Raw genomic sequence first — 57,319 nt, forward strand, 5'->3', positions numbered from 1 at the left:
GCGCCTGCCCGACGGCAGTCACACGGCGTTGGCCGAGTTGACCGATACGAACGCCTACCGCGCTGAACTGGAATTCTGGTTTGAGGCGCATCGCGTGGACACCCTCGCGCTGGATCGGCTGGTCACGGCGCACACGCTGGATGGGCGGCCGCGGCCAGCGCTGTTGCCCGATCGCCTCAACGGCATGCTCAAGGGTTTCGTCGACCTGATCTTCGAGCACGACGGCCGTTATTTTATCGTCGACTACAAATCCAACTGGCTCGGTAGCGAAGCTTCCGCCTACAGCACCGAGGCGATGCGCGACTCGATACTGCACAGCCGCTACGAGCTGCAATACGCGATCTACACGCTGGCGCTGCACCGGCAACTGCGCGCGCGCCTGCCGGATTACCGCTATGAGCAGCACATCGGCGGCGTGCTCTATCTGTACCTGCGCGGCGTCGATGGCGACGGTCATGGCGTGCACAGCGAGCGCTTGCCATACGCGCTGATCGACGCGATGGATCGGCTGTTCGCCCAGGGAGGATCGCCCGATGTCGCATGATGCCGTGTTCGAGCTGCTCGACCAGGCCGTCGCGACGCAACGGCTGCGACCACTGGATATCGCGCTGGCGCGTTTCCTCGCCGAACGCGATGGCGATACCGCACCGGGCTTGCTATGGCTGGCCGCCCTGCTCAGCCGCCAACTCGCCGATGGTCATCTTTGCCTCGACCTTGAGGCATTGCCTGCACTCGCTGACGAGCAGGATTGGCCATCCGGCTGGCGGCCGTTGTTGCGCGCGATCACCGAAAATCCCGCAGCACTGTCCAGCTCGCCGCTGGTCGCCGATGGCCACAGCGGCCATCCGGCTGCCGCACCGCTGGTGCTCGACGGCACGCGACTGTATCTGCGCCGCTACTGGAATCACGAACGTCAGGTGGCCGCTGCGATCCGTGTACGCCTGACCCTGCCGCAAGCTGTGCCCGAGCAGCTCGCGGACGAACTGACCCGGTTGTTCCCGACACCCTGTAGGAGCGACTTCAGTCGCGATGCTCCCGGTGTCAGCCAAACAGAAAGCATCGCGGCTGAAGCCGCTCCTACAAATTCAACACCCGACTGGCCGAAGATCGCCTGCGCGCTGGCGGCGTGCGGCGCATTCACGGTGATTACCGGCGGCCCCGGCACCGGCAAGACCACCACGGTGGTACGCCTGCTTGGTCTGCTGCAGACGCTGCAACTGCGCCAGCACGCACGTCCCTTGCGGATCCGGCTGGCCGCGCCCACCGGCAAGGCCGCAGCGCGCCTGAACGCATCGATCGCCGCGCAGATCGCCCAGCTCGACGTGGACGACGCTACCCGCGCCGCGATTCCCGCCGAGGTCGTCACCCTGCATCGCCTGCTCGGCGCGCGACCGGATACCCGTCGCTTCCGCCACGACCGCGGCAATCCGCTGCATCTGGATCTGCTGGTGGTCGACGAGGCCTCCATGATCGACCTGGAAATGATGTCCGCCGTACTCGCCGCGCTGCCTCCAACGGCGCGACTGATCCTGCTCGGCGACAAGGATCAACTCTCCTCGGTGGAAGCAGGCGCCGTACTCGGCGACCTGTGCCGCCGCGCCGAGACCGGCCACTACAGCGCGAGCACGGCTGACTGGCTGTGCGAAACCACCGGCTCCGACATTCGTGCCTTCGTCTGCGCTGACGCGCAGCCGCTGGATCAGCAGCTGGCGATGCTGCGACACAGCCATCGCTTCGGCGACAGCAGCGGCATCGGCCAGCTCGCACGCGCCGTGAATGCCGGCGACACCGACCGCGTGCATGCCTTACTGGCCACACCGTCGACCGACCTTGCGTGGCTGCCCGTCAGCCAGCGCATGCAGCTGGCCGAGCTGGCCATCGATGGTGGCAACGTGCATCTTTCGGTCAATGACGGCAGCACGATCCATCACGAGCGAGCCGTCGGCTATCGCCACTATCTGGAACTGCTGCGACGCGAACGCCCTGCTTCCGCCATCGATGCCGCCGCGCATGACCACTGGGCACGCGACGTGCTGCAGGCGTTCAACCGCTTCCAGTTGCTGTGCGCGTTGCGCCAGGGGCCGCACGGTGTGGAAGGTCTCAACCAGCTGATCGCCGACGCGCTGCATGCGCAGGGACTGATTGAGAGCAGTCATGGTTGGTACGAAGGGCGGCCGATCATGCTCACCCGCAACGACTACAGCCTCGGTCTGGCCAATGGCGACGTCGGCATCTGCCTGCGCCTGCCGGACGAGCGTGGCCACTTGTGTCTGTCCGTGGCGTTTCTCGCCAGCGCCACGGCAGGTTCGACCAGCAGCACGCGGATCCGCCATGTCGTGCCCGCGCGCCTTGGCGAGGTCGCCACGGTCTACGCGATGACCGTGCACAAATCGCAGGGTTCGGAGTTCGAGCACACCGCGCTCGTACTGCCCACCGAAGCCAGCAACGTACTGACCCGCGAACTGCTCTACACCGGCATCACCCGCGCCCGTCGCTGGTTCAGTCTGCTCGGCAGCGAGGCCATCGTCGACCTCGCCACCCGCCAGCGCACCCGTCGTTACTCAGGGCTGGCCGAGCGGCTATCCAGCAATTGAGTTCGTCATGACTGCACCCGTAGACATTTCGCCTGTCTGGATCTCGCAGTCACCAGCAACTGCCGTTGTTGGTAGTGCCGGAGGAAGACTTCGCCCCAGTATTGGTGATGGAAAGGTTGTTGCAGTCATCCATGACTTGGCCACCCACGGGAGTTGCTACTGCGGTGAACGCCTGCGCGCTGCTGCCTGCCGAATCCGCTGAAATGACCGATGTCACCAAGTAATAGCCTTTCTCGGAAGGTGCCGGATCTGGATATCCGATATCCGTCAGCGCACCGTATTCGTTGTTGGTTGCATAGAACCGCTCCTGCGCATTGGCAATGCGCAGAAGCAACTCCTGAGCGTCCACCCGGCGGGTACGGTGCGCATAGCGTCCGTACGCCGGTATCGCGATGGTCGCCAGGATCGCGATGATCACCACCACAATCATCAGCTCCAACAAGGTAAAACCATATGTTCGTGCCATGACCTGCCTCCTTGCCGGCTTTATTGATCGGTGTTCAGCTCCCGCCACGAGCGACGACGCCAGATCACATCGTTACCAGCAAGGACTCCACCACTATTCAAGGCGATCCCCGGAAAAACCAGCTTGCCGCCACCGATGATCGTGGCCACCGGCAGCATTCCGCCAGTCGGCAGATTGTTGACACGACCACCGACTGCCTTGTATCTGCTGACTGAACTCGCCCAGTTGGCTGGCCCCATTGAGAGTCCATCATCCGCCCCGCCGGTCGCTGCATCGACAATCATCACCGCACCCTCATTACCCGTCGAGCAGCCATCGTTGTCGGGTATCAGTGTCGTGACCACGGCCCGATTGGTGTCGAAAAGTGCGCCTGGAGTCACCACCACCTGCTCATCCGGAGCAATCAAATTGAAGTACCAACCCGCGCGGTTGGCCGGCACCGGATAATTCGTCAGACCGCGGTATGTTTCACCACAATGGACACTGCCGGAATTCAGCTCTGTCAGCATTTGTTGCACCAGGCGTGCAGTCCCATAAACCGTGTCATCGAGATCACGAATGCCATACACGGATTGCACTCCCCTTGCATGGCTGCCGTCCATCGCAAGGTATTTCCCTGTGCCGAAAACCACGATGAACCGATGGGTCGCCGGATCGGGGAACAACCGCGGCATCACGGTAATCGGTTGCATCCCTTGCGTCGTTGGTTGATAGGCCAACCTGACACTCCATCGGCTTGGGTCGGGACTGGTCAGGTCATAGCGCCACACGTTGCCGGCCAGGTCACCGGCAAACGCCACATCGTCAACCTGGTCGTTGTTGTAATCACCCAGGACCGGAGACGACAGGCCATTGCTGGCCACGCCGGTGATATCGGTCGGAGTTTTGAGCTCATCGATCAGTGCACCCGTTTGCGCATCCAACAAGAACAGCGCGCTATAACTGACCGCCGGCGCGCCATCGGCGGACGGAACATTTCCAGAGCTGCAGCGGATCGGTTGATCCGACTTGCTGCAATCGGGGGAATAACCACCCGGTACCAGCACCACCCATTTGCCGTTCGCAAGACGGCCAATATTGGGCTGGCCAAAGGTGTAACCCAGATCGGCCGGATCACCACCCGGATCCGTGCCACCTGCGCCGTTGGACGATGAAGCAACCACCGGCATGTCGGCATTGAACTCCCACAACACCTTGCTGCCGGTATTGGCCACGTTCACGCCATTCGCGTCTGCTGGGTTGGGGTCGGTAACGTCGAGCGCAAACACACCGCGCCCACCACCACCCAAGCTTCCCACTAGGAGGGTGTGCCAACCTGCCGATGTCTTTGCCGGCATGGTGGTCGATGCATCGAAAAACACATCACGTGTTACTGGCGTGGCATCCACCGTCGGCGTGAAGGTGAAAGAGGCCCTGCTAGTCAGGTTGCCGAGATTGGCATAGGCCGAACGCGGCACATAAGCCCAGAGTTCCCTGCCCGAAGTAGCGGTATTGCTGCCGTCTATATTCTGCGTAGCGTCGAACGCATGCAGCATGCCGTCGTTCGCACCCACATAGACAACCGGGGTACGGTCAGCCTGATCTATGGAGAACCGCTCATAGCTGACATAGTCCGTACCCATTGCCGGTGTCGCTGCCGCCACTGTCTCCGGGGCCGTGGTGCCATTGGCAAGTGGTGGCCAGACATTGCGATAACCGGCGGCAGGATGGGATACATAAAGGGCCTGTGATCGGATGATCGCACCGAGCAGCGTGCTTCGCCTGCGCATCGTGCCATTGGCTTCCGATGCCCTGTCACCGCGGAGCCAGTCGATTCGAGTCTGTCCCGTGTCGTAGGTGGAATCCATGCTGGCGGGTGTCATCACGAGGCCTTGCGCGGCCGTATCCAGGTTGTCGAATGCCCTGAACTCCAGGCCATGACCGAAACTTCCATCGACATTGAACCTGGCGGTCAGGATCACGCGATTGGCGGGTGCCAGGGCATCGAGTCTCGCCCCCACGCTCCATGCCAGATCGCCTTGGGTACCATCCGAAGCCAGCTTGAATGCATCCAGCACACCACTCCAGTCAAGCGAGCTGTAGCCGGTATGGAACGCCAGGGTTTTACCATTCAACACCGTGGCACTGAGGCTGCTGGTCACAGCACCGATCGGAGCCGAAGCAGGCACGCTGCTGGACACCAACACCGGCGCGCCCGATGAACCGGCGTGCGCCGATACCGGCAACCCGCCGATCTGAAACAGCAGGAGAACCGGAAACCACAACGCGCCGGACAAGTCGAAAAGATGGCGACCACGCATGACTCGAATACTCCGTTTCGATGGATCTCGCTCAATTGGCCTTGACCGCAAAGGTGGATTCCAGGACACGCACGGTGTTCCCGTTACCGCCACTGCCGCGAGCGGTAATCCGGTAGACATGTGCTGCGGCACTGGTATCGACGCCTGTGGCACCTGATTCACGCAGGCTGCCACTGACGCCCGGCGGCAATTCCACGCCGAGGTCCTCGATGACGTACAGCGGGTTTCTGGCCAGCTTGCCGTTGACCAGCGTGGTGTAGTCGACGGCATTTCCGTCACCTCTGTACACCGTGGCACCGGCACTGAACCAGTCCGGCTGGGTGCGGAACTTGACGACATTGCTTATCGGGTGGTCCGGGTCGAAGGTATAGCAGGCACTGGAAGTTTCCGTACCGCAACGAAGGTGTACACCAATGCTGCCACTGCTCCAGAGTTTCCACTCAGCCCCACGCAATGCAGTTTCAGCACTCATTTCCGCCTGTTGAGCATTGCGAAGACCACCTGCCATGCGCTCCTGCAGCAACGAGTTGCCTGTCGCGCTGATCGCGAGCATGGTCAAGAGCAGCAGAAAGACCAGTGCCACCACCATGACGACACCACGCTGGGCACACGCGGATCCATGTCTCGGGATAAAACGATCAGTGCATGACATGGCCAACGACATGTTTTGTTTACTCGGCGGCAATCCATGCATCTGCAGCACTCCTCATGGGTTGTAGTTGCGCACGGCCACCAAGGCGGTGAACTCGCGCCGCAACATCTGATCGGCAAAACCCTGGTCACCCGGTTTGATCGGATGGGCCTTCGGCGCCGCGGGCTTGCTGATACCGTCAACGGCATAGACGTAAGCAATATCGCCAGCACCCAAGGTGTACAGCGGTATCTGGCCATCCATCAGGATGCTGACTTCAACGCTCTTGACTCCGCGCCACAGACAACCGGCCGCAGTCAAGGCATCGATCTCCACGGGTGGACAATCGACAGCGCCATCGACCTGCGCCGCGCTGAGAAAGCTGGTCCTGCCGCTGGCATCCTCGACTGCGTACTTGAAGTCCAACCGTTCGATACCTCGTACCAATTCATCCTCGGACGCGCCGGGTTGGACGCCATGACTGCCGGCCTTGAGACCCCCATTGATCCGGCGCATCAATGCACCGGTAAAAGGCGGCTTGCCGTTGTCGTCCACGCTGACCACTTTCAGGTAATAGGTAACCGTCTGGAAATCCCGATTGAGGTCGAAAACCTTCGGGGCGGACATCTGCGATGGAGCAACCGGACCGGCACCGGCGAAGTTGCCGCTGTCCGGCAAAGTGAGCACACCCGTAGCCGGCGAATAGGTGGCGGCGAAGATCTGCGCATTCGAACAATCTGCCAGCATGACCAGATCGCCATTGGCAAAGTTTGTCCTTGGAGGTTCGCCCGACCGCGGGTTCAGCGTGATCGAGGAAACACCTCCGGTGACCGTATCCGCAACCAGCGTGCTGCCACCCGTACTGCCAACGGCCCATCCATTCGAAGAATTGAGGTACCGCAGAGTCACCACAGCGGCACCCCTGATCCGGTCACCCGGGTTCGTGCCCATCGGCGGGAGGCCTGCAGCGCTGGGATCCACAGGTGTGCATGTAGTGAGCGTGCAGTCATAGCCACGCATGAAAAGGAAGGAGGGCATGCTATATGGCGTTGTCGGTGCCGCGGGATAACTGGTCGGACCACTGGCAACACCCCACGCCGTGGTGACATCTCCAAGCGCACCACTGGTTGCGCTCACCGCTGTGCCGACAAGATCTCTGGCAAAGACCTTCGGTGAGCGCAAGTGATCAAGCTGCGGAAGTCCGTCGCGTGGCTGAGCCACGCCGCCAGTGTTGTTGCAGTACAAGCCGTTGGTCATGCGCAGGTCGCGGCTGAGGCTGGTGATCGCAAAGCGCCCCTCTTCCTGCAGCCGTGCCAACTGGATCTGCGCCCTGTTGCTGTGGGATGTCGCGGCAAACACGGTGACGACACCCGCCGCCACGAACAAACCCAGTGCCATCGCCACCATCAACTCGATCAAGGTCACGCCATGTTGGCGACACATAGAGATAGCGCACCTCACGGTTGGAACTCCCAGCCAAAGGTCTGCGTGACATTGCCGCGATGGCTTTCATCTCCTGTCCCCGACTCGGACCAGCTGATGCTCATCGCACAATTGCCGCCATAAGGTGGCCGCAGATTGAACTGCGGCGTCGCGTCATAGCCCACACTGGCCCCGCCACCGCACTGGATGGTGGCACTGGGATTGGGCAGAAAGGTCTTGAGCTGGCGACTCCACAGCATCTGGTCGTGCATGGCCAAGGCAACCGGTCCGCACCCGGCACCAGATCCGCAACCCGGGGCGGAATCCGAGACGGGATAGGCATGGCTGTTGTAACTGCCATTCCAGACACCCACCGGATTGGCGCTCATGCGATTGGCCATGTTGCTGGCCAGAAACGTCACTTGAGTGCGCAGGTACGCGGCATGGTTGGAGCGTGTGGCCATCATCATCAGACCGGCCAGGCCGATCAGACCGACACTGAAGACAAGCACGGACATCATCACTTCGATCAATGAGGCGCCATGCTCGTGCGGCAAACTCCGCATGAAATCATCCCTGAAAGCGTTGCCTGCACTGTATCTGTCTGACCGGCTTCAACCAGCCCCAGCCGATGAACGGTAGGAATTTCCGGATAAGTGACTCACACGCACTCCGAGCATGGGAAGTCGCTGACATGAATCAACGACCGACGAGCAACAGAGCACTTGAGCGCGACAATCATGCGGCTACAGGGCGTGATTCACTCTCCACGTGAAGTGCTCACGGAGGCACACCGTATTGACTCGCGAAGAGCTTCAGCGTGCAGCCATTGCTGCAGGGATCTCGAATGACTGATGGCTGCGTGTAGAAACCCGGTCATATGCATCACGGGCTGCGGACACGCCGAGGCCGGGTATGCCTGTTGCAGACATATCCGGCCTCGGAGGAACTACTTGCATCGGTTCAAGAAGTCGCTCATCTCCTGAGCGACTCCCTCGGCACCAGGGAAAAGTGTCCGGGTTAAGCTATTTGAGAATCTCTCGCCAGTTGACCCGATTGAGCAGGTTGTTATCGCCAGGCTGCTTGATTTTTGCCGTCTGCGGCAACGATCCCGTCTGGCCATACAGGATCGAGTAAGTACCGTCTGGCAGCTGGATCATCTGCAATCCGGTGGTTGCCGTGTTGGTGGTAATGGATTGCATGAAATTGTTCGCACTATCCTGCAGCACGGATTGGCCGGTGGAAAAGTCCGCCGCATAGATGTTGCCTAGCAATGAACAAGGATCCGTAGAGGGAGTCATGCTGGCCCAGGCGATCACCGAAATGCCTGCGGCGGCATCCGGATTGACCACGATCCGCTCGGTTCCTCCGCCGGTACCCGCCGTGCCAGGCAGGTCGTAATACCAGCCAGTAGCGCTATCGCTCAGGTTCAGCGCCGTGACCAGCGGATTCGCCACCAACACACTGCGCCCCAATGGGGTACCCGTGGCTGATGGCGTGCTGCCTGTTCCATCGCGCAAGGCATACATGGATTGCTGCTGCGTATTGCTCAGGTCGCTGATATCAAGGAACTGGCCCGTGCCGACAAATACCCAGCGCAGCGTCCCCAATCCGGTGGAGTCAATGGAGAGCTCAATGCGTGGTGCGGTAGTGATCGGCTGCGCGGCTCCTGAAGGATCGGTGAGCGTGGCAAACAAGGTGGGCGTCGGGTAATTGGGTGTCGCGTTGCCGGAGGCATCAAGCGCCGGCTCCGACAGGTCGAAGCGCCACACGTTCCCCAACAGGTCACCGGCATATATCTGGTCGATCGTGCCGTTGCTCACATCCTGGGTATATCCGGTCGCCTGCGCCAAGCCGGCAGGACTGGTGGCACTGCCTGCGCCGGTGTCGATCTTCTGCAGCAGTGCACCGGTCTTCGCATTCAGCACATACAGGATGCCGTGACCCGCGAGCGTACCGCTGATGTTGTTGTAGCCCGAGGTCATCACCACGACCCAACCGTATTTGCGTGTCTTGACAATCAGCGGACGGCCGTAGCTGTAACCCATGTCAGGGTCGGTGAACTCCCACATGACCTTGCTTGTTGCGAGCTTCGTCTCGCCATTAGCCAATGTAGTACTGTCGCTTCCTGTCGTAGCGACGGCACCTGGCACCGTCGTGATGTTGAGCGCGTAAATCCCCTTGCCGCCCTTGCCCAGCCCACCGACCAGGATCGACTGCCAATTGGATGTCGCCGCGGTGGAGACGGTGGGATTCAGGCCCGTATAAGAAAAATCGATGTCGGCCACCTGCGGCGTGCTGTCGACATAGAAATGATGGTTGTACGGATTGGTGGAAACGCCGGTCTGATTCGCCAGAGCAGCAAGTCCATCGATCTGGGGCGTAGCGTTGGGGCCGTTGTAGAGCAGGCTCGGCACGTACGCAAACAGCTCGCTGCCGCCGCCAGTCACCGTGTTACCCGGTGCGACAGGGGGGTTGGAAAAATCGGCGGCGAAGGCATGCAGCATCCCGTCATTCGCGCCGACGTACACGACCGGCGCACGATTCGCAACCGACGTCGCAAAGGTTGTGTAGCCGGGATTTGTCGACTCCGAATAAGAAGGGGAAAGTGCGTTCTGAACCAGCACCGCCTGGGAATTCACGATATCGCCCAGGATGTAGCTGCGCGCGCGGTACGCCGACGTGCCTGTGCCGCCTGCTTCGTTGCTCCTGTCACCACGCAGGTAATTGAGCAAGCTGGCACTCCCCACGGCGGTCTGCTCGGCAGCAGACACGCTGGTGTAGCGGAAGGGCACACCAGCCTTCGTAGCATCGTTCCAGGTGAGGATGCGGCGTCCGGTGTTCCAGCCCACGACCGGTCCACCAGTGGGGTATTGAGTCAGGTTTTCCAGCTGTGTCTGCGCACTCCAGGTGTTGCCACCGGCAACGGCGGTGACATTGCCACCCGCTGCGGCGGTACCGACAAAGCCGTTGACATCGCCCACCCAACTGACGGGTTTGTACTGCACGTTGTAGATCGGAAAGCCCGCGACGGGCGAGTTGTAAGGGGCCACATTAGTCGGAATGGTAGTCAGCGCACGCGTCGATGTGACACTCGGCGCAGCACCACGGGCCACGCTGGTCGATGCCACACGATTGAAGATCTGCGTGAGTCCCGTCTGCAGCAGATCGGGTTGATTACCCTGGAAGAAATTATCCGGACGTAATGTGTTGGCGGCGGCAGTAGTCGAGTTGGTATGCCAGGTGAGAATGTTGGCGGGCTTTCCATCCCCATTGATATCGTTGAAGCCACCGTACTTGGCCGCCAGCCAATAAATATTCGGACCAGCCGTGGTGAGTTTAGTCGGGTTGTAGATTGCATTAGTTGTGCTGCTGCCATCGTAACTTCCGGGTTCCAGCACATCGACAGCATAGGTATCCACCGTCTGCTTGCCCAAAGTGGCCACTTTTTTCGGGTCGTCGTTGCGGATATCGTTGGTATGCGCGTAATAAGCCAAGCCGGGCATGTAATACGTCGCCTGATCGCCCCAGACCAGCCCTCCCAGCGGCGTTCCCAGTGCCGGGGCGGTGACGCCACTCCAGTATTGGGAGTAGCTTTGTGAGGCCGCAGACGCCCCTTTCTCTATAAGTGGAAGGTTGCCAAGCGCCGTGGTGTATTTGGTAGCGTCTACCGCCGGAACGGTGCCGTTGGCGGCAATGACGGGTAACCCACCGCCAACTACAGCACTCGTAAGGGTTCCCCCGGGAACCCCCGTATCATAGTGAGTGTGATCGTCACCAATCGTCACAATGGCATTCGCCTGGCAGGAATAACTGATCGGATCATTGGGAGGAGTTCCCGCAAACACCGGAAAGTTGGGGTCCAGACTGTTGGTGGCAGACAGGTTTTTTGTATAACTCTTGTCAAGCGGAACCTGCATGTAATAGGCAAGCGTCGCCCAATAAAGATCAGATATGGTGTCGTAGGTTTCGTAGCCTTTGCTTGTGTAGCCGAACTGGTTCAAGTAATTGATTGCGCCGGTTTGCGTGGCATTGCCACCACCAGGAGCCGTTGCCGTCGTGTCGGCCGTATCGGGGTTAGCAACGAATATTCCGGTGCTTGAGTCCCACTCCTTGTAAATGTTGTTTGTTCGCGCGCCATTGCCGTTGTACCCGGTGGGGCCATTATCGCGCAGCAAGGCACGCACGACACCATTGGCCTGTCCATTCCCGTTTCCGTTCAAAAACGCATAGGCCGACGCACCGACGCGTATCTTGGTGAAATTCTGTTGAATCAACCCCTCGGGCTTGGCGTAAACGCCAGCACCCACGTAATCCGTGCTGCCATGTGCAGAATTGCAATTACTCTCGAGTAAACCCGTCACGCAAACTTGAATCTGCGCATTATAAGTTTTCGTGTGATTTCCCGAGCTATTGGAGAAACTGGAGTTATCTGCAACCAGAAAGGTCGTTCCCATTCCACCTGATCTGAGATACACGGTACTCGATGAAAAAGTAGTGTCCCCAACCGTCGTTGCCCGAGTCACGTTTTTGTCCGGAAAATTGGTGCTGTAGCTTCCTTGTTGGGTCAAGTTTGAACGCAGCAACACAGTATTACTGCTGGTATCAACACCGCGATTGCCGCCGGTTAGCGCCTGACGGAATTCATCCAGTCCCGACATCGTGGCCCAGTTGAGCATGTTGCCGCTCCAATGCCCGGAGCAACTGGGACCAGTTTTGGTCTTCGGTGTGAACCACCCGTTGGTGCTGTCGTAGTCGTAACACTTGCCATTGTCGAAATAGCCCAGGTATTTCGTTGCCGAGGCGTAATCATTGGTTCCTTTATAGGCAGCCACAAGACCTGTCGGGAACTCCACCGAAAGCGCCATCATCAGGTTGGCGGGGACATTGGAAGCGCTGTAGACCGGGGTGTCGGCAAGTACGGTTGTGGCCGCTTGAGCATTGCCGCCGCCCACCACGGTCAGCATGAATGCCAGCAGCGCACATCCTGGGCCAGACGAAAGGAAAGAGCGAAGAGACTTGATCATGACCGCTTCCACAAAATGAGTGAGGAATCTATTGGAGCCGCGAACCGCGCTCTTGCCCTTTGACTGGAAAGGCTGTGCTGACCAATCTGCACCTGGATGACTTCCCCACATCCAATGCGCACCTGTCTGCCACCGTGCTGCCTAGCGCAATACGGTTTGTACGTATCCCATCGTGTTCTTTGGCCCAACGACCCCTACGGTCAAGCGGAATGCCGCATAGGCGCCCGAGGAAAACGGCGGCCCATTGTCCTTGGTCTGATTGGAACTGGAGCCACCCTGGATGGTCGCGCCCGGCACGATGCAAGTCACCGGACTGGCTGGCCCGACCGTTGGACACAGCCTTTCAACCACGTAATAGCCGTTATAGCCAGCGGGCAGACCGGTCAAAGTTGCTGTCTTGCCAAGATTGGTCGCCGGCAACGCCATCTGAGCTACCAGTACGTCCGGCAAACCGTTGGTATTTGAAGTGATAGGTAATTGGAGCGTGGCGTAGTACCCACCGGGTTGGTTACTGTCGCTGGTAGGCTCGCTGAAAGTCATGGTCAGCGCCTCCTGGTAGGCAAGCTCCCCCGCCTGGACCACGCTTTGCCGGAAAGCCAGGCTTCCCGCAATGGTGTTGCTCGCATCGACGGATCGCATCAGGGCCACCGCCGCGAGCAACGTTGCCACCAGCACGACGACGGCCACCAAGGTCGCGATCATGCCTTGCTGACGACGCGGGCCGCATCGATAACTCATGCTTACGTTTTTTGTGTTCATGTCGAGTGGGCTCAGAACCATTTGCTGATCATCGCGTTGCGAACCGGGATGGTGGTGTCGTAGACCTTGTAGCGGTATTGCGGCTGTGTAGTGATCGTGTATTGCAATGCTGCCGGGAGGTCACCGAACAACGTGAGGCTCGTCGCCCCCGTCTTATAGTCCGTAATCCGTTCCGGTAACCTGCTCTGCGCGACGACCGCCACGCGTACGGCCTGGATCTGGTTCACTGCATTGCTGGCAGCTATCGGGGTCGCCGTAAGTGCGCCGATGGCCCAGACACCCACGGGTTGCACCCATTTATCGATATAGTTTTGATCCGCGATGCCGCTGGTTCCATCGTGGATACCGTACAGCGCCTTGATCTGCACAATCCCGTCGGCAATCGGAATGGCCCCCGGCGCCGCGCCGTTTATCGGACGCTGCAGCAAGTCATACGTCACCAGCGAGCCGGTGAGGGTATTGACGCCGAAAAGACTGAGCACCGGAGCATTGCCCAAGTCGTAGACATTGGTCGCGTTCGTCATGCCGGTGCCGAGGCTGTTATTGGCATCCAGGGTGATGCTGTTCGCCGGTGAGGTGGGTGTATTAGTCGCCAGACCGACCGCGCACGAGCCATCGGTCCGGGTGCCCAGCAGGTAGTCACCCGCGAAGATGCCGTACGAATTGGTGACCCCCACCGTAACCGCATCGGGAGTGCTGCTGACGATCGCCTTGAACACGCGCCCCGCCGGGTTGCCACTCACCACGCCAATCACATCCGGTAACGCATTGCCGCTGCCATCGACACCCCCCTTGGCGATCAGGACCGGCATCGCCCGCGTGGTGGCCGGCCAGATAGCGAAAGGAGCGGCCACGGCCTTGGGGAGCTGCGCCGTACCCGCCGTCACCGCGTTGATGGGACAACCCCAGAGACCGTAGCTCTTGCCCTGCACCAGCCCGGAGCCGGCTGTGCGGATCTGACGCTCGAGTTCGTACAGAGAAAAACTGCCGTTCTGCTGGGCATCGTCGCCGCTGCTGGTGGTGCGCTTCTGGCCCTCGAACACTGCGAATGCCGCCATGATGGCCAGGGTGCAGATCAGGCTGATCAGGATGCCGATCATCAGCTCGATCAAGGAGAATCCACCGCTCCGTCCAGGTGACACCACCCGCCCGATATGCGGATGAATCCCGCACCGACTGCTGGAGCCCCTCTCAACGCGAAATTTGTGTGATCGAGACATAGTTATGGGGGCCGGCATCGTTGGGGGCTTCCCAGTTGACCGTGATGGTCGCGAGAAAAATGGGAGCGCCTTGGGGGGTAGTCGTTTGTGTAATGGCAATAGTCGGAGGATTCGCTGCCGCACCCGGCAAGCACCCCGTTGATGGGGTTGTGGAAGTGCAGTCGAGCGTGGCGGCCCATGCCGTGTAGTTGCTGCCGCCGCTACCGCCGCTACCGGCATATCTGGTGGCAAAGGTACTTCCCACGCCGAGATTGTCACCCCACATCTGTGCGATCACCTGGTCGGCCAGCATCGCGGCATCCGAGCGGTGTTTCGCATCGCCGGCGAGTTTGACCGCCGTACCCTGCAAAGCCACCATGCCCAGAATGCCGATGCTGAAAATGAGTATGGCAATCACGGCATCAAGCAGAACGAAGCCCGACGGTGAGCGTCGTCCGAAAACATGGCCAGATTTCATGCGCGCGGTTTTCACTGGCACCCCTGCGGGCTGGTGGCACTGAAGGTGATTAGCGGGTCGCACATCCGTACCATGCCACCGGGGGAGATCGTGGTGACCAGGCGCCTGGTGTTGGCCATCGTGCTGGATGCATCGATGCGCAAGAGCGATGTAGTGCCATAGGCGGTGGGACGCCCCAAAGCATTGAACGTGACGCCCGAAGCCGCGGTAGATGCGCCGGCAAGTGCTGTAGCAAGCGTGGTGGCGTCGGCAACCGCGGTGCTGGCCGTGATCTGCACGGCCGAAGCACCGCCGCTGGCTGTGAATACCTGAAGGGTGGTACCGCCGGCACAAGCCGTCGCGGTCGACGGGAGTACACAGACCGTCCAGTCAGCCGTACCTGCCGTATTCAGTTCGAATCGCACCGTGGTACCGCGCTGAGAGGCTTCGTTGCGCGCCTGCCGCAAACCGTTCTGGATGGATTCCGCGGCATTGCGGATACCGGTGTTGCGGATCCATGCCTGGTAGCTGGGAAACCCGAGCACCACCAGGATCGCGAGGATCACGATGGTGGTCATCAACTCGATCAGGCTGAAGCCCTGTTGGGACGACAGTTTCATTGGCAATCGCCACCTTTGCGAACAACCCAGCACGTTTCTCCATTGGTTCCCCATCCGGTCGCCACCGTGGGTGTGGTGCGGGCATTGGTGTCGTCGATCGAGAAGGAAAAGGCGGCGACCGTTGCCCCCCCATTCGCATTACCCTGCATGGTTGCGGTGTAGCCGCCATTGGCGTTTATCGTGCATGCAAGGGCGAAGTACTTGTAGTTGCTGGCCGCCGACGGCACACCGCAGACGCCTCCGTTACTGTAGGTGCGATTGTCCTGGTAATACTGCTCCATGAGGACCCGGTAGGCCGACAGCCCGTTGTAGGCTTCAGTCAGCTTGCCGCGGGTCACATAGTCCATGTAGCTGGGAACGGCGATGGCCGCGAGAATCGCGACGATGGCAACCACGATCATCAACTCGATCAGCGTGAATCCAGTCGCCAGTTTGCGATGTACAAGCATCTTCTTCATGGATCATCCCCTTGTGGCGTCAAACGCCGCACATCCGCCCTGTCACCGATCGCAATCCGCGCCTGCTTTGTGCACGAATTCCCCGAATACAGCTCAATAATGAGGAATTTCCCTACACATTGATACTGACCCGAACAATCGTTGAACAGCAAAACAACCGTTGCCGTGACAGGACTTGTACCAAATTTCCCCTGATCGCCCCTGCGCGCACTGTACCTTTCTGCCCTGCCCCGACCAGCCCCCAGCCGACCAGCGGTAGGATTTGTCCGACAAGCGGCCAGTCACAGCGACTGAAAGGTGACTGCAATCACCCGCGAGCGCGATATCGGTTTTCCGCCTGCCGAGGTGGAGAACGCCGCCCTGCACGAGGATGGCTCGCAACCTGACGCCGATCAATCAGGGCCCGGAAAACAAAAGCCCGCTTGCGCGGGCCTTTGGAATTCTGGTGCCGGAAATAGGAATCGAACCTACGACCTACGCATTACGAATGCGCCGCTCTACCAACTGAGCTATTCCGGCAAAGAGCCGCGGATTTTACGTTGTGGCAGGTCATGGCGCAAGCACGACGAACGGCAAGCGCAGCTAAATCAGAAGCTGGCCGCGGTATTGCCGCCGACCACGCGCAACTCCTTGGGCAGTGCGAACGTGATGTTCTCCGGCTCGCCGTCCAGCTCGCGCACGTTGCCGGCGCCCCACGACTGCAGGCGGGCGATCACGTCGCGCACCAGCTTTTCGGGAGCAGAGGCACCGGCGGTGAGGCCAATGTGCTTGACGCCGTCGAGCCAGCTGCGCTCAATGTGTTCGGCACCGTCGATCAGGAACGAGCGCACGCCCTGCTTCTCGGCCAGCTCGCGCAGACGGTTGGAATTGGAGCTGTTGACCGAGCCGACCACCAGCATCAGGTCCACTGCATCGGCGAGCCGACGCACCGCATCCTGGCGGTTCTGCGTGGCGTAGCAGATGTCGTCCTTGCGCGGACCTTCGACATCCGGAAACTTCGTGCGCAGTGCTTCGATGATCGCCTTGGTGTCATCCACCGACAACGTGGTCTGGGTGACATAGGACAGCAGGTGCGGGAATTTCGGCGCGAGTGTTTCCACGCACTCCAGCGATTCCACCAGCAGGATCTCGCCGGTGTTGGCTGTATTCCACTGCCCCATGGTGCCTTCGACTTCCGGATGGCCGGCGTGGCCGATCAGCACAACGCTGCGGCCGATGCGGCCCAGCCGTGCCACTTCCATATGCACCTTGGTGACCAGTGGACAGGTGGCATCGAACACCTTGAGGTGGCGTTGTTCGGCTTCCTCGCGCACCGCCTGCGACACGCCATGCGCGCTGAAGATCACGGTGGCGCCATCCGGCACCTCATGCAGCTCCTCGACGAATACCGCACCATCGGCGCGCAGCTTGTCGACGACGTAGCGGTTGTGCACTACCTCGTGCCGCACGTAGATCGGTGCACCCCACGACTCCAGCGCACGCTCGACGATGGCGATGGCACGATCGACGCCAGCGCAGAAACCACGGGGATTGGCGAGCAGGATGTCCATGTTGCCTCGGATGCGTTGGATTCTTTGTAGGAGCGGCTTCAGCCGCGAAATCCCGCAACCGGAGCCTGATCGCGGCTGAAGCCGCTCCTACAGGAATTGGAGAACCCGCAGATTATCGCACGCTGTCTGCCGGCTTGCCGGCGAACAAGCCGAACGCGACCAACAGCACGGCACCCACGGTGATGCCGCAGTCGGCGAGGTTGAATACCGGGTAGTTCCATTGGTGGAAGTACACATGGATGAAGTCGGTGACCTGGGTCGCATGCAGGCGATCTATCAGGTTGCCGACTGCTCCGCCGACGACCAGTGCCAACGGCATGCCGGTGCGCCAGTCACGTCTCGGCGTACGCGCCAGCCACACCACCAGCACCGCGCTGATCACCAGCGCCAGCAGCACGAAGAACCAGCGCTGCCAGCCGCTGCCATCGGCCAGAAAACTGAAAGCCGCGCCGCGGTTGAACGCCAGCGTCCAGTTCAGGAAGCCCGGAATCACCGGATGGGGCACGCCCTCCGGCTGCAACGCACTTACCGCCCACCACTTGCTGAGCTGATCGAGCCCGATGACCACGGCGGACAGCCACAGCCAGATGAGTGCATTGGGTTTGGTGGTCATGAGGCGTGGATTACCAGATAAGTGACTTGAACAGCGATGGACAGGGAATCGTCGTACGAGGGCACCCTGTGCGCGATGCTCTTTGTCGATGATCAGAGCAAAAGCATCGCGCACAGGGTGCGCTCCTACGGGGCCGATCAGAACCAGCGGCGATTCTCTCCAGGGCCTTCGACATTGCTGACGCAGCGGCCGCACAGCTCGGGATGCTCGGCATGGCTCCCGACGTCCGCGCGACGATGCCAGCAACGTACGCACTTCGCCGCATCGCTGACCGTGGCCGACACCCACACATCGGCACCTTCCAGCTCGGTCAGCACGGCATTCTCCGGCTGGCCACCGGCCAGATCGAGGCGCAGCTCCGAGGTGATGAAGAAGAAGCGCAGTTCGTCCGCGGCCGGCGCATAACGCGCCACCGTCGCGACGTCGGCATGGATCGCCAGCTTCGCTTCCAGCGCTGCACCAATCTGCTCGGCCTTGCGCATGCCTTCGAGCACGCGCGAGGCAGTGTCGCGGATCGCCAGCAGGTCGGCCCAGTAGCGGCGTTGCTCAGGCGAATTCTGCGCGGCGGCGAGTCCGTCGTACCAGGTTTCGAACAGCACGCTGTCGCTGCGCTTGTCCGGCCCGCTCGTATCAGGCATGGCCTGCCAGATTTCCTCGGCGGTGAAGCTCAGCACCGGTGCCAGCCAGCGCACCAGCGCTTCGGCGATGCGATACATAGCGCTCTGCGCGCTGCGGCGGCCGTGGCTGTTGGTCGGCATGGTGTACAGCCGGTCCTTGGTGATGTCGAGATACAACGCGCCCAGCTCGTTGGTGCAGAAGTTCTGCACGCGCGCCACGATCTCCGGGAAGTCGTAACGCTCGTATGCGGCCAACACAGCCTGCTGCACGTCATACGCCTGCTGGATCGCCCACTGGTCCAGCAACAGGCTGTCTTCGACCGACACCAGATGTTTGGTCGGATCGAAACCATCCAGATTGCCGAGCAGGAACTTCGCCGTATTGCGGATGCGCCGGTATGTGTCGGAGACGCGCTTGAGGATCTCGTCGGAGACGGTCATCTCGTTGCGGTAGTCGGCCGAGGCCACCCACAGTCGCAGGATGTCGGCGCCGAGCGTGTCCATCACCTTCTGCGGCGCAACCACGTTGCCCAGCGACTTGGACATCTTGCGGCCGTTCGCATCGACCGCAAACCCATGCGTGAGCACATCGTTGTAAGGCGCGCGACCGTGGATCGCCGACGAAGTCAGCAAGGACGACTGGAACCAGCCGCGATGCTGGTCGGAACCTTCCAGATACATCACCTTGTATTGCTTGGCCGTGCCCTGCTGCAGTTCCGGTCGCTGGCCGATCACCGCGTAGTGGGTGACGCCCGAATCGAACCAGACGTCCAGCACGTCGGTGACTTTTTCGTAGTCGTCCGCCTGATCGCCAAGCAGCTCGGCCGGATCCAGCGTGAACCACGCATCGACGCCGCCCTGCTCCACTTTCTTCGCGACCTGCTCCAGCAGCGCGACGGAATCCGGATGCGGCTCCTGCGTCGCCTTGTGCACGAACAGCGCAATCGGCACGCCCCAGGTGCGCTGACGCGAGATGCACCAATCGGGGCGCCCGGCCACCATGCCGGCGATGCGCTCCTCGCCCCAGCCTGGCACCCAGCGCACATCCTTGATCGAGGCCAGCGCGGTCTTGCGCAGATCCGCCTGTTCCATCGAGATGAACCACTGCGGCGTGGTGCGATAGATCACCGGTGTCTTGTGGCGCCAGCAGTTCGGATAGCTGTGCTCGATCTTCGCAAACGCCAGCAGCACGCCACGGCGACGCAACAGATCGACGATCGCGTCGTTCGCCTTCCAGATATGCATCCCGGCCAGCTCGAGACCGTCGGCCGCAGGGGTATCGGCGCGATAAGTGCCGCGCGACTCGATGTAGTTGAGCAGGTCGATGCCGTATTCGCGCGCCACAACGAAATCCTCGACGCCGTGGTCGGGCGAGGTATGCACGGCGCCGGTGCCGTCTTCGGCCGAGACGTGCTCACCGAGAATCACCGGCACCTGACGCGGATAGAACGGATGATGGAGTTGGGCACCTTCCAGCACCTGGCCGGTCACGTGGCCAAGCACCACGGCATGCTCCAGGCCATAACGCTGCGCCACCTTGTCGACCAGCGCACTGGCGATCACCAGCAGCACGCGCTTGCCATCGCGCGACGGCCCTTCGATCAGCGCGTATTCAAGCCCGGCACCCAGCGATACCGCCTGGCTTTCCGGCAGCGTCCACGGCGTGGTGGTCCAGATCGGGATGGCGACGATCGCATCGACCGCATCCATACCGAACTTCGCCGCCAGTGCTTTCGCATCGACCGCGTCGTAAGCCACGTCCACTGCCGGCGAGACCTTGTCGCCGTACTCGATTTCCGCTTCGGCCAGCGCCGAGCCGCAGTCGAAGCACCAGTACACCGGCTTGGCACCACGCACCACGTGACCGTTCGACACGATGCGCGCCAGCGCGCGCAGCATGTCGGCCTCGTACTTGAAGTCCATCGTGCGGTACGGCCGCTGCCAGTCACCGAGCACGCCCAACCGTTTGAAGTCGGTGCGCTGGGTATCGACCTGCTCGGCCGCGTATTCGCGGCACTTCTGCCGGAACGCAGCAGCATCGAGCTTGTCGCCCGGCTTGCCGAACTTCTTCTCGACCGCGATCTCGATCGGCAGGCCGTGGCAATCCCAGCCCGGCACGTAAGGTGCGCGATGGCCGGCCAGCAGCTTGGACTTGACCGTGATGTCCTTGAGGATCTTGTTGACCGCGTGGCCGATGTGGATCGAACCGTTCGCATACGGCGGCCCGTCATGCAGCACGAAGACGTTGTCGCGATCGGCGGTCTTCTGCTGGATCTGCGCATAGCGGTCGATCCGCTCCCACTCGGCCAGCCAGACCGGCTCGCGCTTGGGCAGGTCGCCGCGCATCGGGAAATCCGTCTGCGGCAGGTTGATCGTGCTCTTGTAATCGTGGGTCATCAGCGTGTGTATCGTCAGGTTATGCGTATGTAGCGTCGTTGTTTGGCGACGTCGTACAGAGCGAAGCAGCGGGGAGCAGGAAGGCCAGACAAAATAGCCGATCAGGGCGTCTCAATGAACGGATTGCATATCCGAAGTTGTCGATCAATCAGCAATCCGTGCTGCATATCCTCCGAATAAAGCCGACCGCAGCCAGCCAGCAAAGCCGCCGAAGCAATCATCGCGTCATAGACCGACAATCCATAACGCTCCGCCAGGCGCCGACCCGTGTCGTGGGTCTGTATCGTCAAGGCTTCGACCGCACATGCCGCGCGCAATCCGGCGAGTACCTCATCGGTCTCGGCCCATGTCATGCCCAACTTGCAGCGGGCCACGTTCGTCACCTCGTTCAACACCTGCACGCTGACGACACCGCCATCGGCAATCACCGCTTCAGCCCGGTCGGCTTTGGCCGAATCCGACGACAGCAGGTACAAGGCAATATTGCTGTCGATGAAGACCTTAGCGCTCATGCGCAGCATCACGTTCGAATACAAAGTCCGCCGGAAGTCGTCCGCGGAATTTGCGCAGTCGCTGCAGCAGCTCCAGCTTGCCAGGGGTTTTCTTTACCTCGAACGAGCGCGCCCCGGCAACATGCACCTCGATGTCGTCACCATCACGCAGCTCGAGTGCCTCGACCACAGCAGCAGGCAACCGGATGGCCAGACTGTTGCCCCACTTGGAAACCTGCATGGCGCGCCTCCGTATGGATATACATTTCTATACGTATATCCTACGAAGGGCCCCGGCTGAAGTCAACGACCACACACCGAGCACTCACGCCTCGACGAGGCGGGGATTCATCCCCAGCAGCTCGCGTGCCATGCGGGAATCGATATGCATCTGCGCCTTGAGCGTCTTCAGCCCGTCGAACTTCTGCTCGTCGCGCAGCTTGGCCACAAACTCCACTGCCATGCGCTGGCCATAAAGGTCGCCATCGAAATCGAACAGATGCACTTCCAGCAAGGGCTCGTCGACCTGGTTCACTGTCGGGCGCACACCGAGACTGGCCACGCCAGGCCAGCTGCATTCGCCCTCGCCCAGTCCCACGCGCACCGCAAAGATGCCCTGGACCGGGCTGACCCGCTGCTGCAGGTGGATATTGGCGGTGGGATAGCCGAGGGTGCGCCCAAGCTGGTTGCCATACTCCACCTTGCCCTCGATCACGAACGGCCGGCCCAGCAACGGCTCCGCACCGGAAAACTCGCCGGCAGCGAGCAGCGCACGCACCCGGCTCGCCGAGACGCGGGCGCCATCGAGCTGCACCGGCGGCATCGGGCAGGCGGCAAAGCCGAGCTGCGCGCCCATCCGCTCCAGCATCGGGACATCGCCGCCGCGCTTATGGCCGAAACGGAAATCGCCGCCCACCCACACTTCGCGCGCCGCCAGTCGCTCGACCAGCACGCGCCGCACAAAGTCCTCAGCCGACATCGCCGTCAACGCCTGGTTGAAGCGCAACAGCAGCGTGTGCTCCATGCCGGCGGCAGCGAAACCACGCAGCTTTTCGCGCACGCTGGACAACCGCGGCACCGGCTCGGTGGAAAAGTATGCGCGTGGCAGCGGCTCGAAACTCACCACGATCGGGCGGCAGTCGAGCGCCTGCGCACGCTCGTGCACCTGCGTCAGCAGCGCCTGATGGCCGCGATGCAGGCCATCGAACGCACCGACCGCAATCACGCTGCCGCGCGGCGCCAGGCAAGGGCCCGTGACATCCCTGGAAAGTCTCATCATGACGTGAGTATAACGGGCGCCACCGTCGCGTCGGGAGCGTACGAGCGACGGCTGGGCGACATCACACCTCTGACATCAGGCGACCCACAGGCCGCCCAGGCGAAGGCTGCTGGAAAACAACGCATCCGCGCAGGATCGATAGTTACTTACAGGATCGATAGCTACTTATTAATAGCTACTTATTAAATGTGGACAGAGACCGGACCGCGTGCAAACCCTCCACCTGGGCAATGCCCTACCTTCAAGATCCGGAAGCTTGCATACCCGCCAGGGTTCGGCGGAGCACGTGCATTGGCCGCAGCCACCGGCCGGATGAGCGCCCGAATGTGTCAAAATGCGCGCGTCATGATTGCCCTGATCAACGGCGCACCAGGCCCAGACCGCCCGCCGTCGCCTAAATGATTGACGCAGCGGCAAATCGACCGCATAATTGGCGTCTTTTTCCAACCTCAACCCTGCATTCCGGAGTTCTACCTTGGCCAACATCAAGTCCGCGAAGAAGCGCGCGCGCCAGTCCGAACAGCGCCGCCTGCGCAACATCAGCGCCCGCTCCATGGTCCGCACCGCCCTGAAAAAGGTCGTCAAGGCCATCGAGGCCAAGGACAAGGCCGGCGCCATCGCCGCGTTCACCGTCGCCCAGCCGGTGATGGATCGTTACGCCGCCCGCGGCCTGATCCACAAGAACAAGGCTGCCCGTCACAAGAGCCGCCTCAACGCGAAGATCCGCGAACTGGCGTAAGCCGGGGCGCGATTCGAGTTGCAATGAACAAGCCGGCGCAAGCCGGCTTTTTCGTGCGCGGAAAATGCCGCCGGCACAACCGGGCCTTTTCGTGGTTTGAAATGCCATTCTGGCCCGCGCGTCAATCCTGCATGCAAGCCAGTCTGACTGGGCTCACATGCGACCAAAGGGTTGGCAGTTCTGCTCCTGGCAACTAGGCCAAAGCACGCCAGTGCCACCGAGCTACTACCAGGTCGCTTGTGGCATCTGATTGCGCAACCATTCGGTAATGGCATAGGTTTCGACTGGAAAGCCAGTGCATCAATTAGGGAGTGATTGCCATGACCGCTAGCTTGTCCGTCGCGCCCCTTTTTCTTCTCTCCATCGCTGCACTTGCCCTTCCCGGAACCGGAAAGGCGCAGGACCGCGCAGCGGCCGCCGATACCAGTCATGTAGCGCCACTCTACGATTCAGACGCCGACATCGGCCAGGTGCAGTCGTCCGCCTTCAATACCCCGGAAGCCGATGGTCGGCCCGGCGAATATTATTTCGACCTCGGCGCGCAGGCCGCCGGACACAAGGACTATGCGCACGCCATCGCCATGTACAAGGTCGCCGCCTCGTGGGCCTACAAACCGGCCGAATACAACCTGGGCGTGATGTATCTGAGTGGTCAGGGCGCCCCGGTGGATCTGCCGCGCGCCCTGGCATGGATGGCCCTGGCCGCCGAACGCAACGATCCGCAATACGTCAAGGCGCGCGACCTGATCAATGCGCACCTGAGCGATGCGCAGTTCAACCAGGCCAATGTGATCATGGACCAGCTGTTGCCGACGTACGGCGACAAGGTTGCGCTGGTCCGCGCCGAGACACGCTGGACCGCAGTTCGCGCCGCCGCCACCGGCTCACGCGTGGGGTCGGCCGCCAGCCCCATGCAGGTCGGCGCCGTCGCGGGTGATCCAACCCACATGCGGGCCGCAAACTATGATTTCCACGATGGCGGTCACATCGAGACCTCAGCGTCTGAAGTGGCAGGGACCCATCAAACGGACGGCGCGATCGCGTATCAGCAGCTGCGTGCAAGCAACAACCCATATGACCCGAAATTCAAGTGGCAACCCGGCTCAACCGGGACGATCACGGTCGAGCCTTTGGTCCAGGTCAGGAAGAGCGACGTGGAAAGACCTGCTACTTCAGGCAGCGCTCAGTCGACGGGCAATTCCAACCGTTGAAGGTGACCCTGCGCAGGGCATGCGTGCATGTGTCGAAAGTACACTCATGCATTCCGTCAAACGGTGGAATGCACGCATCGGCGGTCAACGCGACACTGTCTTTACTTGGCGCGCGAACGGAACTCCAGCGGCATCGCTCCCGTCTGCGCCGCCGCTGGCGGCTTCGGCCCACAAGCACCGCAGGTGCTGCAGCCGTCGCTGCAATTGCCGGTGGCCTGCTTCGGCTGCAGGCGTTGCCCGAAAGCGCGCACCCATGCGGTACGGCCGGAACGGCTGAAATGAATCGAAGCCGCCGCCAGCCAGCGGTTGGTGAGACTAGGCGCCAGCTTGCGCAACACGATCAGCGCACTGGCCAGCACGACCAGGCCGATCACCGCGTATTGCACCAGCAGGCTCGTGCTCATGTCAGCATCCTCGCCACCTGGTAGACGATGAACGACGCGGCGTAGGCCATGCCGAACATGTAGCCGAACGAGATCGTCACGTTGCGCCAGGAATTGGTCTCGCGGCGGATCACTGCCAGCGTCGACATGCATTGCGGCGCATACGCGAACCACACCAGCAGGGACAGCGCGCTGGCCAGCGAGATCTGGCCAGCCAGCGCATGGCCCAGACCACCGCTCGCCTCACCGCCGACCAGATACACGGTAGCCAGCGCCGCCACCGCCGTCTCGCGCGCAGCGAATGCGGGAATCAGCGCCAGGCTGATCTGCCAGTTGAAGCCGATCGGCGCAAAGATGTATTGCAAGCCACGCCCGATATAGCCGGCAAAGCTGTAATTGATCGCCGGCCCGGTCGCGCCTGCCGGCGGCGACGGGAAGGTGGAGATGAACCACATCAGCACGGTCAGCCCCAAAATCACGCCGGTCAGGCGCTTCAGGAAGATCGCGCCGCGCTCGTACAAGCCGATCACCACGTCGCGCAGCTTCGGCATCCGGTACGACGGCAGCTCCATCAGCAAGGCATGCTCGCTCTTGTCGCGACGGATGCGCTTCATCACCCAGCCCACCGCCATCGCGCCGAGGATGCCCACCAGGTACAGCGAGAACAGCACGATGCCCTGCAGGTTGAACACACCAAACACATAGCGGATCGGAATGAAGGCGCCGATCAGCAAGGCATACACCGGCAGGCGCGCCGAGCAGGTCATCAGCGGCGCGATCAGGATCGTCGCCAGACGGTCGCGCGGATCCTGGATGCTGCGTGTGCCCATGATGCCGGGGATCGCGCAGGCGAAACTCGACAGCAGCGGAATGAACGAGCGTCCGGTCAGCCCCACCGACAGCATCAGGCGATCGAGCAGGAATGCCGCACGCGGCAGGTAACCGGATTCCTCCAGCACCAGGATGAAGAAGAACAGCACCAGGATCACCGGCAGGAAACCGAGCACGGTGCCGATGCCGCCGAACAGGCCATTGGTGACCAGACTCTGCAGCGGCCCGGCCGGCATCAGCGCGGCAACGTGTTCACCCAGCCAGCCGAAACCTCCCCCGATCAGGTCGCTCATCGGCTTGCCCGCGGCATACACCGCCTGGAACACCAGGAACATCACCACGGCGAGAATCAGCAGCCCGAATACCGGGTGCAACGCCCACCGATCGAGCGCATCGTCGAGCGCCGCGGTGGTGCGTGGCATGGTCACCGTCGCGGTCAGGATGTCGCGCACCTGTGCATGCAGATCGGCGCGGCTGGCCGCATCGTCCGGCTGTGCCGGCGCCGCGGCAGGTACTTCGCCGTCAACCCGTTCGATCAGCGCCTTCGCACCACCACGCTTCACCGCAATGGTTTCCACCACCGGCAGGCCGAGCCGGCGCTGCAGCTCAGGCACGTCGATGACGATGCCACGCTGGCGCGCCGTGTCCATCATGTTCAACGCCAGCACCACCGGGCGACCGAGGCGTTTCACCTCCAGCACGAAACGCAGGTGCAGGCGCAGGTTTGTGGCGTCGGCCACGCAGATGATCAGATCCGGCGCCGCCTCGCCCGGGTAGTTGCCGGCGCAGACGTCGCGGGTGATCTGCTCGTCCGGGCTGTTTGCCTCGAAGCTGTAGGTACCCGGCAAATCGAGTATCTGCAGCACCCGACCGGAAGGCGCGGTGAAGCGGCCCTCTTTGCGCTCGACGGTGACACCGGCATAGTTCGCCACCTTCTGCCGGCCACCGGTGAGCTGGTTGAACAGCGCAGTCTTGCCGCAGTTCGGGTTGCCGACCAGGGCGATCCGCAATGTCGAGGCACTCATGCCGCCACCTCGCTGCGTACGCTGACCCGGGCTGCCTCGGCACGGCGCAAGGCAAAACGGGTGTAGCCGATCTGGATCAGCACCGGATCGCCGCCCATCGGCCCGATCGCCACCACCCGCACCGGCTCGCCGTCGACGAAACCCAGGTCACGCAAACGCTGCGCAATCGGATCCGCCGCATGCGCATCGTGCACGCGGTCGACCACGGCGGGAGCACCTTTGGGCAATTCGGACAAACGCACGGGCGGTTTCACAAATAAGAATTGTTCGCATTGTAACCCTTTGGTCGCATTACTGCATCTGGTCGAACTTCCCGCTGATGGCAGCATCTATCATGGCGTTCTTTGCGGGGACGACCGATGACCGATTCCATCCTGAACGAGCGCCGTGGCGCGGTTGCCTGGCTCACCCTGAACCGCCCGCAGATCCACAACGCGTTCGACGACACGCTGATCGCCGCACTCACCGAGGCGCTGGCACAGGCTGACGCCGATCCGGCCGTGCGTGCGGTGGTGCTGAGCGGCAACGGCAGCTGCTTCTCCGCCGGTGCCGACCTCAACTGGATGCGCGGCATGGCCCGTGCCAGCGAGCAGGAAAACCGCGAGGACTCGCTGCGTCTGGCGCACCTGATGCGCAACCTGCAATTCCTGTCCAAGCCGACCATCGCGCGGGTCAACGGCGCCGCCTACGGTGGCGGCGTGGGCCTGGTCGCCTGCTGCGATATCGCGATCGGCGTCGACACCGCCAAGTTCGCGCTGTCGGAAGTAAAGCTGGGACTGGTACCCGCGGTGATCTCACCGTACGTGATCGCCGCGATCGGCCTGCGCGAGGCGCGCCGGCTGTTCATCACCGGCGAGGTGTTCGAGGCCGACGTCGCCGCGCGGATCGGACTGCTGCACGCCGTCGTGCCGGCAAGCGGACTGGACGAAGCGATCGAGCGCCAGTTGTACCTGCTGGCCAAGGCCGGTCCGCTGGCACAGCGCGAGGCGAAGCAGCTGGCCTTGCGCATCGGCGGTGCCGACCGCGTCCAGGCCGAACGCATCGACCAAGCCAACGCCGAACTGATCGCGCGCCTGCGCGTCTCGACGGAAGGTCAGCACGGCCTCGGCGCCTTCCTCGACAAGCGCGCGCCGGCATGGGTGGGGCATTCGTAGGAGCGCACCCTGTGCGCGATTGCCTTCGCGAGATACATCAAGAGCCATCGCGCACAGGGTTGTGCTCCTGCACACTCCGAGCAATCTGCTAGCTTTAGGTGATTTGCATCGACACGAACGGTTCCGGGAATCCTGCATGTTCGAACGCGTACTGATAGCCAACCGCGGCGAGATCGCCTGCCGCGTGATCCGCACCTGCCGCCGCCTCGGCATCCACACCATCGCGGTGTATTCGGAAGCCGATCGCGATGCACAGCACGTGCGGCTGGCCGACGAGGCATGGCCGATCGGCGGTCCGCGTCCGGCCGATTCGTACCTGCGCGGCGACGTCATTCTCGAGGTGGCAAAAAAGACCGGCGCACAGGCGATCCATCCCGGTTACGGTTTCCTCTCCGAGAACACCGGCTTCGCCCGCACGTGTATGCAGGCCGGCATCGTGTTCATTGGCCCGCGCCCGGAAAGCATCGACGCGATGGGCTCCAAGGCCGCCGCCAAGGCGCTGATGGAACAGCACGCCGTACCGCTGGTGCCGGGCTATCACGGCGAGAACCAGGACACCGGCTTCCTTGCCGAGCAGGCAGCGAAAACCGGCTTTCCGTTGATGATCAAGGCGGCTTCTGGCGGCGGCGGCAAGGGCATGCGCATCGTGCGCAGCGCAGCGGAATTTGCCGACGCACTCGCCTCCGCACAGCGCGAAGCCGCCAGCTCGTTCGGCGATACGCGGGTGATCCTGGAACGCTACGTCGAGCATCCGCGGCATATCGAATTCCAGGTTTTCGGTGATACCCACGGCAACGTGATCCATCTCAACGAGCGCGAGTGCTCGGCGCAGCGCCGCTACCAGAAGGTGCTGGAGGAAACGCCGTCGCCATTCCTCGACGAGTCGCGCCGCAAGGCGATGGGCGAAGCGGCCGTCGCGGCGGCGAAAGCGGTCGACTACGTGGGCGCCGGCACGGTGGAATTCATCGTCGCCCAGAGCGGCGAGTTCTTCTTCATGGAGATGAATACGCGCTTGCAGGTCGAGCATCCCGTCACCGAGCTGACGCTGGGGCTGGATCTGGTCGAATGGCAGCTGCGTGTCGCCGCCGGCCAACCGCTGCCGCTGCGCCAGGAGCAAGTCCACGCACATGGTCACGCGATCGAGGTGCGCCTGTACGCGGAGGACCCGGACCAGAACTTCCTGCCCGGCTCCGGCAAGCTGCTCATGCTGCGGCTGCCAGCGCCGTCGAAGCACGTGCGCCTGGACGGCGGCGTGGTCGAAGGCGATACGGTGACGATCTTCTACGACCCGATGATCGCCAAGCTGATCGTGTTTGATGCCACCCGCGAGCAGGCCTTGCAGCGGCTACGCGAAGCGCTGGCCGCCAGCGAGATCATCGGGCCGAAATCGAATATCGGTTTTCTCGAGCGACTCGCCCGCCACCCAGCCGTGGTCGAAGGCCGCATCGACACCGGCTATCTGGATCGCCACCTGGAAGAGTTTCTGGTCGGCGAGATGGTGCCGACGAACCAGGTGCTGTTCGCCGCCGCTACCGCCGCCCTGCTCCATGACGAACTCAGCATCAACACCGCCACGGCCGATCCGCATTCACCGTGGGCGCACGCCGACGCCTGGCGCATCGGCCATGCCGGCAAGCGAATCATCGCGTTGACCCTGCGCGAGCAGCGTTACGACATCGAAGCACACGGCCATGACGGTAGCTATCAGCTGCACCATGGCGAGGCTGCTTGCGAGGTACGCGGCGCACGCCTGCTCGATGACCACCTGAGTGCTCGCTTCGACGGTGAATCGCTACGCGTGCCGCTGCGCACCGACGCCGCGCACGTACTGCTGCATGATGCCGATGGCCAGCGCTACAGCTTCACCCGAGCCGCCGCGTTCGCGTGGGAATCGAAGGACGCTGCCGGCGGCAACCAGATCATCGCGCCGATGCCCGGCCGCATCGTGCTGGTCAAGAGCAAGGCGGGCGATGTCGTCGAGCAAGGCCAGGAACTGCTGGTGATGGAAGCGATGAAGATGGAACTGGCCTTGAAGGCGCCACGCGCCGGCACCATCGAAAGCGTGAACGCCACGCAGGGCGAATTCGTCGAAGCAGACGCCGTGCTGGTACGTTTCGCCGACTGACCGGAGCACAAGATGACCGTATCCAACCACGTCCGCATCGTCGAAGTCGGCGCCCGCGACGGCCTGCAGAACGAGAAGACGCTGCTGCCGGCTGATGTGAAGATCGCACTGATCGATCGGCTCTCCTCCACCGGCCTCACTACCATCGAAGCGACCAGCTTCGTCAGCCCGAAGTGGGTGCCACAGCTGGCCGACGCCGCCGAAGTCTTCACTGGCATCCGCAAGCTGCCCGGCGTGAGTTACCCGGTGCTGGTGCCGAACCTGCAGGGTTACCAGCGTGCGCGCGAAGTCGGCGCCACCGAGATCGCGGTGTTCACCGCCGCCTCGGAAGCCTTCAGCCGCAAGAACACCAATGCCTCGATCGACGAATCGATCGAGCGCTTCATCCCGGTGATCGAGCAGGCACAGGCCGACGAGGTCAAGGTGCGTGGCTATGTCTCCACCGTGCTCGGCTGTCCGTATCAGGGCGAGGTACCGGTCAGTGACGTGGTACGTGTCGCCAGACGCCTGTACGAACTGGGCTGCTATGAAATTTCACTGGGCGACACCATCGGCGTCGGCACGCCGGCGAAGGCGCGCGCGATGCTGCATGCGGTCGCGCAGGAAGTACCGATCAGCGCACTCGCGGTGCACTTTCACGATACCTACGGCCAGGCGCTGGCGAATATCCTCGCCTGCCTGGAAGAAGGCGCGCGCGTGGTCGACAGCTCGGTCTCCGGCACCGGCGGCTGCCCATACGCCAAGGGCGCCACCGGCAACGTCGCCAGCGAGGACGTGGTCTACATGCTGCATGGCATGGGCATGAGCACCGGCATTGATCTCGACCTGCTGGTCGCCACCGGCGCGTGGCTGGCCGGACAGCTGCACAAGGACACCGCCAGCCGGGTCACCCGCGCGCGCACCGCAGCGGTCTGAGCGTCTCGCCGAAACCCGCACGCGGTCGCTATCATCGGGTTTCGACCGACGGGGTGAAGCGATGCGTGCGAACCTGACGACTTGGTGGCGGCATGCAGCCGTGCTGCTCCTCATGCTGTGTGCGCTGCCCACGCTGGCCGCCACGCCGAAAGGCGACTGGCTGCTGCTGCCCGAACGCGTGTGGACCGGCGATGGCGATGCCGCGCATCGTGGCTGGGCGGTATTGGTGCACGACGGCGTGATTGCAGCCGCAGGTCCCGTCACCTCGGTGCACGCGCCCGCCGGCACACAGCGCGTCGAGCTGCCCGGTGCCACGCTCACGCCAGGCCTGATCGACCTGCACTCACATCTGTTCCTGCATCCATACAACGAGACGTTGTGGAACGATCAGGTGCTGACCGAGCCGCAGGACTACCGCACACTGGAAGCCGCCGCGCACGCGAAATCCACCTTGCTGGCCGGCTTCACCACCTTGCGCGACCTGGGCACCGAGGGTGCCGGCTATGCCGACGTGTCGGTGAAGCGTGCGATCACCGAAGGACTGATTCCCGGCCCACGACTGTTCGTGGCGACCCGGGCGATCGTCGCCACCGCCAGTTATGGTCCGGGCCCGCGCGGTTTCCGTCCGGATCTCGATCTGCCCGGTGGCGCGCAGGAAGTCAGCGGTGTCGATGCCGCGATGGCGGCGGTGCGCGAACAGGCCGCGCGCGGCGCCGACTGGATCAAGATCTACGGCGACTATCGCGTCGGGCCCGACGGCAGCACCGCGCCTACCTTCACGTCGACGGAACTGAAAGCGCTGGTCGACACCGCGCACCAGATCGGCCGTCCGGTCGCCGTGCATGCAGCCAGCGACGCCGGTGTGCGCATGGCGGTCGAAGCCGGCGTGGACAGCGTGGAGCACGGCTACGGCGCCAGCGAAGCGACCTTCAAGTTGCTCAAGCAGCACGGCACCGCCTATGAGCCGACGCTTACTGCGGTCGAGTCCACCGCCGAATATTTCGAGCATTACGTGCCGGGCAAGAGCGAGCCGACGGCACGCATGCGCGACGCCGAACGCGCGTTCCGCACGGCGTTGAAGCTCGGCGTGACAATCGGCAACGGCAGCGACGTCGGCGTGTTCGCACATGGCGAGAACTGGCGCGAGCCGGCCGCGATGGTCGTCGCTGGCATGACGCCGGCGCAGGCACTGCATGCAGCCACCGACGTGGCCGCGAAGATCCTGCGCCAGTCGCAGCATTTCGGCCGCATCGCACCGGGCCTGGATGCCGACCTCGCTGCGTTCACCGGCGATCCCACCACGCAGATCGATGACCTCGCGCATCCCGTCTTCGTGATGAAGGACGGCATCTCCTACCGCAACCCCGCAGCCACGCCATGAACGAGACGTTCCATATCCGCCCGATCGAGCCGCGCGACAACACAGTGATGGCCGCGATCATCCGTAGCGTGATGCCCGAGTTCGGTGCCGACGGCCCCGGCTTCGCGATCCACGACGCCGAGGTGGACACCATGTACGAAGCGTATGCACAGCCACGATCCCGCTACTTCGTGGTCGAGCGCGACGACGTGGTGATCGGTGGCGGCGGTATCGCGCCGCTGGAAAACGCCGAGCCGGACGTGTGCGAACTGCGCAAAATGTATTTTCTGCCGCAAGCGCGCGGCATTGGTGCCGGCAGCGCGATGATGCAACGTTGCCTCGACGCGGCACGCACGCATGGCTTCCGACGCTGCTATCTGGAAACGCTGACCGGCATGGATGCTGCACAAACGTTGTACGCACGTAGCGGCTTCACACCGTTGTGTGCGCCGATGGGTGGCACCGGCCATTTCAGCTGCGACCGTTTCTTCATCCGCGACCTGTGAGCAAGCCATGAGCAATCACGACCCGCGCATCGACGCCTATATCGCCAAATCGGCCGAGTTCGCCCGCCCGATCCTCGAACACCTCCGCACCGTGGTGCATGCCACCTGCCCCGAGGTCGAGGAGAGCATGAAATGGAGCATGCCGTTCTTCAGCTACAACGGCGCGCCGATGTGCATGATGGCTGCCTTCAAGCAGCACTGCGGCTTCGGTTTCTGGCTGTCCAGACAAGTCGTTGGTGGCACTGCTGAAGATGACGGCATGGGCCAGTTCGGCAAGCTCACTACGCTGAAGGATCTGCCGTCCAAAAAGGAACTCACTACTTACATCAAGAAAGCGATGGCGTTGAACGAAGCCGGCGTGAAACTGGTGCGCCCGAAAGCCGCCGCAAAACCCGCGCCGACCTTGCCGGACGATCTCGCTACCCTGCTCGCACTGAAGAAGCATGCGGCCGCGCGCAAGACCTACGCAGACTTCAGCCCCAGCGCGCAACGCGAATACGTCGACTGGATCGGCGAGGCGAAGACCGACGCCACGCGCCAGAAGCGCATCGCCACCACGCTGGAATGGCTGGCCGAAGGCAAACCGCGCAACTGGAAATATCTGGCGTGCTGAAACCCATGATCCGCATCGTCCGCGACGAAGATGCCGCCGCCATCCACGCGATCTACGCGCCCTCGATCACCGACGGCGTGGCCACGTTCGAAACCGAACTGCCCGGCGTGGCGGCGATGGGCGAGCGCATCCGTGCCCGGCTGCAGCATTACCCCTGGCTGGTGTGGGAAGAAGCCGGCGAGGTGCTCGCTTATGCCTACGCCGGCCGGTTCCGCGAACGCGCCGCCTACGACTGGATTGCCGAAACCTCGATCTACGTGCGCGACGATGCGCATCGCCGCGGCATCGCGCGCCGACTCTATGGCACGCTGCTGGACGTGATGTGTCTGCAGGGCATCAACCAGGCTGTCGGCGTGATCACCCTGCCCGGTACCGTCAGCGTCACGATGCACGAGGCGATGGGTTTCTCCGCCGCCGGCGTATGGCGCCAGTGCGGCTACAAGCTCGGGCAATGGTGGGACGTTGGCGTGTGGCAAAAGGAGTTGCAGGCACCGGCTGCGACACCGGCGCCGATCATTCCATTTCCGCAATTAAGGAATTCGCCAAAGCTGCGCAACCTGCTGTCCTGACATGCTTGGCAGCCATACAGAAAAGCCCCGCCAATAATGGCGGGGCTTTGGCGAACAGACAACTGCGGACTACTCGCTCAATGATGCAGCAGCAGGTCCGCGATGATGCCGGTGCTGATCGCGACCAGCAGGAAATCTCCGTTGTCGCTGCGCACCCAGTGATAGCCACGCGGCGGTGGACGCAAGCGCTCATGGCGCCAATCGCTCACGACGTACTGGCGGCCGCGGTAATCGGCTGGCATCCGCCCGCCCCTCTTGTACCAGCCCTCGTGCTGACCGCGATCGTGCATGCCGTGGTACTGGTCATGATCACGACCCCGATCGTGGCCATGATCTTGATCACGGTGGTCGTTGCCGTAGTCCTGCGCCAGCAGCGGCGCACTGAACATCAGTACGGCACCGCAGATAAGGAGCGTCCCCAATGGTTTCTTCATATCGCTCTCCTGATTGATGGCAAGGTTCTGCCGAACTGCCTGCCGCTATGGCAGGTGGATCCACACACCTGTTTACGCTTCAAGCCACTCCACAACCACATGGCTCGCCGTGAAGGATTGCCGTGCAACGTTCAATGGCAGATGAACATGATCCGCTGCGAATCGGTTGCGTTCAATTAAATCTTCGCCACGATGCAAGCGGCCCGTATACATCGACAGGCCCACCTTGCGGCGGGCCTGTCGCTCGCATTCGTCCGTGCTGGCGAGTGCAGCTGTGGATCAATGGTGCGCGATGATGCTCGCGATGACACCGGTCGTGATGGCGACCAGGATGAAATCGCCGTTGTCACTGCGCACATAGTGATAACCACGCGGTGGCGCACGCAGATGCTCGCTGCGCCAGTCGGTCACGGCATAAGAGCCGCCGCGATACTCGGTCGGCATGTGACCGCCCTTCTTGTACCAGCCTTCGCTATGGCCGCGATCGGACATGCTGCGATGGCTCTGGTCCTGATGATCCTGACCCACGGGTTGAGCAACCACCACAGCCGAGGCTGACATCATCAATGCACCGCAAATCAACCACGTACCCAATTGCTTATTCATAAAGATACTCCGTTCGGTGATGGCGTAAGGCTTTGGGAACCGTTCTACTCCGGACTTTCTCGCACTGCCTGGCGTTGTCGCCTGAGCAGGAGGAGCCCGAGGCATCGCTGCCCTGCCTGCAACATCACCGTTCAACCACCAAGGCCGCGTGAATATTCCGGTGAACGGCCTTCACGTTTGATCATCAGCCCTTCGTGGTCGCCCTGCCTCTCGGTTACCATTCATGTTTCAGGTATCCATAGAGACCCCCATGCAGCTCAATCAGGTCAAGGCAATCATCACCGGCGGCGCCTCCGGTCTCGGCCATGCGGTGGCACAGCACCTCGTCGCGAACGGTGGCAAGGTCGCGCTGTTCGACGTCAACGAGGAGAAAGGTCAGGCTGCCGCGAAGGAACTGGGCAATGCCGCACGCTTCTTCCGCACCGACGTCACCTCCGAGGACGGCGTGGTCGCGAATGTGGCCGCCGCAAGCGAGGCGATGGGTGGCCTCAACGTGGTGATGAACTGCGCCGGCATCCTCGGCGCCGGTCGTGTGCTGGGCAAGGACGGCGCGATGCCGCTGAATACCTTCGCGACCACCGTGATGGTCAACCTGGTCGGCAGCTTCAATGTGGCCAAGGCCGGTGCCGCCCTGATGCAGGGCAACGAGGCTGGTGAGGACGGCGAGCGCGGCGTGATCATCAACACTGCCAGCGTCGCCGCCTACGAGGGCCAGATCGGCCAGGCCGCCTACTCCGCCTCCAAGGGAGGCGTGGTCGGCATGACTCTGCCGATGGCACGCGAGCTGGCACGCTTCGGCATCCGCGTGGCGACGATTGCACCGGGCATCTTCTGGACCCCGATGGTCGACAGCATGTCGCCACAGGTGCAGGAGTCGTTGTCCGCCTCGATCCCGTTCCCGTCGCGTCTGGGCAAGCCGGACGAGTTCGCCTCGACCGTCGCCTTCATCCTCGGCAACCGCTATATCAACGGCGAGACGATCCGCCTCGACGGCGCCGTGCGGCTGCAGCCCAAGTAATCTTCCCGTTTCCAACCTCACTCCATACGAATCCATCGCATGAAAGCTTCCGACGTCAAGAAAGGCAACGTGGTCGAACACGACGGCACCGTCTACCAGGTGCGCGACATCGAGCGCAGCTCGCCCAGCGCGCGTGGCGGCAACGTCACGTTCCGCTTCACCCTGTATTCGATCCCCGGCGGACGCAAGTTCGACTTGAGCCTGCGCGCCGATGACGAGTTGCGCGAAATGGATCTGGTCCGTCGTGCCGCGAACTTCTCCTACATGGACGACGGCGCGTTCGTGTTCATGGACGCCGAGGATTACACCCAGTACCTGCTCTCGCCCGAGCTGGTCGGCGACAACGCCGGCTACATCGTGGAAGGCATTGAGGGCTATTACGTGCAGGTGATCGACGAGGCGCCCGTTGGTTTGCAGGTGCCCAGCAGCGTGATCCTGACCGTGGTCGACACCGCACCGGAAATGAAAGGCTCCAGCGCCACCAAGCGCAACAAGCCGGCCAAGCTCAACACCGGCATCGAAGTGCAGGTGCCCGAGTACATCAGCAACGACGAGAAGGTATGGGTGAGTACGCTGACCGGTGAGTTCGCCGGGCGCGCCTGATTCACTGCACAGCAAACAGGAAGAGCGGTGTCCGATGATACGGCACCGTTTTTTGTAGGAGCGGCTTCAGCCGCGATCGCTGTGGTTTCGCCATGGCTTTGAAAAGCATCGCGACTGAAGTCGCTCCTACAGTCGCTCCTGCATGGATTCAGTCCGCATAATGCAGAATCACCGCTCCCGCGGCACCAGCGAAACCCCGATGCCCTCCAGCGACTACTCGCTACGCGCCCATGCGATCGAGAGCCTGACCCAGATCAAGCGGCCGGACGTGCCGTGGCAGGTCGTGTTGCGCAATACCGCCGCGGTGATACTGCCGCTGGGCATCGGGCTGGCTACGGGACACACCGAGGTTGGCCTGGCTATCGGTGCCGGTGCGCTGGATACGATGTTTTCCGATCAGCCCGGGCCATATCGCCAGCGCATGCGCCAGTTGCTGCTGGCCTCACTGGCTGCGGGTCTGGCCTCGCTGTGCGGTTTCCTGATCGGCGGCCAGCTGCTGCCGATGCTTTTGGCCACTGCTGCCTGTGGCTTCTTCGGCGGCCTGCTGGTGGTGTTCGGCACCGATACCGCGCGTGTCGGCATGACCAGCATGATCCTGCTGGTGATTACCGCGTCCACACCAACCTCGCTGGTCGGTGCATTGAGCGGTGCCACGCTGATTTTCTCCGGTGGCCTGCTGCTCACCCTGTTCTCGCTGGCAGCATGGCCATGGCAGCGCTACCTGCCCGAGCGCCATGCGCTGGCCCATGTCTATGCCGGTCTCGCCACACTGGCGAGACAGCAGGCGCATGACGATGCCGACGTCCCGGCGCTGACCGAGGCGATGACCACCCTGCAGCAAACCTTGCTGGGCGAGCATCGCTCCCACGGCCGCGCAATGGAGGCATTCGGTGTGTTGCTGGAACTGGCAGAGCGCATCCGGCTGGAGCTCACCGCGATGACCGAACTGCATGCCAACCCGACCACCCACATGATGTTTCGCGCCGATGCTGCCCGCGTGCTCACGGCGATCGCCGGTGCACTGGAACAAGGTGAATCGCCCGAACAGGCTGCGCGTGCGCTGCAAACCCTGCAGGCCAGCGAACGCGCCCTGCTGGATGGCAGCGCCAGCACGGGTGGCCTCGCCGCACATATCCACGCCCTTTCCGGCCAGCTGGCGGCAGCGGTGCGCAACGCCGACTGGGCCGGCAGTCGCGGCGAGCTGCGTGCCAGTGCGGCCGAAACCCACCTGCCCAAGGCACTACGCAGCAGTTCCGCCTGGGCTACGCTGCGCGCCAGTCTCACGCCGCACTCGGTGGCGTTCCGACATGCCCTGCGCATGGCGGTCTGCCTCAGCGCTGCGCTGTGGATTTCACGACTATTGCAGCTGCCGCACGGTTACTGGTTACCCATGACGGCGGCGATCGTGCTGCGGCCAGACTTTTCCGCCACCTTCAATTTCGGCCTGCTGCGCGTGCTCGGTACGGTACTCGGGCTGGTGCTCACCACGGCACTGCTGCACTTCACGCCGAGCGAGCCGTGGGCGCATCTCGTGCTGATGGCGGTGCTGTGCATGGCGTTCCGTTATCTGGCCACGGCGCATTACGGCATCGCGGTGGCCGCCCTGACCGGCACCGTGGTGATCCTGCTTTCATTCGAGGGTGTCGGCTCCAGCGCAGCCGTGATGGATCGGGTGATCAACACCGCCCTCGGCTGCGGCATGGCGCTGCTCGCCTATGTAGCGTGGCCAACCTGGGAGCGCGGGCGGGCGCGCGCCGCGCTGGCGGTGATGCTGGATGCCTACGCCAGCTACCTGCACGCGCTGGCGCTGCCCGACCAGCGCCATGCCCACCACGAGACACGTAGTGTGGCGCGCACCGCGCGCACCAATGCGCAGGCCTCGATCGACCGCATGCGCACCGAACCGGCCACCCCACCGGCACTGCTGGCGCTGGCCCGTGCCCTGTTCGCCAACGGCAACCGGCTGGCACGTACCGCGATGACACTGGAAGCGATGATCGACGATCTCGCCACCCTGCCCCTGCAGACCGAAATCGGCGACTTCGTGCAGCAATGCGCCAATGCCGTGCAGACGATCGCCACCGCCTTGCGCGAACAACGCAGCATGGAGGCCCTGCCCGATCTGCGTACCCGGCAACGCGCCCTGATGACCCTGCTGCAGGACAGCGGAGATCGCGCCAGCGCCGAGCTGTTGGCGCGACTCAGCGACCGCCTGGTCGACAACGTCAACACGCTGGCCTATGTGGTGAACCGTGCCGGCCAGGAATCCGCCGCCGAAGCCGAAGCTCAGGCCTTGTAGGGTTGCCACTGGCGCCTGACGATGCAACGGTGTGACGCGACGCCAGCGCACAGAGGTTTTACACTGCGTGGATGCTCAAGATCGATACCCACGCACATATCCTGCCCCGTGACTGGCCGAATCTGGCCGCCAAGTACGGCGACGACCGCTTTCCGGTGATGACGCATACCGATGGCCGCCACCGCATCTATAAGGACAGCCGCTTCTTCCGCGAAGTGTGGGATTCCGCGTTCGATCCGCAGACGCGCATCGACGACTACGCGCGCTTCGGCGTCGACGTGCAGGTGATCTCCACCGTGCCGGTACTGTTCTCGTACTGGGCACCGGGCCATCAGGCGCTGGAGCTGCATCGTCATCTGAACAACCACATGGCCGGCCTGTGCCGCGATTATCCGCGCCACTACGCCGGCATCGGCACGGTGCCGCTGCAGGCGCCCGATCTGGCGATCCGCGAGCTGGAACGCTGCATCGACGAGCTGGGCCTGCAAGGTGTGCAGGTCGGCTCGCATTGCGGCGACTGGAACCTGGATGCGCCGGAACTGTTCCCGTTCTTCGAGGCGGCGGCCGATCTCGGTGCCGCGGTGCTGGTGCACCCCTGGGACATGATGGGCGCATCGAGCATGCCCAAGTACTGGATGCCGTGGCTGGTCGGCATGCCGGCCGAGCAGGCGCGCGCCGCCTGCTGCCTCGCCTTCGGCGGCGTGCTGGAGCGGCTGCCGAAGCTGCGCGTGATGCTGGCGCATGGCGGCGGCAGCTTCCCCTCGACGATCGGCCGCATCGAGCATGGCTTCAAGATGCGCCCGGACCTGGTCGCCACCGACAATCCACGCAACCCGCGCGAATACCTCAAGCGTTTCTATTTCGACTCCTGCGTGCACGACGATCTGGCGCTGCGCTATCTGCTGGATGTGACGGGCGTCGAGCAGGTGATGCTCGGCACCGACTATCCTTTCCCGCTGGGCGAACAGGAACCCGGCAGCGGTATCGAGGCACTGGGCCTGAGCGACGTTGAGCGCGCCCGACTGTTTCACGGCACCGCACTGGAATGGCTGGGCCTGCCCAGGCATCGCTTCGCCCCCGACCATACTTCCCTGGAGTCAGCATGAGTTTTCTGCGCCACACCGCCATCCTCAGCATGGCTCTGACCACCACCCTGCTGCTGGCTGGCCGCGTCCACGCCGCCGATGTCAGCATGGCCGACGGCAGTATCAACTTCAGCACGCCGGACAGCTGGCTGGACATCATGGATACCCAGGGCGATCCGGAAGTGCGCGTGTTCCAGGTGCCCGATCCGTCACCCACCGGCAAGACCAGCCTGGCCCGGATCACCGTGACGGTGAGCCAGGCGGCCGACGTCAACGGCTTCAACCAGTTCAGGAGCGATGCCACCGCGAAAGCCATGGCACTGACCGACTACAAGGTTTCCGCGGTACCGCCGCAACCGAACACCAATCTTTATACCGCGCGGGAAAACGGCGCCCAGCTCAACTATGTCGAGCACTACTGGTTCAAGAACGGCCATGCGATCCAGCTGCGCTGCGTGCGCCCTGCCCAGAGCCAGGCCGGCGCCGGCTGGAAGGCCGAGTTCGACAAGGGCTGCGACGCGATCGCTGCGCGATTGAAATAGATCATCCCCAGATCCCGGTAGGAGCGGCTTCAGCCGCGATGCTTTTCGGTCGGCCCGCGAAAGCAAGAAGCGTCGCGGCTGAAGCCGCCCCTACACATAGCCATGCAGGACACCACCATGCCCGACTACCAGGCCACCGCCGACTGGGCCCGCGCCCAGGACGCCACCGACCCGCTGCGCGCCTTCCGCGACGAGTTCCTGATCCCGCCGCACGAAGGTCACGACAGTGTGTACTTCTGCGGCAATTCGCTGGGCCTGCAGCCGCGTGCGGTGCGCGAAGCGGTCAATGCGGAACTGGACTACTGGGGCGAGCTGGCCGTGGAAGGCCACTTCAAGGGCCGCCTGCCGTGGATGGATTACCACGAGTTCGTGCGCGACGATCTCGCCGCCGTGGTAGGTGCCAAGCCATCCGAAGTGGTGGCGATGAACACGCTCGGCGTGAACCTGCACCTGATGATGGTGAGCTTCTACCGGCCCACGAAAGAGCGTCATGCCATCCTGATCGAAGGCGGCGCCTTCCCCACCGATCGCTACGCGGTGGAATCGCAGATCCGCTTCCACGGCTTCGACCCGGCCACGTCGCTGATCGAACTGGCAAGCGATGAGCCTAACGGCACCATCTCGATGGCCGCGATCGAACACGCGCTGGCCAAACACGGTCACCACGTCGCGCTGGTCATGCTGCCCGGCGTGCAGTACCGCAACGGCCAGGTGTTCGACCTCAAGGCGATCACCGCGCTCGCTCAGAAGCACGGCTGCATGGTCGGCTTCGACCTCGCCCACGCGGTCGGCAACCTGCCGCTGCAACTGCACAACAGCGGCGCGGATTTCGCGATCTGGTGCAGCTACAAATACCTCAACAGCGGCCCCGGCGCCGTCGGCGGCGCCTTCGTGCATGAGCGCCATGCCAAGGCAGCACTGCCGCGCTTCGCCGGCTGGTGGGGCCACGACAAGACCACCCGCTTCCAGATGGGCCCGCAGTTCGTGCCCACGGCCGGTGCCGATGGCTGGCAGCTGTCCAACCCGCCGATCCTCGCGCTGGCGCCGCTACGCGTATCACTGCAGATCTTCCGCCGCGCCGGCATGCAGGCGCTGCGCGAGAAATCGCTCAAGCTCACCGGTTATCTGGAATGGCTGGTGCAGACCCAGCTGGCCAACGTGCTGCAGGTGGTGACCCCGGCCGAACCGGAACGTCGCGGCGCGCAATTGTCGATACGCGTGATCGGCGGCCGCGAGCGCGGTCGCGCGCTGTTCGAGTACCTGATGGAACACGGCATCATCGGAGACTGGCGCGAACCCGACGTGATCCGCATCTCGCCAGCGCCGTTGTACAACCGGTTTGCGGATTGCCTGGCGTTTGTCGAGGCGGTGCGGGCGTGGAGTCGTATCGACTGACTCAAGACTGCTTTCACCCAAAGCGGGCATCGCAAGGCGCTTCATGTGCAGCGATAAAACCGGCGCGTTTGATCCGGTTATGCATCCGGTTGTTGGCCGGACCCAGCGCAGATAAGCTCCAGATGAATCGGGGCGTTGCGTCGGAACTTTCGAACGTGATCAAGGATGTATAGCCGGATCCGCGGGTCCGTATATTAGGTAGTTAGCGCTCATAGGAGACTTCATGGTTCGCCACATATTTCTCTTCGCCATCCTCGTCTTTTCTGGCAGCGCGGTCGCTGGCGTCACAATTCATTTCAACGGTCAGCTTAAGGACGCGAGTGACGTTGAAAAAGTAGCCGAGGCCGCATGCGCGGTGGCAAAAGCCAAATCATGGCGTTGCGAGTCAGTTTCGGGACCAAAGGATGCTGCTTTAGACAACATCACGGTCCAGTCCCTTCGCGAACTTGATGGGTCAGCCGACCTTTCAAAAGCAAATGGGGTCGTGATCTACCCCGCGGACATGTCCGAGCCGCTCTACTTGGTTTTCGGCGCCAAGAACAAACTGGACAATTTCATAAAGACACAATTTGCTGGTGCCGATACGCACATCGGCGTCATCGAAATCTTCGACGCAGTCAAGCCATTCTTCCGCCGTCTGGAAATTACAGACGAGGGCCGGTACTGGGAGACGCGCAGTCGAGCCAACCTCGAAGAGGACTTGGCATCCGTCGCCGCTCAGATCGCCGCGATTAAGTCGCAGCGGCCAGACGTAACTGGTCCGGTCAAGCGTCCGGACGGTCGCATCCTGGACTTGGTCGCGGGTGAGCGCTAACAATTCATTCAAGCCGAACCCGCTTCGCGGGTCGGCTTAATTCAGGCGTTGGACCCTTTGAATCTTCGGAGGAACCATGAAATCTCTCATCATGGCAATGGTCTTTCTGGCCATGCCCATGGCGGTGCCAGCGCAAACCCCGAGTTCCGAAGCATCCGTGCGCCAGACGGTTCAGGCGTTCTACGCCGCCTTCAACTCCCATGGGTTCAGCCATGCGACTGATTTCACAACCGACGACTGGAACCATATCAATCCCTATGGCGGTCGGACCCATGGGCGCGCCGAGGTTCTCAAGGAATTGCATGGAGTGCACAGCACTTTTCTGAGCGGTGTATCCGACAACATCGAAAAGTTGGACGTGCGATTTGCGAGCAGGGATGTTGCGGTTGCGACCGTAACCAGTCGCATGAGCACTTTTACGAGCCCCGACGGTATCAAGCACTTGAACGAGCAGCACATACGCACGTTCGTCCTGGCCAAGCGTGGCACGCGATGGTTGATCATGCAGGATCAAAATACAGTCGTGATGCCACCATCAATGCAATGACGGCCGGCATGAGGCATCGACCTGTATCCCGCGGTAGCCCCACCCTCACACCGCATGGCGGCGACAGGTGAAAAAGCCATTGAACGTCAGACGCCCCGACAACGGATCCGCAGTGAGCTTTTCGGGGCTGACGATATCCCCGGAGTGAAGCAGGCTGCCGTCATAGAAGATCATGCGGTTCCAGCGTGCCGGGATGCTGCCGATCCGTGTGAGGTAGCTGTTGGACGCATGGATGTAGCCCGGTTCGATGCCGTAGCGCTGGGTGAAGGTTTCGCCGGACAACGCCGTCGAATCGGCGAACAGCTGAGAGATTTCAGCCGCCGAACGCGCTGGCTCGTAGAAACTCGTGCCACCCAGGCTGGAATCCTTGAACAGATACAGCACCGATGCCTGGATGCTGTGCGAACGATCGAGACCGAAGTTGTCGCTATGGCACAACCACTGGCATGGTCGCAGCGCTTCCGGGGCCAAGGTCACCATCGACAGGCGGCAATGCATGTGCAGCAGCCGCCGGGCGTCGAACAAATCGCGCATCCGGTGGATAAAGAACTCCGTCATCGCGCTATCTATCGCCGCCGTGGGCATCAAGTAGGTTCCCGGATAGGCGTTGAAGTCGACACGTCGAAACGCATCGCCCTGTGCGGCAGCCCATGCAACGAAACGTTCCGGTTCCAGCAAGGCATCGTCGACGACGTAGCAGACGCCGCCGTTCGACAGCGTTATGCGATCGATCTGCGCTTGCGGATTGAACAGCTGAATGCTTTGCGCTTCCATAAACCCGTCGTCCAAGATGCGCGCCGTAAGGAGCGCCATCAAGCCAGTTGGTTCAGTCGTCCCCGTAACTCATCGAGGCGCAGATCGTTGCCGGCACCGGGCGACACGCGCGCAGCGAGGCTGCTTTCCGGTGTACGGCCTTGGTCGGCCGAAGCGGCCGTTTCCGCGGCGGCACGATAGGCATCGCGGAACGGTACGCCGGCGGCAGCCTGCTCGATCGCCACGTCGGTGGCGTACATCGCCGGCTCGATCGCGGCACGCATTGCGGTTTCGTTCCACTGCAACCGCGCCAGCAGATCGGGCACCAGTTCGAGCGCACCGAGGCCATGGCGGCAACCATGGAACAGCGAGCCCTTGGAGAACTGCAGGTCGCGCTGGTAACCGGACGGCAGCGACAGCAGCTGCTCGATCTCGGTGCGCGCCGCGGCGACGCTGGCGTAGCTCGCGCGCAGCAGCTCTACGACATCCGGATTGCGCTTGTTCGGCATGATCGAGCTGCCGGTGGTGTATTCGGGCGGCAGCATCACGAAGTTGAATTCGGCCGTGGTGAACAGTGACAGGTCCCACGCCAGCCGGCGCAGATCGAGCAAGGCGCTAGCTATCGCCTCCAGCACCGCCATCTCGAACTTGCCGCGCGAGAGTTGCGCGTAGATCGGACTGACCTGCATGCGTGCGAAGCCCAGCGCCTGCGTAGTGTGCTCGCGATCCAGCTTGAGGTTGACGCCGTAACCGGCAGCGGTACCGAGTGGATTCGCATCGATCCACGTTGAGGTTTGCTGCGCGCGCAGTGCGTTGTCGATGAAGCCTTCGGCGAAACCGGCAAACCACATCGCGGTGGACGACACCACCGCGCGCTGCAGATGCGTGTAACCGGGCAACGGTATCGCGGGCTGCGCCGCACGATCGAGACAGACCTTCGCGATGGCGTGGCAATGCACCTGCAGTGCGGCCAGCTGCTCCTTCAGCCACAGCCTGGTGGCCACCAGGATCTGGTCGTTGCGGCTGCGCCCGGTATGCACGCGGCGGCCAGCATCGCCGAGTCGTTCGGTGAGCCGCGCCTCGATCGCCGAATGGCCGTCCTCGTAGCGCTCGTCCAGCACGAAGCTGCCGGCACTGAAATCCGTCGCCAGCACATCCAGCTCGCGCTTCAAGGCTGTCGCTTCGTCAGCACTGACCACGCCGATATTCGCCAGCCCCTCGACATGCGCCTTGCTGGCGGTGATGTCATGCAGGAAGAACTCGCGATCCAGCAGCACGTCATCGCCGGCGAGGAACTTCATGATCTTCGCGTCGATCTGTACGCCAGATTTTTGCCATAGAGGCTGGGTCATGGTGATGTCCTGAAGATAGGGTGGCTCTCATGTAGGAGCGGCTTCAGCCGCGATGCTTTTTGCATCCCGGATGAAGAGCATCGCGGCTGAAGCCGCTCCTACAGAGATGTCGGCTATAACGGTATCGCCGTGTATTCGTCCACGCCGATCGCGCGATTGATGTTCTGCATGGCTTGGGTGGCTGCGCCCTTCAGCAGGTTGTCCAGCGTCGCCACGATCACCACCCGCTTGCCGTCAGCCGACAGGGAAAAACCGCCGATCTCGGCATGGTGGCGATGAGCGATGCGACTGACCCACGGCGCCTCGTCGGTCACGGTCACCAGTTTCTCGTGGCCATAGGCCGCATGAAAACGCGCCAGCACGTCCTCGCGTTTCAACGACCGGGTGAGATACAGATTGGTGGTAACCGTGAGTCCGCGAAAATGCGGTGCCACGTGCGGCATGAACTCCACCGGTACGCCAAGCCGGAACGACGCTTCCTTCTCGTGCATGTGGCCGGTAAGGGCATATGGCATCAGGTTGTCGCGCAGCTTGTCCGGATCGTTCTTGTCCGACGGCGTGGTACCGGCACCGGAATAACCGGACACGCCAAAACACACTGGGGGTGCGGCGAGCAGATCCTTCAGCGGTGCAATCGACAACTGCATCGCGGTGGCGTAGCAGCCGGGATTGCTGATGCGCTTTTCCCCGCGCCACTTGTCGCGGGTCAGCTCAGGCAGGCCGTAATACCAGTGCGCGTCGAAACGGTAATCGGCAGAAAGATCCACGATCAACGGATCAGCACCCGCTGCATCGAACGCCGCGACACAGACCTCAGCCTTGCCGTTGGGCAGCGCCAGAATAATCACATCAGCGCCCAGCTTCGGCAGATCCTCGTGCGCCGGCGCGCTGTAGCGCAGCTCGCCACGGTACTCGGACACGTGCGCGTCGACGCGCTGGCCGTCCAGCTCGCGCGAGGAGACGAAGGCTAGTTCCAGCGCCGGATGCGCCGCGATCAAGCGAATCAGCTCCGCGCCGGTATGACCGCGCGCGCCGACGATGCCGATGCGTTTCCTGTTGGTGCTCATGCTTCAGTCCGTCAAGGTCGGTTGCCGCTGTGCGCAATGCGCCACGCAGCGGGCGATGGTGTCGAAGTCGTGGATGCCGTACCAGAACACCTTCCAGTGCGGTTGCTTGAGGCAACCATCGGACTCGGCGTAATAGAAAGGATTGACCGCGTTACCGTGGCGCGAGCGCCAGAACAGCCGCGGATTTTCCTCGCGCATCACATGCCATACCGCACGTCCCAAACCCTCGCCCTGCGCGTCATCGAGCACGGCGAACTTGTCCAGATACGGCAAGCCACCTTCTTCGGTGAGGATCATCGCGGTGCGATAATTCTCGCTCACGTAGATACGCAATGGCTCAGTGCGTTCGAAATAGTCCGACACCAGGGTGCGTCCGAAACTCGATTCGATCAACGAACGCATTCGCTCAAGGTCGATATCTTTCCACGAGTCGAACGTCAGCACCTTCTCGCCGCGCCGTACCAGCGTGCCCGAGCCCTTGTGGGTAAACAATTCCTTGGCCAGTTCCGCCGGCCGGGTGATCGACACCGAAGAAGTCAACGGCAGGTCGGCCAGCAGGTCGGCGATCTGCTCCAGCTTCAGGCGCATGCCACCGTTGATCCACGGCTGCGCCATCAGGTGCTCGTACTCGGTGGACAGATTGATCGAGTCGATCAGCTTGCCTTGCTCGTCGAGCAGGCCGCCGGTACCGGTAAGGAACACGATCTTGTACGGCTGCAGCACGCGCACCAGCTCGTTGGCCGCGAAGTCGGCATTGATGTTGAGGATCTGTCCTTCGTCGGTCTCGCCGAGGCTGGCGATCACCGGAATCGAGCCGGCGCGCAGACTGGCTTCGATCGGCGCCAGGTTGATGCTGTCGACCTTGCCGACCATGCCGTAGGTATCGTGATCCAGATAGCTGGCCATGAACACGCCTGTCGCCACCGAGGTGGCGCGCGTATCCATCGACTGCAATGCCTCGACCAGTTTCAAGTTCTGCTGCTGGAACACGCGTCGTACGATACCGAGCGCCTTCGGCGAGGTGACGCGCAGACCACCCACCGTGTGCTTCTCGATGCCGGCCGCTGACAGTTCCTCATCCAGCTGCGGACCGGCGCCGTGTAGCACGATCGGGGTGAGCCCGACCTGCTGCAGGAAGGTCAGCGACGAGGCAAGATCGGCCAGCTCGTCACGCAGCACGGCGCCGCCCACCTTCACCACGGCGAAGCGCTTGGCGTCGACTTCGGAGAAGCGCTTGAGGTATTGCTGGATTTCCTTCGCGCTGCCCATGCTCGAGAGCAGGCGCACGATGGTCTTGCGGGTGTGCTTATGCGTTTCCACTGTCAACGATCCGGTAGATGGTTTCTGCGTACTGCTGTAATTGACTGAGCTCGACCCACTCGTCGGCGCTGTGTGCCTGGGCGATGTCGCCGGGGCCGTAGACGAAGGCGGTATAGCCGGCGGCAGAGAACAAGGCGGCCTCGGTCCAGAAGTCCACCGCATTACCGATCGGCAGCTCCAGTTCGTCGGCGATGTCACGGGCGGCCAGACGGCGCTCCTCGGCCCGCGCGGTATCCCCAGCTGGCAGCGAGGCGCCGCGGAAGGTCTCGGTGAACTCCACCGGCGTGGGCTCCACCAGGGTGGAGAAACGCTGCAGCAACTGATCCGGATCCATCGTTGGCAGCGGACGGAAGCCGAAACGCACTTCCGCCGTCGGCGCGATCATGTTCGCCTTGATGCCACCCTCGATGCGGCCGATATTGAAGCGCAGCCCGGTGAGCCCACCGAAGCGCTCGTGCGACTGCGCGGCGACGAAATCCAGCGCCGCGTCGCCCCAGCGCACTGTCTGGTGCAAGGCGCTGTCACTGGGCTTCTGTTCGCCCGAGGCGTGGCCGGCATGACCGGCGAAACGCATCAGCACCGACTGGATGCCACGATGCGCCAGCACCGCCTCAGCCTTGGTCGGCTCGGCCACGATCACCGCCTGGTAGTCGTGCGATTCGCTGAGGAAACCGGCGATGCAGCGCGGATCGTTCGCCTCCTCGTCGGTGGACAGCAGCAGCGCCAGCGGGCCGTCGGTGGCATTCGCCACGGCCAGCAACGCTGCAGCCGCCCCCTTGATGTCGCAGGCACCGAGGCCGATCGCGCGATCCGCGGTGACCCGCAGTTCGTGCGGGCTCGCACTCCAGTGCGGCGAATCGGGAACCGTATCCATATGCACGTTGAACAGGTATTTCGGCTGGCCGCGCACTGCATGCAGGGTCACCGCGCCGGCGCCGTAGTCGGTTACCTTGACATCGAAACCACGCAACTGCGCGCGCAGATAATCAAAGATGCCATCCGTGCCGATCGCCCGCGGCGGATTGCGCGTGTCGAAACCGACCAGTGCCTTCAGATGCTCCAGCGTGGCATCGAGCAAGCTGCTCATCCGCGGTTGACCTCGGCCCACAGCGTGCTGCTCATGCCGAACAGCTTGATGAAGCCTTCGGCCTCCTCCACGCCCCAGTCGGCCGACTGCGCGTAGGTGGCACCCTTGGCATTGAGGATGTGCTTGGACTCCACCGCGACGGCGTTGACGATGCCGCCGCTGGTCTCCACCGTCACCTCACCGTTGACGGTGGACTGGCTGGAGGCAAGGAAGGCTTCCAGGTCGGTCTTCAGCGGGTCGTGGAAGAAGCCCTCGTAGACCAGCTCCACCCACTTTCGTGCCACTTCAGGCTTGAAGCGGTTCTGCTGCTTGGACAGCACCGCTTCTTCCAGCGCGCGATGCGCAGCGAGCAGCACGGTCAGGCCCGGCGCCTCGAAGATGATGCGGCCCTTCAGGCCAATCGTGGTGTCGCCGGTGTAGATACCGCGACCGACGCCGTACTGGGCAAACAGGCCATTCAATTTGGCCAGCATGGTGTGACCGGCGATCTTTTCGCCATCCAGCGTCACCGCCTCGCCCTTGACAAAGCCGATCTTCACGCGCAGCGGTTTGGACGGCCATTCGGCGCGCGGCTTGCACCAGCCTGCCGCGCCGTCGCCTGGCGCCTGCCAGCGGTCGATCTCGCCACCGGACATGGTCAAACCAAGCAGATTCTCGTTGATCGTGTAGGCCTGCTGCTTGGCGCGCACGCCGAAGCCACGCTGCTCCAGATAAGCCTGCTCATAGGCGCGGGTCTGGGTGTGCTCCTTCTGGATCTCACGGATCGGCGCCACGATCTCGTAGTCGCCCAGCGCCTTCACCGTGAGGTCGAAGCGCACCTGGTCGTTGCCCATGCCGGTACAACCATGCGCGATCGCCTTGGTGCCCAGTTCGGCGGCACGCTTCAGCGCAGCCTCGACGATCAGGTAGCGATCGGAAACCAGCAGCGGGTACTGGCCCTGGTAGCCCTCACCTGCCTGCACGAACGGCTTCACGAAGCCTTCCCAGATCGCCGGGCCGCCATCGACGGTGACGTGCGAGGCGACGCCCAGCTCAGCCGCGCGTTGTTCGATGAACGCGCGCTCCTCCGCATCGACACCGCCGGTGTCGGCAAACACGGTATGCACGGCCCAGCCATGCTCCTGCAGGTAAGGCACGCAGAAGCTGGTGTCGAGGCCACCGGAAAACGCGAGAACGATGTCTTTGCTCATGGCTTGCAGATCCTGAAAATAAAAACGGTCAGACGGATTCAACGATGATGCGCGGCTCACAGCGCACCGGAAAATTCACGGAATTGGCGATGAAGCAGGCGTGGTGGGCAGCCTCATGTGCAGCCGCCGCCTTGACCGGATCGCTCGCGGCAGTGATGGTCACCATGGGGTGCAACACGACCTCGACGAAGCGACCGCCATCGCCTTCGGTCGCCATCGTGCCTTCGGCGACGTCGCTATAGGCCGTCACCACCACGCCCGCCACCGTGGCCATATGCAGGTACGACAGCATGTGGCAGGTGGACAGCGCGGTTACCAGCATGTCTTCCGGGTTGTGCCTGGCGGCGTCACCGCGGAACGTGGGATCGGACGAACCGGCAAGAGTCGGCTTGCCCGCGATACGGATCGCGTGGTCACGGCTGTAATTGCGATAGCCATCCGTGCCGCTGCCGAGGTTGCCCGTCCATTCCACGTCCACGCGATAGTGGTGCTGATGTCCGCTGCTCACGATCGAGATTCCTCTTGTTCGGCCATCAGGTCGGCCAGTTCCGCGTCGCCATCGCCATCGCGCTGCCGCAAACCGTGGATCACACCGAGGCGATTGGCTTCGGGATGGTTCTGGCTCAACTTGAACTTGCCTTCGATGCGTTCGATCGCGATCTCCAGACCGACGATGCCGTGCAACGACTTCTCGATATGATCGGCCGGCGCGTCCGATACCTTCCACGGTGCCGGCAATCCCGCCTCATGCCGATCGGTCAACGTCTCCAGCAGCTTGCGCAGCCAGACTGCATCCTCGACCACGCGCAGCCGGCCATGCACATGCACTACCGCGTAGTTCCAGGTCGGCACTTCACGGCCCGTCTCGTGCTTGCTCGGATACCAGTTCGGGCTGATATAGCCGTCCGGTCCGCGAAAGATCAGCAGTACTTCGGCGCCGTCCGCGTGCCGCAACTCGTTGCCGCGCGCGACATGCCCATGCAGCAGGTTGTTCCCAACCAGCTCGAACGGCAGATGATTGGCCACCAACCCGGCATCGGCATGGAGAACCACGGTGGCGAACGGAAAGTCATGGATCAGCCCGTGCAGAGCTTCGATCCGCGCTTCGTTGAAGTAACTGGGTGTGTACATGGAGCTTCCCTAAAGGATCTCAGCGACCCGCCATCAACGACGCCATCACCGCCTTCTGCACGTGCAGGCGGTTCTCGGCCTCGTCGATGGCGATGCAAGCGGGCGAATCCATCACCGCATCGGTGGCCTTGATATTCCGGCGCAACGGCAGGCAGTGACTGAACAGGCCGTGGTTGGTCAACGCCATCTTCGCCTCGTCGACGATGAAGTGCTTGTGCGCCTCACGGATCGGTTTCTCCTGCTCCCAACGACCGAAAAACGGCAGCGCGCCCCAGCTCTTGGCGTAAACCACATCGGCGCCGGCATAAGCCTCTTCGATGTTGTGGCTGACCTTGAACGAGCCACCGTTCTCCTTTGCGTTCTGTTCGCCGAACGCCATGTAGCGCTCGTCCAGCACATAGTCAGGCGTCGGGCACAGCAGGGTCACATCCATACCCATCTTCGTCGCGATCAACAGCGCCGAGTTCGCCACCGCGGTGTTCAGCGGCTTCGGGTGGTAGGTCCAGGTCAGCACGTACTTCTTGTTCTGCAGATTGCCCAGGTGTTCCTTCATCGCCAGCGCGTGGGCCAGCTCCTGGCAAGGATGGGTAATCGTCTCCATGTTGATCACCGGCACCGTGGCGTACTGCGCGAACGCCTTGATCACCTTGTCCTCGCGGTCCACCGCCCAGTCTTGGAATTTCGGGAACGCACGTACCGCGATCAGATCGACGTAACGCGACAGCACCCGCGCCACTTCGGCGATGTGCTCCTCAGTGTCGCCATCCATCACGCTGCCGACCTCGAACTCGATCGGCCATGCATCCTTGCCCGGCGACAGCACGATGGCGTGCGCGCCCAGATGGAACGCACCCAGCTCGAAACTGGTGCGGGTACGCATCGAGGGGTTGAAGAACAGCAGCGCGATGGATTTGCCGGCCAGCTGCTGGCCGCGTGGCGAGCGTTTGAATGCTGCAGCCTGCTCCAGCAGCGCATCGATCTCGGCGCGGCTGTAATCCTGGGTGGTGATGAAGTGGCGAAGACTCATGACTGCTCCAAAATCAAAATCCAAAAACAAAAAACCTGGCACAGGGCTGGCAGCCTTTGATCAAAACAAAAAAACCCGGCGCATGGCCGGGTTTTATCGTCGATACACATGTAACGCGCGCGACAGCCTACCCGGCCGAATGTCGATACAGCGGTCGGCGCGCACGCGATGTCATGCCAGCAGCCGCGCGGGCGCTGGTGAGTACGGTGGCGGTGTAGACGGCTGCGGACATGCAGGGTTCCAGATGGTTGGCGTGCATGATGGCGACAATTTCGCTGCCATGCAACAAAAAAATCAACGGCCCAAACGAGATCGCCGCCCGGAGGCGGCGACGCAGGCAACGATCGAAACGGCCGCTCAGTCGGCCGGCTCGACGCTCACGCGGACCCGCAGGCGCTCGCCCGGGTCGTAATTCAGTCGCGAGGTGTACACCTCGCCGCGATAGCGGTATTCCACGTCATAACCGATGATCCGGCGCTGCTCGCTGACCGCATTGACCTGACTGCAGGTGGTCTGGGTGGTCTGGTAGTTACCCCCCTGATTCGACACGCTGTTACCTACCGCACCACCGACCACGGCACCGCCAACGGTCGCTGCCGTGCGGCCATCGCCCTTGCCGATCGTGTGTCCGAGTACGCCGCCAATCACCGCGCCGAGTACCGTGCCGGCTGCGCTGTTGCCAGGATTGTGCTGCACCACCTGCTGGTCATAGCACTGCTGCTGCGGCACATTCGTGCGCGTGACGCCCTGCACCGGATCCGCCCGCAGCACGTCGGCCCAGCCATAATGAGCATTGTCGTCATTGCCTGCCGGACCCTGTGGTGGGCCCGGCGGCGGATAACGCCCATCCTGGGCATAAACGCCGGAGGCCATCAAGGCCAGTGCCAGCGCGGAAAGCCATAACTTGGTCATTGCGACCTCCAATCGGAAACATCAAGCGTGCTATGCACGCACTGATGGCATTTCAACAAATTCACGCTGAATACAGGCTTAGAATTAACCTTTCGTAACCATGCTGCTTACACCTTGTTAAGATGCCGGGCCGACCGTGCCCTGCCGGCACGCGGCCCACGCTGCGGATTTTCCCTTCATGCCGATTTCGCTCTACAACAGCCTGACCCGTCGCACCGAAGCGTTCGCACCGCTCGATCCGGCGCGAGTGACCATGTACTTGTGCGGTCCCACGGTCTACAACTACGTGCATATCGGCAACGCGCGCGGCCCGGTAGTGTTCGACGTGCTGGCGCGGCTGTTGCGCCGGCACTACCCACACGTGGTCTACGCACGCAACATCACCGACGTGGACGACAAGATCAACGCCGCCGCACTGGGACAGGGCGTGGCGATCGGCACCATCACCGAACGCTTCACCGCGGCCTACCGCGAAGACATGGCGGCGCTGGGCATCGCCCCGCCGGACATCGAGCCGCATGCCACGGCCCATATCAGCGAGATCATCACGATGATCGAAGCGCTGATCGGCAACGGCCACGCCTATGCCGCCGAGGGCCATGTACTGTTCGACGTGAGCGCCTATGCCGACTACGGCAAGCTGTCCGGACGCGATACCGAAGACATGATCGCCGGCGCGCGCGTCGAGGTGGCCCCCTACAAGAAGAACCCGGCGGACTTCGTGCTGTGGAAACCCTCCACGCCCGAACTGCCCGGCTGGGACAGTCCGTGGGGCCGCGGCCGCCCCGGCTGGCACATCGAGTGCTCGGCGATGAGCGCCGCCCACCTGGGCGAGACCATCGACATCCATGCCGGTGGCGTCGACCTGCAGTTCCCGCATCACGAGAACGAGATCGCCCAATCCACCTGCGCACACGGCGGCAAGGTGTTCGCGCGCTGGTGGATGCACAACGGCATGCTCACCTTCGGTGGCGCCAAGATGAGCAAGTCGGTGGGCAACGTGCTGCTGGTGCATGAACTGCTGAAACTGCATCCGCCGGAAGCACTGCGCCTGCTGTTGCTGCGCGGACACTACCGGCAGCCACTGGACTGGTCCGAGGGCGCCATTGCACAGGCGATCAGCACGCTGGACGGCTGGTACCGCGTGCTGCGAGATCTGGCTGATGTCGAGCTGCCCGCCGGTGCACTACCGGTGCCGGCGCGGCTGGAAGCCGCCTTGTGCGACGACCTCAACACACCGCAGGCGCTGGCCGAACTGGCCGTGCTGGCCGATGCCGCGCGCCAGGCCGGCACCGCCGAAACGAAAGCCGCCCTGCTCGGCGGGGGCGCCCTGCTCGGCTTGCTGCAACAGGACGCGGAGGCATGGTTCAAGCGCGGCGGCGCACAGGCCATCGATGCAGCACACATCGATGCGTTGCTGGAAGAACGCCGCAACGCCCGCGCCGCGCGTGATTTCAAGCGCGCCGATGCGATCCGCGACGAACTGGCAGCCATGAATATCGTGATCGAGGATGGTGCGCAAGGGACTCGCTGGAGCGTGCTGAAAAGCTGAGCCAGGACACCGGCAGCTTTTTCGCGTCTTTCTCCACGCTGCGCGATAATGTCCGCATGAACGTTATCGCCACACCCAGCGCCGCCCAGGCGCAACTCGACATCGCCGAAGAATTCGCGTTCTTTGGCGACTGGACGGAGCGCTACCAGTACCTGATCGACCTCGGCAAGCAGTTGCCGGCGTTTCCCGAAGCCTGGAAGACCGAAGAACACCGCGTGCACGGCTGCCAGTCGATGGTGTGGCTGGTGCCCAGCGGCGATGCGGCGAAAATGCACTTCGACGCGATCAGTGACTCCGCGATCGTCTCCGGCCTGATCGCGCTGGTGCTGCGGGTGTATTCGGACCGCTCTGCGCAAGAGATTGTCGCTACCGAACCGGCGTTCATCGCCACGATCGGACTGGCCAAGCATCTCTCGCCGACACGCTCCAACGGCCTGGCCGCGATGCTGGCGAAACTGAAGGGTTATGCGGCGCAGGCACTGGCCTGATCCGCGCCTCTAGCCAGCCATCAATCACTTGGAAAAAGCGAAGCCCCGCAGACGGCGGGGCTTCGGCATTACCAGTGAATCCCGGAAGGTTCAGTCGCCCATCTGCTTCTGCAGGTGTTCGCGGCGTTCCTGCGCATCCAGCGACAGCGTGGCGATCGGACGCGCATCGAGACGGTCGACGCCGATTTCCTCATCGGTCTCTTCACAGTAGCCGTAGCTGCCTTCCTCGATCCGGCGCAACGCCTTGTCGATCTTGGAAATCAGCTTGCGGTAACGGTCGCGCGTGCGCAGTTCCAGCGAATTTTCGGTTTCTCGGGTGGCGCGTTCGGCCTCGTCGCCGACATCGCGTACTTCGTCGCGCAGGTTTTCCATGGTCTGGCGCGACTCTTCCACCAACTGATCACGCCAGTCGCGCAGCTTGTTGCGGAAGTAGGCCAGATGCATCGGGCCCATGTATTCCTCATTGCTGGAAGGGTGGTAGCCCTTGGGCAAGGTGACGTTCGTGGTGGCAGGAAGCGCGTAGCGCCCATCTTCCCGGGTGACACCGTTATCGAGATTTTTTGCAGCAAGTCTATTCATTGAGGACGACGAATTTTTCTGATTTTTCTGGGGAGAGGCATGACGCGAGGCAGCCGGAGCTGCGCGCGGCGTCACCATGGCGGTGGCACTCGCCACCTTGCCCTTGAACAGGGTGCTGGCGGGTGCCGGGGATACGCTTTTGACAACATGAACTGGCGTCGGTGCCGGCTTGGCAACCGGCTTGGCCGTGACTTTGGCCGGTGCAGCGGGCTTGTGGACCGGTTTGGCTGCCGCTTTCGCGGCATGCGTCAGCACCGGTTTGACCGGAGCGACTGCCTTCCTGGCCACCGGTTTGGCTGCGGGCTTTGCGGTCTTCTTGCTGACCGCGCTGCTCTTGACCTTGGCGTTCTTGACGGCAACCTTCTTTGGCGCAGGCTTCTTGACGGCGACTTTTTTCACTGCGGCCTTCTTGGCAGCAGGCTTTTTGACCTGGCTGGCCTTCTTCGGCTGCGGCTTGGCGACGGCTTTCTTGGCCACCGGCTTCGCAGCCGGCTTCTTCGCTGCCACCGGCTTCGCTGTGGCCTTGCCAGCTGGTTTGGCCACGGTGCGGGTTGCCTTGGTTGCTTTTGCTGATGTCTTGCTGGTGCTCTTCACGGCCTGTCCCTTTGCGGCAGCCACATTCGACTTGCCGGCCTTGGCATTATGCGCCTTGATCGAAGTCTTCTTCTGCGCCTTGGCGGCGGTCGAACTACGCGTCGTTTTCGCCATATCCCTTCACCGTTTTTGGCCGTGACGGCCGGGTGTTATAGCCCATGTGTCCTACACCAGCAAGCTTGCATCTGGAATACTTGTACCACTACACGCCGCAAGTCGTCCCGGTAACGTGAATATCCCAACCCGCTTGATACTGTGGTTGCTGCATTTGTACAAGCGCTGGCTGAGTCCGTTGCTTGGGCAACACTGCCGCTTCCACCCCAGTTGCTCTGATTATGCACGGATTGCGGTCACGCGCTTCGGCCCGTGGCGCGGCAGCCTGCTGAGCGGCTGGCGGTTGCTGCGCTGCCAGCCGCTGTGTGTCGGCGGTGAAGATCCGGTACCCGAGCATTTCCATTTCCCCCGCTGCCGCCCTCACGGACATTCGAACCAAGTCCACCCCGTATCGTCTATCGCAGAAACTGCGCCTATTGCCGACTCATCCAAGCCACGCCGACCAGATTGAGCGCAGTCGCCAACCAGAAGATCAGCTGAAAACTGGTCTTGCTGGATT

At 62.6% G+C, this 57,319-nt stretch carries 55 protein-coding genes, 1 tRNA gene and 1 pseudogene (2 of these 57 running past the window's edge); 22 read left to right on the plus strand and 35 right to left on the minus strand.

Annotated elements, in window-relative coordinates; genetic code table 11:
* Positions 1-544, plus strand: the end of a protein-coding gene (gene recB, locus B0E48_RS07300) for an exodeoxyribonuclease V subunit beta (RefSeq protein ID WP_077517403.1). It extends 3,137 nt beyond the left edge of the window; 544 of the gene's 3,681 nt are visible here — the last part of the coding sequence; its start codon lies off the left edge, out of view; its stop codon occupies positions 542-544.
* Complete coding sequence (gene recD, locus B0E48_RS07305) at positions 534-2,594, plus strand: exodeoxyribonuclease V subunit alpha (RefSeq protein WP_077517405.1); 2,061 nt, start codon at positions 534-536, stop codon at positions 2,592-2,594. The genes recB and recD overlap by 11 nt, the downstream gene beginning before the upstream one ends.
* 49 nt (positions 2,595-2,643) lie before the next feature.
* Here the strand turns inward: recD and B0E48_RS17890 are convergent, their stop codons facing one another.
* From B0E48_RS17890 to B0E48_RS07390, 18 genes are all read right to left on the minus strand, one after another.
* A complete protein-coding gene (locus tag B0E48_RS17890; protein WP_077517407.1) occupies positions 2,644-3,060 on the minus strand; it encodes a type IV pilin protein in 417 nt (138 codons plus the stop codon).
* Between the two features lie 20 nt (positions 3,061-3,080).
* Positions 3,081-5,360, minus strand: a complete 2,280-nt coding sequence (locus B0E48_RS07315; RefSeq protein ID WP_168170309.1) for a PilC/PilY family type IV pilus protein — start codon at positions 5,358-5,360, stop codon at positions 3,081-3,083.
* Positions 5,361-5,391: 31 nt separating this feature from the next.
* Complete coding sequence (locus B0E48_RS07320) at positions 5,392-6,054, minus strand: pilus assembly protein (RefSeq protein WP_139350194.1); 663 nt, start codon at positions 6,052-6,054, stop codon at positions 5,392-5,394.
* Positions 6,055-6,066: 12 nt separating this feature from the next.
* Positions 6,067-7,434: a PilW family protein gene (locus tag B0E48_RS07325; protein WP_077517412.1), complete on the minus strand. Its 1,368-nt coding sequence runs from the start codon at positions 7,432-7,434 to the stop codon at positions 6,067-6,069.
* 14 nt (positions 7,435-7,448) lie between these two features.
* Positions 7,449-7,979, minus strand: a complete 531-nt coding sequence (gene pilV, locus B0E48_RS07330) for a type IV pilus modification protein PilV (protein ID WP_077517414.1) — start codon at positions 7,977-7,979, stop codon at positions 7,449-7,451.
* Positions 7,980-8,438: 459 nt separating this feature from the next.
* A complete protein-coding gene (locus tag B0E48_RS07335) occupies positions 8,439-12,440 on the minus strand; it encodes a PilC/PilY family type IV pilus protein (protein ID WP_168170310.1) in 4,002 nt (1,333 codons plus the stop codon).
* Positions 12,441-12,581: 141 nt separating this feature from the next.
* Positions 12,582-13,199, minus strand: coding sequence for a hypothetical protein (locus tag B0E48_RS07340; RefSeq protein ID WP_139350195.1), 618 nt, complete (start codon positions 13,197-13,199; stop codon positions 12,582-12,584).
* Positions 13,200-13,210: 11 nt separating this feature from the next.
* A complete protein-coding gene (locus B0E48_RS07345; RefSeq protein ID WP_168170311.1) occupies positions 13,211-14,311 on the minus strand; it encodes a PilW family protein in 1,101 nt (366 codons plus the stop codon).
* Positions 14,312-14,390: 79 nt separating this feature from the next.
* Positions 14,391-14,891, minus strand: a complete 501-nt coding sequence (locus B0E48_RS17755) for a hypothetical protein (protein ID WP_168170312.1) — start codon at positions 14,889-14,891, stop codon at positions 14,391-14,393.
* Positions 14,888-15,475 carry a GspH/FimT family pseudopilin gene (locus B0E48_RS07350; RefSeq protein ID WP_168170316.1) on the minus strand — a complete coding sequence of 196 codons (588 nt, stop codon included), beginning with the start codon at positions 15,473-15,475 and terminating at the stop codon, positions 14,888-14,890. The genes B0E48_RS17755 and B0E48_RS07350 overlap by 4 nt, the downstream gene beginning before the upstream one ends.
* Entirely contained in the window at positions 15,472-15,924 is a 453-nt protein-coding gene (locus B0E48_RS07355; RefSeq protein ID WP_077517663.1) for a type IV pilin protein, read from the minus strand. Before B0E48_RS07355 ends, B0E48_RS07350 begins: the two co-directional genes overlap by 4 nt.
* A 452-nt stretch (positions 15,925-16,376) precedes the next feature.
* Positions 16,377-16,452, minus strand: a tRNA-Thr gene (locus tag B0E48_RS07360).
* 68 nt (positions 16,453-16,520) lie between these two features.
* The gene (gene ispH, locus B0E48_RS07365; RefSeq protein WP_077517424.1) at positions 16,521-17,483 is read right to left on the minus strand and encodes a 4-hydroxy-3-methylbut-2-enyl diphosphate reductase; all 963 of its coding nucleotides are present in this window, start codon (positions 17,481-17,483) and stop codon (positions 16,521-16,523) included.
* 112 nt (positions 17,484-17,595) lie between these two features.
* Positions 17,596-18,096 (minus strand): signal peptidase II, encoded by a 501-nt coding sequence (gene lspA, locus B0E48_RS07370; protein WP_077517426.1) that lies wholly within the window; start codon positions 18,094-18,096, stop codon positions 17,596-17,598.
* Positions 18,097-18,233: 137 nt separating this feature from the next.
* A complete protein-coding gene (gene ileS, locus B0E48_RS07375) occupies positions 18,234-21,110 on the minus strand; it encodes an isoleucine--tRNA ligase (RefSeq protein ID WP_077517428.1) in 2,877 nt (958 codons plus the stop codon).
* 101 nt (positions 21,111-21,211) lie between these two features.
* Positions 21,212-21,631, minus strand: a complete 420-nt coding sequence (locus B0E48_RS07380; RefSeq protein WP_217317866.1) for a PIN domain-containing protein — start codon at positions 21,629-21,631, stop codon at positions 21,212-21,214.
* Complete coding sequence (locus B0E48_RS07385; protein ID WP_077517430.1) at positions 21,612-21,842, minus strand: AbrB/MazE/SpoVT family DNA-binding domain-containing protein; 231 nt, start codon at positions 21,840-21,842, stop codon at positions 21,612-21,614. The genes B0E48_RS07380 and B0E48_RS07385 overlap by 20 nt, the downstream gene beginning before the upstream one ends.
* Positions 21,843-21,926: 84 nt before the next feature.
* The gene (locus B0E48_RS07390; protein WP_077517432.1) at positions 21,927-22,880 is read right to left on the minus strand and encodes a bifunctional riboflavin kinase/FAD synthetase; all 954 of its coding nucleotides are present in this window, start codon (positions 22,878-22,880) and stop codon (positions 21,927-21,929) included.
* 475 nt (positions 22,881-23,355) lie between these two features.
* Here B0E48_RS07390 and rpsT point away from each other — a divergent pair, with 475 nt between their 5' ends.
* Both rpsT and B0E48_RS07400 read left to right on the plus strand, forming a co-directional pair.
* A complete protein-coding gene (gene rpsT / locus B0E48_RS07395) occupies positions 23,356-23,619 on the plus strand; it encodes a 30S ribosomal protein S20 (protein ID WP_072760571.1) in 264 nt (87 codons plus the stop codon).
* A 320-nt stretch (positions 23,620-23,939) separates the two neighbouring features.
* Positions 23,940-24,830, plus strand: coding sequence for a sel1 repeat family protein (locus tag B0E48_RS07400; RefSeq protein ID WP_077517434.1), 891 nt, complete (start codon positions 23,940-23,942; stop codon positions 24,828-24,830).
* A 101-nt stretch (positions 24,831-24,931) separates the two neighbouring features.
* Here the strand turns inward: B0E48_RS07400 and B0E48_RS07405 are convergent, their stop codons facing one another.
* The 3 genes from B0E48_RS07405 to B0E48_RS07415 are packed head-to-tail and all read right to left on the minus strand — an operon-like array spanning position 24,932 to position 27,311.
* Positions 24,932-25,234, minus strand: coding sequence for a DUF6587 family protein (locus B0E48_RS07405; RefSeq protein WP_077517436.1), 303 nt, complete (start codon positions 25,232-25,234; stop codon positions 24,932-24,934).
* Positions 25,231-27,069 carry a ferrous iron transporter B gene (locus tag B0E48_RS07410; RefSeq protein WP_077517438.1) on the minus strand — a complete coding sequence of 613 codons (1,839 nt, stop codon included), beginning with the start codon at positions 27,067-27,069 and terminating at the stop codon, positions 25,231-25,233. The genes B0E48_RS07405 and B0E48_RS07410 overlap by 4 nt, the downstream gene beginning before the upstream one ends.
* Positions 27,066-27,311 (minus strand): FeoA family protein, encoded by a 246-nt coding sequence (locus tag B0E48_RS07415; protein WP_077517665.1) that lies wholly within the window; start codon positions 27,309-27,311, stop codon positions 27,066-27,068. The genes B0E48_RS07410 and B0E48_RS07415 overlap by 4 nt, the downstream gene beginning before the upstream one ends.
* Positions 27,312-27,428: 117 nt before the next feature.
* Here B0E48_RS07415 and B0E48_RS07420 point away from each other — a divergent pair, with 117 nt between their 5' ends.
* The 7 genes from B0E48_RS07420 to B0E48_RS07450 all read left to right on the plus strand — a co-directional run bounded on the left by B0E48_RS07420 (position 27,429) and on the right by B0E48_RS07450 (position 34,311).
* Positions 27,429-28,223 carry an enoyl-CoA hydratase/isomerase family protein gene (locus tag B0E48_RS07420; protein ID WP_077517440.1) on the plus strand — a complete coding sequence of 265 codons (795 nt, stop codon included), beginning with the start codon at positions 27,429-27,431 and terminating at the stop codon, positions 28,221-28,223.
* A 136-nt stretch (positions 28,224-28,359) separates the two neighbouring features.
* A complete protein-coding gene (locus B0E48_RS07425; protein WP_077517442.1) occupies positions 28,360-30,348 on the plus strand; it encodes a biotin carboxylase N-terminal domain-containing protein in 1,989 nt (662 codons plus the stop codon).
* 12 nt (positions 30,349-30,360) lie between these two features.
* Complete coding sequence (locus tag B0E48_RS07430) at positions 30,361-31,263, plus strand: hydroxymethylglutaryl-CoA lyase (protein ID WP_077517444.1); 903 nt, start codon at positions 30,361-30,363, stop codon at positions 31,261-31,263.
* Between the two features lie 61 nt (positions 31,264-31,324).
* Positions 31,325-32,644, plus strand: a complete 1,320-nt coding sequence (locus B0E48_RS07435) for an amidohydrolase family protein (RefSeq protein WP_077517445.1) — start codon at positions 31,325-31,327, stop codon at positions 32,642-32,644.
* Positions 32,641-33,129 (plus strand): GNAT family N-acetyltransferase, encoded by a 489-nt coding sequence (locus tag B0E48_RS07440; protein ID WP_077517447.1) that lies wholly within the window; start codon positions 32,641-32,643, stop codon positions 33,127-33,129. Before B0E48_RS07435 ends, B0E48_RS07440 begins: the two co-directional genes overlap by 4 nt.
* Before the next feature lie 7 nt (positions 33,130-33,136).
* Positions 33,137-33,742, plus strand: coding sequence for a YdeI/OmpD-associated family protein (locus B0E48_RS07445; protein ID WP_077517449.1), 606 nt, complete (start codon positions 33,137-33,139; stop codon positions 33,740-33,742).
* Between the two features lie 5 nt (positions 33,743-33,747).
* The gene (locus B0E48_RS07450) at positions 33,748-34,311 is read left to right on the plus strand and encodes a GNAT family N-acetyltransferase (protein WP_077517451.1); all 564 of its coding nucleotides are present in this window, start codon (positions 33,748-33,750) and stop codon (positions 34,309-34,311) included.
* Between the two features lie 77 nt (positions 34,312-34,388).
* Here the strand turns inward: B0E48_RS07450 and B0E48_RS07455 are convergent, their stop codons facing one another.
* Complete coding sequence (locus B0E48_RS07455) at positions 34,389-34,745, minus strand: RcnB family protein (RefSeq protein WP_077517453.1); 357 nt, start codon at positions 34,743-34,745, stop codon at positions 34,389-34,391.
* Positions 34,746-35,024: 279 nt separating this feature from the next.
* Positions 35,025-35,351 carry an RcnB family protein gene (locus B0E48_RS07460; RefSeq protein ID WP_077517455.1) on the minus strand — a complete coding sequence of 109 codons (327 nt, stop codon included), beginning with the start codon at positions 35,349-35,351 and terminating at the stop codon, positions 35,025-35,027.
* A gap of 250 nt (positions 35,352-35,601) precedes the next feature.
* On the opposite strand from B0E48_RS07460, the gene B0E48_RS07465 reads away from it, so the two are divergent.
* The 8 genes from B0E48_RS07465 (at position 35,602) to B0E48_RS07500 (ending at position 43,654) form a co-directional block, all read left to right on the plus strand.
* Positions 35,602-36,369, plus strand: coding sequence for an SDR family NAD(P)-dependent oxidoreductase (locus B0E48_RS07465; protein WP_077517457.1), 768 nt, complete (start codon positions 35,602-35,604; stop codon positions 36,367-36,369).
* 39 nt (positions 36,370-36,408) lie between these two features.
* Positions 36,409-36,972 (plus strand): elongation factor P-like protein YeiP, encoded by a 564-nt coding sequence (yeiP, locus tag B0E48_RS07470; protein WP_077517459.1) that lies wholly within the window; start codon positions 36,409-36,411, stop codon positions 36,970-36,972.
* Positions 36,973-37,171: 199 nt separating this feature from the next.
* Positions 37,172-39,271: an FUSC family protein gene (locus B0E48_RS07475; protein ID WP_077517666.1), complete on the plus strand. Its 2,100-nt coding sequence runs from the start codon at positions 37,172-37,174 to the stop codon at positions 39,269-39,271.
* A gap of 71 nt (positions 39,272-39,342) precedes the next feature.
* On the plus strand, positions 39,343-40,377 hold the full coding sequence (locus tag B0E48_RS07480; protein ID WP_077517461.1) for an amidohydrolase family protein: 1,035 nt from the start codon (positions 39,343-39,345) through the stop codon (positions 40,375-40,377).
* A complete protein-coding gene (locus tag B0E48_RS07485) occupies positions 40,374-40,898 on the plus strand; it encodes a hypothetical protein (RefSeq protein WP_077517463.1) in 525 nt (174 codons plus the stop codon). The genes B0E48_RS07480 and B0E48_RS07485 overlap by 4 nt, the downstream gene beginning before the upstream one ends.
* Before the next feature lie 117 nt (positions 40,899-41,015).
* Entirely contained in the window at positions 41,016-42,293 is a 1,278-nt protein-coding gene (gene kynU, locus B0E48_RS07490; RefSeq protein WP_077517667.1) for a kynureninase, read from the plus strand.
* Positions 42,294-42,516: 223 nt separating this feature from the next.
* Positions 42,517-43,107: a hypothetical protein gene (locus B0E48_RS07495; protein ID WP_077517465.1), complete on the plus strand. Its 591-nt coding sequence runs from the start codon at positions 42,517-42,519 to the stop codon at positions 43,105-43,107.
* A 76-nt stretch (positions 43,108-43,183) separates the two neighbouring features.
* A complete protein-coding gene (locus tag B0E48_RS07500) occupies positions 43,184-43,654 on the plus strand; it encodes an SgcJ/EcaC family oxidoreductase (RefSeq protein WP_077517467.1) in 471 nt (156 codons plus the stop codon).
* 45 nt (positions 43,655-43,699) lie between these two features.
* Here B0E48_RS07500 and B0E48_RS07505 read toward each other — a convergent pair whose 3' ends face one another.
* The 10 genes from B0E48_RS07505 to B0E48_RS07550 all read right to left on the minus strand — a co-directional run bounded on the left by B0E48_RS07505 (position 43,700) and on the right by B0E48_RS07550 (position 53,493).
* Positions 43,700-44,428 (minus strand): DUF6445 family protein, encoded by a 729-nt coding sequence (locus tag B0E48_RS07505; protein WP_139350197.1) that lies wholly within the window; start codon positions 44,426-44,428, stop codon positions 43,700-43,702.
* A 38-nt stretch (positions 44,429-44,466) separates the two neighbouring features.
* On the minus strand, positions 44,467-45,759 hold the full coding sequence (gene argH, locus B0E48_RS07510; protein WP_077517471.1) for an argininosuccinate lyase: 1,293 nt from the start codon (positions 45,757-45,759) through the stop codon (positions 44,467-44,469).
* A 113-nt stretch (positions 45,760-45,872) separates the two neighbouring features.
* Positions 45,873-46,826: an N-acetyl-gamma-glutamyl-phosphate reductase gene (gene argC, locus B0E48_RS07515; RefSeq protein ID WP_077517473.1), complete on the minus strand. Its 954-nt coding sequence runs from the start codon at positions 46,824-46,826 to the stop codon at positions 45,873-45,875.
* 3 nt (positions 46,827-46,829) lie between these two features.
* Entirely contained in the window at positions 46,830-48,095 is a 1,266-nt protein-coding gene (locus B0E48_RS07520; RefSeq protein ID WP_254423899.1) for an acetylglutamate kinase, read from the minus strand.
* 37 nt (positions 48,096-48,132) lie between these two features.
* Positions 48,133-49,233 carry an acetylornithine deacetylase gene (locus B0E48_RS07525; protein ID WP_077517476.1) on the minus strand — a complete coding sequence of 367 codons (1,101 nt, stop codon included), beginning with the start codon at positions 49,231-49,233 and terminating at the stop codon, positions 48,133-48,135.
* Positions 49,230-50,423: an argininosuccinate synthase gene (locus B0E48_RS07530; RefSeq protein ID WP_174566725.1), complete on the minus strand. Its 1,194-nt coding sequence runs from the start codon at positions 50,421-50,423 to the stop codon at positions 49,230-49,232. The genes B0E48_RS07525 and B0E48_RS07530 overlap by 4 nt, the downstream gene beginning before the upstream one ends.
* Before the next feature lie 28 nt (positions 50,424-50,451).
* Positions 50,452-50,931 carry an OsmC family protein gene (locus B0E48_RS07535; protein WP_077517480.1) on the minus strand — a complete coding sequence of 160 codons (480 nt, stop codon included), beginning with the start codon at positions 50,929-50,931 and terminating at the stop codon, positions 50,452-50,454.
* Complete coding sequence (locus B0E48_RS07540) at positions 50,928-51,554, minus strand: FMN-binding negative transcriptional regulator (RefSeq protein WP_077517482.1); 627 nt, start codon at positions 51,552-51,554, stop codon at positions 50,928-50,930. Before B0E48_RS07540 ends, B0E48_RS07535 begins: the two co-directional genes overlap by 4 nt.
* Positions 51,555-51,573: 19 nt before the next feature.
* Complete coding sequence (locus B0E48_RS07545; protein ID WP_077517484.1) at positions 51,574-52,581, minus strand: N-acetylornithine carbamoyltransferase; 1,008 nt, start codon at positions 52,579-52,581, stop codon at positions 51,574-51,576.
* Positions 52,582-52,938: 357 nt separating this feature from the next.
* Positions 52,939-53,493 carry a glycine zipper 2TM domain-containing protein gene (locus B0E48_RS07550; protein WP_077517486.1) on the minus strand — a complete coding sequence of 185 codons (555 nt, stop codon included), beginning with the start codon at positions 53,491-53,493 and terminating at the stop codon, positions 52,939-52,941.
* A 178-nt stretch (positions 53,494-53,671) separates the two neighbouring features.
* Between B0E48_RS07550 and cysS the strand changes: the two genes are divergently transcribed.
* Positions 53,672-55,045 carry a cysteine--tRNA ligase gene (gene cysS / locus B0E48_RS07555; RefSeq protein ID WP_077517488.1) on the plus strand — a complete coding sequence of 458 codons (1,374 nt, stop codon included), beginning with the start codon at positions 53,672-53,674 and terminating at the stop codon, positions 55,043-55,045.
* A 56-nt stretch (positions 55,046-55,101) separates the two neighbouring features.
* Entirely contained in the window at positions 55,102-55,533 is a 432-nt protein-coding gene (locus tag B0E48_RS07560) for a SufE family protein (RefSeq protein ID WP_077517490.1), read from the plus strand.
* Positions 55,534-55,623: 90 nt separating this feature from the next.
* Here B0E48_RS07560 and dksA read toward each other — a convergent pair whose 3' ends face one another.
* Complete coding sequence (gene dksA, locus B0E48_RS17760) at positions 55,624-56,820, minus strand: RNA polymerase-binding protein DksA (protein ID WP_168170313.1); 1,197 nt, start codon at positions 56,818-56,820, stop codon at positions 55,624-55,626.
* A gap of 121 nt (positions 56,821-56,941) precedes the next feature.
* Between dksA and yidD the strand changes: the two are divergent.
* Positions 56,942-57,178, plus strand: a pseudogene (yidD, locus tag B0E48_RS07570) (membrane protein insertion efficiency factor YidD); the annotation flags it as partial.
* 55 nt (positions 57,179-57,233) lie between these two features.
* Here the strand turns inward: yidD and B0E48_RS07575 are convergent.
* Positions 57,234-57,319: the 3' end of a DUF1294 domain-containing protein gene (locus B0E48_RS07575; RefSeq protein WP_077517494.1), read on the minus strand. It continues 499 nt past the right edge of the window; only the last 86 of its 585 coding nucleotides appear in the window; its start codon lies off the right edge, out of view — the gene reads right to left on this strand; it ends in the stop codon at positions 57,234-57,236.

Source organism: Rhodanobacter sp. C03, assembly GCF_002001175.1.
Classification (GTDB): Bacteria; Pseudomonadota; Gammaproteobacteria; order Xanthomonadales; family Rhodanobacteraceae; genus Rhodanobacter.

Bases quoted from the DNA above. Each gene is read 5' to 3' on its own strand.
- B0E48_RS07450 (WP_077517451.1), top strand. From the start codon at position 33,748: ATGATCCGCATCGTCCGCGACGAAGATGCCGCCGCCATCCACGCGATC.
- B0E48_RS07460 (WP_077517455.1), bottom strand. From the start codon at position 35,351: ATGAATAAGCAATTGGGTACGTGGTTGATTTGCGGTGCATTGATGATG.
- B0E48_RS07440 (WP_077517447.1), top strand. From the start codon at position 32,641: ATGAACGAGACGTTCCATATCCGCCCGATCGAGCCGCGCGACAACACA.
- B0E48_RS07355 (WP_077517663.1), bottom strand. From the start codon at position 15,924: ATGCTTGTACATCGCAAACTGGCGACTGGATTCACGCTGATCGAGTTG.
- B0E48_RS07335 (WP_168170310.1), bottom strand. From the start codon at position 12,440: ATGATCAAGTCTCTTCGCTCTTTCCTTTCGTCTGGCCCAGGATGTGCG.
- B0E48_RS07420 (WP_077517440.1), top strand. From the start codon at position 27,429: ATGACCGATTCCATCCTGAACGAGCGCCGTGGCGCGGTTGCCTGGCTC.
- B0E48_RS07350 (WP_168170316.1), bottom strand. From the start codon at position 15,475: ATGAAACTGTCGTCCCAACAGGGCTTCAGCCTGATCGAGTTGATGACC.
- argH (WP_077517471.1), bottom strand. From the start codon at position 45,759: ATGACCCAGCCTCTATGGCAAAAATCTGGCGTACAGATCGACGCGAAG.
- B0E48_RS07340 (WP_139350195.1), bottom strand. From the start codon at position 13,199: ATGAACACAAAAAACGTAAGCATGAGTTATCGATGCGGCCCGCGTCGT.
- ispH (WP_077517424.1), bottom strand. From the start codon at position 17,483: ATGGACATCCTGCTCGCCAATCCCCGTGGTTTCTGCGCTGGCGTCGAT.
- B0E48_RS07385 (WP_077517430.1), bottom strand. From the start codon at position 21,842: ATGCAGGTTTCCAAGTGGGGCAACAGTCTGGCCATCCGGTTGCCTGCT.
- B0E48_RS07550 (WP_077517486.1), bottom strand. From the start codon at position 53,493: ATGACCAAGTTATGGCTTTCCGCGCTGGCACTGGCCTTGATGGCCTCC.
- B0E48_RS07410 (WP_077517438.1), bottom strand. From the start codon at position 27,069: ATGAGTGCCTCGACATTGCGGATCGCCCTGGTCGGCAACCCGAACTGC.
- B0E48_RS07485 (WP_077517463.1), top strand. From the start codon at position 40,374: ATGAGTTTTCTGCGCCACACCGCCATCCTCAGCATGGCTCTGACCACC.
- kynU (WP_077517667.1), top strand. From the start codon at position 41,016: ATGCCCGACTACCAGGCCACCGCCGACTGGGCCCGCGCCCAGGACGCC.
- B0E48_RS07380 (WP_217317866.1), bottom strand. From the start codon at position 21,631: ATGCTGCGCATGAGCGCTAAGGTCTTCATCGACAGCAATATTGCCTTG.
- B0E48_RS07525 (WP_077517476.1), bottom strand. From the start codon at position 49,233: ATGAGCAGCTTGCTCGATGCCACGCTGGAGCATCTGAAGGCACTGGTC.
- cysS (WP_077517488.1), top strand. From the start codon at position 53,672: ATGCCGATTTCGCTCTACAACAGCCTGACCCGTCGCACCGAAGCGTTC.
- B0E48_RS07400 (WP_077517434.1), top strand. From the start codon at position 23,940: ATGACCGCTAGCTTGTCCGTCGCGCCCCTTTTTCTTCTCTCCATCGCT.
- B0E48_RS07325 (WP_077517412.1), bottom strand. From the start codon at position 7,434: ATGTGTCGCCAACATGGCGTGACCTTGATCGAGTTGATGGTGGCGATG.
- B0E48_RS07390 (WP_077517432.1), bottom strand. From the start codon at position 22,880: ATGATGAGACTTTCCAGGGATGTCACGGGCCCTTGCCTGGCGCCGCGC.
- B0E48_RS07480 (WP_077517461.1), top strand. From the start codon at position 39,343: ATGCTCAAGATCGATACCCACGCACATATCCTGCCCCGTGACTGGCCG.
- argC (WP_077517473.1), bottom strand. From the start codon at position 46,826: ATGAGCACCAACAGGAAACGCATCGGCATCGTCGGCGCGCGCGGTCAT.
- recD (WP_077517405.1), top strand. From the start codon at position 534: ATGTCGCATGATGCCGTGTTCGAGCTGCTCGACCAGGCCGTCGCGACG.
- B0E48_RS07540 (WP_077517482.1), bottom strand. From the start codon at position 51,554: ATGTACACACCCAGTTACTTCAACGAAGCGCGGATCGAAGCTCTGCAC.
- ileS (WP_077517428.1), bottom strand. From the start codon at position 21,110: ATGACCCACGATTACAAGAGCACGATCAACCTGCCGCAGACGGATTTC.
- B0E48_RS17890 (WP_077517407.1), bottom strand. From the start codon at position 3,060: ATGGCACGAACATATGGTTTTACCTTGTTGGAGCTGATGATTGTGGTG.
- B0E48_RS07405 (WP_077517436.1), bottom strand. From the start codon at position 25,234: ATGAGCACGAGCCTGCTGGTGCAATACGCGGTGATCGGCCTGGTCGTG.
- yeiP (WP_077517459.1), top strand. From the start codon at position 36,409: ATGAAAGCTTCCGACGTCAAGAAAGGCAACGTGGTCGAACACGACGGC.
- B0E48_RS07425 (WP_077517442.1), top strand. From the start codon at position 28,360: ATGTTCGAACGCGTACTGATAGCCAACCGCGGCGAGATCGCCTGCCGC.
- B0E48_RS07315 (WP_168170309.1), bottom strand. From the start codon at position 5,360: ATGCGTGGTCGCCATCTTTTCGACTTGTCCGGCGCGTTGTGGTTTCCG.
- pilV (WP_077517414.1), bottom strand. From the start codon at position 7,979: ATGCGGAGTTTGCCGCACGAGCATGGCGCCTCATTGATCGAAGTGATG.
- B0E48_RS07320 (WP_139350194.1), bottom strand. From the start codon at position 6,054: ATGCATGGATTGCCGCCGAGTAAACAAAACATGTCGTTGGCCATGTCA.
- B0E48_RS07445 (WP_077517449.1), top strand. From the start codon at position 33,137: ATGAGCAATCACGACCCGCGCATCGACGCCTATATCGCCAAATCGGCC.
- B0E48_RS07530 (WP_174566725.1), bottom strand. From the start codon at position 50,423: ATGAGCAAAGACATCGTTCTCGCGTTTTCCGGTGGCCTCGACACCAGC.
- B0E48_RS07465 (WP_077517457.1), top strand. From the start codon at position 35,602: ATGCAGCTCAATCAGGTCAAGGCAATCATCACCGGCGGCGCCTCCGGT.
- B0E48_RS07455 (WP_077517453.1), bottom strand. From the start codon at position 34,745: ATGAAGAAACCATTGGGGACGCTCCTTATCTGCGGTGCCGTACTGATG.
- B0E48_RS07500 (WP_077517467.1), top strand. From the start codon at position 43,184: ATGAAATCTCTCATCATGGCAATGGTCTTTCTGGCCATGCCCATGGCG.
- B0E48_RS07435 (WP_077517445.1), top strand. From the start codon at position 31,325: ATGCGTGCGAACCTGACGACTTGGTGGCGGCATGCAGCCGTGCTGCTC.
- B0E48_RS07545 (WP_077517484.1), bottom strand. From the start codon at position 52,581: ATGAGTCTTCGCCACTTCATCACCACCCAGGATTACAGCCGCGCCGAG.
- B0E48_RS07475 (WP_077517666.1), top strand. From the start codon at position 37,172: ATGCCCTCCAGCGACTACTCGCTACGCGCCCATGCGATCGAGAGCCTG.
- lspA (WP_077517426.1), bottom strand. From the start codon at position 18,096: ATGACCACCAAACCCAATGCACTCATCTGGCTGTGGCTGTCCGCCGTG.
- B0E48_RS07505 (WP_139350197.1), bottom strand. From the start codon at position 44,428: ATGGAAGCGCAAAGCATTCAGCTGTTCAATCCGCAAGCGCAGATCGAT.
- B0E48_RS07430 (WP_077517444.1), top strand. From the start codon at position 30,361: ATGACCGTATCCAACCACGTCCGCATCGTCGAAGTCGGCGCCCGCGAC.
- B0E48_RS07520 (WP_254423899.1), bottom strand. From the start codon at position 48,095: ATGGGCAGCGCGAAGGAAATCCAGCAATACCTCAAGCGCTTCTCCGAA.
- dksA (WP_168170313.1), bottom strand. From the start codon at position 56,820: ATGGCGAAAACGACGCGTAGTTCGACCGCCGCCAAGGCGCAGAAGAAG.
- B0E48_RS07560 (WP_077517490.1), top strand. From the start codon at position 55,102: ATGAACGTTATCGCCACACCCAGCGCCGCCCAGGCGCAACTCGACATC.
- B0E48_RS07495 (WP_077517465.1), top strand. From the start codon at position 42,517: ATGGTTCGCCACATATTTCTCTTCGCCATCCTCGTCTTTTCTGGCAGC.